Origin of the sequence: Streptomyces sp. NPDC086766 (genome assembly GCF_044746005.1) — a bacterium.
GTDB lineage: Bacteria > Actinomycetota > Actinomycetes > Streptomycetales > Streptomycetaceae > Streptomyces.
Genome location: NZ_JBIVBI010000006.1, coordinates 113,803 through 158,333 on the forward strand (window position 1 = coordinate 113,803; position 44,531 = coordinate 158,333).

Here is a 44,531-nt window from a genome sequence, read left to right on the forward strand (position 1 = left end):
GCCGACGGTGACGGCGCCGATGGGCTGCACGTCGCAGTAGCCGTGCTCGCGGCCCAGCCGCCAGACCTGCTCGACGACGCCGGCGGTGTCGGCGACCGGGAAGGTGTTGGCCATGGCGAACACGGCGGTGTAGCCGCCGGAGGCGGCCGCGCGGGTACCGGTCAGGACGGTCTCGGAGTCCTCGCGGCCGGGCTCGCGCAGGTGGGTGTGCAGGTCGACCAGGCCGGGGAGGAGCACCTTGCCGTCCGCCTCGACGACCTCGGCGCCCTCGGCGCTCAGACCGGTTCCGACCTCGGCGATCGTCTCACCGTCGATCAGGACGTCCTGCGGGTCGCCGCCGAGCACCTTCGCACCACGGATCAGGATCTTGCTCATCGTCGTTACTTCTCCTCGGTGACGCGGGTGTGGGTGACGGCGGGTTCGTTGCCTCCGAGCAGCAGGTACAGCACGGCCATCCGGATGGAGACGCCGTTGGTGACCTGCTCGACGGCGGTGCAGCGCTCGGAGTCGGCGACCTCGGCGGTGATCTCCATGCCGCGGACCATCGGGCCGGGGTGCATCACGACGGCGTGCTCGGGCAGTTTCGCCATGCGGTCGCCGTCGAGGCCGTAGCGCCGCGAGTACTCGCGCTCGGTCGGGAAGAAGGCGGCGTTCATGCGCTCGCGCTGGACGCGCAGCATCATCACCGCGTCGGACTTGGGAAGCGTGCTGTCGAGGTCGTACGACACCTCGCAGGGCCAGGTCTCGACACCGACGGGGACCAGGGTGGGCGGGGCGACCAGGGTGACCTCGGCGCCGAGGGTGTGCAGCAGGTCGACGTCGGAGCGGGCGACCCGGCTGTGCAGGATGTCGCCGACGATGGTGATCCGCTTGCCGGACAGGTCCTGGCCGATCCCGGCGTCCCGGCCGACCAGGCGGCGGCGCATGGTGAAGGCGTCCAGCAGGGCCTGGGTGGGGTGCTGGTGGGTGCCGTCGCCGGCGTTGATGACGGCGGCGTCGATCCACCCGGAGTTGGCGAGGCGGTACGGGGCTCCGGAGGCGCCGTGCCGGATGACGACGGCGTCGACGCCCATGGCCTCCAGGGTCTGGGCGGTGTCCTTCAGGGACTCGCCCTTGGACACGCTGGAGCCCTTGGCGGTGAAGTTGATGACGTCCGCGGACAGCCGCTTCTCGGCGGCCTCGAAGGAGATCCGGGTCCGGGTGGAGTCCTCGAAGAAGAGGTTGACGACGGTGCGGCCGCGCAGGGTCGGCAGTTTCTTGATCGGCCGGTCGGCGACCCGGGCCATCTCCTCGGCGGTGTCGAGGATCAGGACGGCGTCGTCGCGGGTGAGGTCGGCGGCCGAGATGAGATGACGCTGCATCTGTCAGGCTCCGTAAGGCAGTTCATTCGGGAGGATTCGGGCACGCGGGCGCGCGGCGGGGCGCAGCCGCGGGGCGTACGGCGGTGACGTACGCCGGGGCGCTATCGCTGCCGCTCGCCCGGGGCGTCCGGCGTGGCGCCGAGCAGCACGGTGTCGCGGCCGTCCTCCTCGGCGAGCTGGACCTTGACCGTCTCCCGCAGCGACGTGGGGAGGTTCTTGCCGACGTAGTCGGCGCGGATGGGCAGTTCGCGGTGGCCGCGGTCGACGAGGACCGCGAGCTGCACCGCGCGGGGGCGCCCGATGTCGTTCAGGGCGTCCAGGGCGGCGCGGATGGTGCGCCCGGAGAAGAGCACGTCGTCGACGAGGACGACCAGCCGGCCGTCGATGCCGTCACCGGGGATCTCGGTGCGGGCCAGCGCGCGCGGCGGGTGCATGCGCAGGTCGTCGCGGTACATGGTGATGTCGAGCGAGCCGCAGGGGACCTTGCGCTCGGTGATCTGCTCGAGCTTGGCGGCGAGCCGCTGGGCGAGGAAGACGCCCCGGGTCGGAATGCCGAGGAGCACCACGTCGTCGGCGCCCTTGGCGCGCTCGACGATCTCGTGGGCGATGCGGGTCAGCACCCGCGCGATGTCGGGCCCTTCGAGGACGGGCCTCGCATCGGACGCTTGCATGTGAGCGTTCGTGTCCATACGAAACGGACCTCCTTCTCCGCCTCACGGGACGGACCTTAAAGGACGTCGGATTTGCGCCACCAACGGTAGCAGGCCCGGGAGAGTGCCCTGATCACCCCCCTGGCCCTGCCGGACTCCACCGGAACGGAAGAGGCGGCCGGACCGTTCGGCTTGACGCGGCAGAGTAACGCTGCGTAACCTCACAGTGAGTTACCAGCCGCGCGGCCTGGAAGCCAAGCCAGTCGCGTCGACACAGTGTCCGGGGAGCCATATGTCCAGCGAATACGCCAAACAGCTCGGGGCCAAGCTCCGGGCGATCCGCACCCAGCAGGGCCTTTCCCTCCACGGTGTCGAGGAGAAGAGCCAGGGACGCTGGAAGGCGGTCGTGGTCGGTTCTTACGAGCGCGGCGACCGCGCCGTGACCGTGCAGCGCCTCGCCGAGCTGGCGGACTTCTACGGGGTCCCCGTGCAGGAGCTGCTGCCGGGCACCACCCCGGGCGGCGCCGCCGAGCCTCCGCCGAAGCTGGTCCTGGACCTGGAGCGGCTCTCCACGGTGCCGGCCGAGAAGGCGGGCCCGCTACAGCGCTACGCGGCGACGATCCAGTCCCAGCGCGGTGACTACAACGGCAAGGTGCTCTCGATCCGCCAGGACGACCTGCGCACACTCGCCGTCATCTACGACCAGTCGCCCTCGGTCCTCACCGAGCAGCTGATCAGCTGGGGCGTGCTGGACGCGGACGCGCGCCGCGCCGTGGCGTCCCACGAGGAGGGCTGAGCCGCAGGGACCGCCGCAGAAACGTGCCGCCGGGGTGGCCGGAACTTCATGGTTCCGGCCACCCCGGCGGCGTTCTGCGGCCCTGCCCGGGGCTCGGGGCACGGGAACACACACGCCTGAGGGCCCGCAGCGTCACCACTGCGGGCCCTCCGGCACGTCCGGCGCCTTCTCGCGCCCCGCTTCTCACGCCTCGCGGCGCAGCGAGGGCTTGAGGTCCTTCAGGCGGCCGAGCAGCCCGTTGACGAAGGAGGGCGACTCGTCCGTGGAGAACTCCTTCGCGAGCTGCACCATCTCGTCCAGCACGACGGCGTCCGGGGTCTCGTCGACCCAGATCAGCTCGTACGCGCCGAGGCGGAGCAGGTTGCGGTCGACGACCGGCATCCGGTCCAGCGTCCAGCCGACCGCGTACTGCGCGATCAGCTCGTCGATCCGGGTCGCGTGCTCGGCGTACCCCTCGACCAGCTGCATCGTGTACTCGCTCACCGGCGGCTGGCGGGTGTCGGAGCGGGAGTGCCGGATCCAGTCCGCGAGCACGGTCAGGACGTCGGTGCCGCGCTGGTCGCCCTCGAAGAGGATCTGGAAGGCGCGCTTGCGGGCCGTGTTGCGGGCAGCCACGGTTAGCTGTTCACCCGGCCGAGGTAGTCGCTCGTACGGGTGTCGACCTTGATCTTCTCACCGGTGGTGATGAAGAGCGGGACCTGGATCTGGTGGCCGGTCTCCAGCGTGGCGGGCTTGGTGCCGCCGGTGGAGCGGTCGCCCTGGACGCCCGGCTCGGTCTCGGCGATGGTCAGCTCGACGGCGGCCGGCAGCTCCACGAAGAGCACCTCGCCCTCGTGCTGGGCGACGGTCGCGGTGAAGCCCTCGACCAGGAAGTTCGCGGCGTCGCCCACGGCCTTCCGGTCGATGTGCAGCTGGTCGTAGGTCTCCATGTCCATGAACACGAAGTACTCGCCGTCCATGTAGGAGAACTGCATGTCGCGCTTGTCGACGGTGGCCGTTTCGACCTTGACGCCGGCGTTGAAGGTCTTGTCGACCACCTTGCCGGACAGCACGTTCTTGAGCTTGGTGCGCACGAAGGCGGGGCCCTTGCCGGGCTTGACGTGCTGGAACTCGACGACGGACCAGAGCTGGCCGCCTTCGAGCTTGAGCACCATGCCGTTCTTGAGGTCGTTCGTGGAAGCCACGGTTGCGGAATCTCCTGGACTGACGTACGACCCGGGGGCAGGCGCACAGCGCGAGGCTAGAGCGCGAGCAGCTCCTTGGTCGTGATGGTGAGTAGCTCGGGTCCGCCGTCCGCCTCGGGGCGTACGACGAGCGTGTCATCGATCCGGACACCGCCCCGGCCCGGGAGGTGGACCCCCGGTTCGACGGTGACCGGCACGCAAGCGTCCAGTTTACCCATGGCCGCGGGAGCCAACTGCGGGTCCTCGTCGAATTCGAGCCCGACACCGTGTCCCATGAGGGGCTGCAGGCCCTCGCCGTACCCGGCGCAGTCCAGGACCTGGCGTGCGGCGCGGTCGACGTCGCGGTAGCCGGCGCCGGGGGCCAGGGCCTCCCGGCCGGCGCGCTGGGCGGCGAAGACCAGGTCGTAGAGCTGGATCTGCCAGTCCGCGGGGGACGTGCCGATGACGAAGGTGCGGCCGATCTCGCAGCGGTAGCCGCGGTAGGCCGCGCCCAGGCACACGGAGAGGAAGTCGCCCTCCTCCACCCGCCGGTCGGTGGGCCGGTGGCCGCGGCGGCCGGAGTTCGGGCCGGTGGCGACGGAGGTCGGGAAGGCGGGGCCGTCCGCGCCGTGGTCGACGAGCCGCCGCTCCAGCTCCAGCGCGAGATGGCGCTCGGTGCGGCCGACGAGGATGGACTCCAGCAGCTCGCCGAGGGCCTGGTCGGCGATCTCCGCGCCGATCCTCAGGCAGGAGATCTCCTCCTCGTCCTTGACGACCCTGAGCTGTTCGACCGCGTGGCCCAGGTCGGCGAGACGGAGCCGGGGTGCCACCGAGGCGAGGGCGCGGTGCCGGGCCACGGTGAGGTGGTGCTCCTCGACGGCCAGGGAGTCGGCGCCCTGGCCCTCGGCGAGGTCGGCGGCGGCGACGGCCGCGTCGCCGCCCGGCCGGGACAGGACCTGCACCCGCAGCGCCTCGTCCGGCCGTCCCTCGTAGGGCCGGTCCTCCGGTGGGCTCGTGCACACCAGCAGGTCCTCGCGCTTTCCGAGGAGCAGGACGGCACTCCGCGGGGCGGCGCCCGCGAGGTACCGCACATTGGCGGGACGAGTCACCAACGCCGCCGCGCTGCCGCCCGCGTTGCAGCGCTCCCGTAGCCGGGTCCGGCGGGCCGCGTACACCTCTGACATGAACCGAGCGTAAGAGCGCGCGCCGGATGTCGCCGGTCGGGAGGGCCGAGTGGGCGGTCACGAGACGGCGCGCACCCGCCGGTAAGAGCGCCGGGGGTGGTCCTGTCGCAGGTGGGGGCGGCTGTGCCGACGCCGTCCGCACCTCCCGGCCCGCCACCCGTCCCGGCCTCCCGCCGGGACCGGTCAGGGCGCGGTCACCACTGCGGGGGGCTGGCGATGGCGCGGGACAGGACCTCGTCGAGGACCTGGGCCGTGGCCGGGACGTCGAGCTGGGAGTTGTCGATGATCGGCAGCCCCGAGCCGTACCAGCCGGCCATGCGGCCGTGGATCCGGGCGACCTCCTCGTCGGTGAGGCGGCGGTTGCCGGTGCGCTCGGCGTTCCGCTCCAGGACGACGTCCAGTCCGGGCAGGAGGACGACCGGGAGCAGTCCGGGACCGACGTGCCGCTTCCAGCCGCCGAGCCCGACGACCGGGCGGTCGGGGAAGACCGCGTCGTCGAGGATGCAGGAGATGCCGTTGGCGAGGAAGTTGCGCGCGGCGAAGCCGCAGGTGCGGCGGGCCAGGCGGTACTGCGCCTCGGAGTTGTCGTTCCAGCCGGACTGGGGGTCGGCGAAGCCCGAGCGGACCCATTCGCGTACGTCGTCGAGGCTGATGTGGGCGGTGGGGACCCGGCGGTGGTCCGCCCAGTACTTGGCCACGCTCGTCTTGCCCGCGCCCGCCGGTCCGATCAGCAGCACCGCGAGGGTGGTGCCGGACGGGTCGGGCACGGCCTGGGCGGGCGGGGCGCTCGGCATGGCGACCGGGCCGCCCGGGGGCAGCCGGAGGTGGCCGGTGGTGGCCGGGTCCGGGACCGACGGTCCGGAGACGGACTGCGGGGCCGCCGGCGGAACCGGGACGGGCTGCTGCGGCGGGACCGGAGCGGACTGCTGCGGCCCGGCGGGCGGGGCCGGGGCCGAAGCGGGTCGGGGCGCGGGCTGCGGCGGCACCGGCGGCTGGGGTGCGTGCGGCGCCGGGGCGGCGCCCGGGTAGCCCGGTGGCGGCGGGGGCACGGGGGCGGAGCCCTGGTGCGTGCCCGCGTGGTGCGGTCCCGGCTGGTGTGCGGCCGACGGCCGGCCGGCGGCCGGTCCGTGCCCCGGCTGGTGGGGCGGCGGCAGCGGATTCCCCACTGCGTGCTGCATCCGGTGCCACTCCGTCTCGTACAAGGCAATGAGCGCTGGCGGCGGGGCGAACCCGCCGTGCTACCGAACGGTACCGTCCCCGGCCGTCGCATGGTGAACGGCCGGGGGCGGCCCGAAGTGCCCGGCGCCCAAGGCGAAACGGACGGACCGGCGCGGGGCGGGACTTAACTCCCGACCTCGCCGTACGCGGCGAGCAGCACCGCCGGGTCCGGCCCCTCCAGGACGGTCGGCTTGGCGAGGCCGTCGAGGACGATGAAGCGCAGCAGGTCGCCGCGGGACTTCTTGTCCACCTTCATGGTCTCCAGCAGCTTGGGCCACTGGTCGTAGCGGTAGTGCAGCGGCAGCCCGACGGACTCCAGGACGGTGCGGTGACGGTCGGCGGTGGCATCGTCCAACCGGCCCGCGAGACGGCCGAGTTCGGCGGCGAAGTGCATGCCGACCGCCACGGCCGCGCCGTGCCGCCACTTGTAGCGCTCGTTCTTCTCGATGGCGTGGCCGAGGGTGTGCCCGTAGTTGAGGATCTCCCTGAGGCCCGACTCCTTGAGGTCCGCGGAGACGACGTCCGTCTTGACCCTGATGGAGCGTTCGATCAGCTCGGCGGTGTGCGGGCCGGCCGGGGTGCGCGCCGCCTCCGGGTCGGACTCGATGAGGTCGAGGATCACCGGGTCGGCGATGAAGCCGGCCTTGATGACCTCCGCGAGACCGGAGACGTAGTCGTTGACCGGGAGCGAGTCGAGGGCCGCCAGGTCGCACAGCACGCCGGCCGGCGGGTGGAAGGCGCCCACCAGGTTCTTGCCCTCGGCGGTGTTGATGCCGGTCTTGCCGCCGACCGCCGCGTCCACCATGGCGAGCACGGTGGTCGGAACGGCGATCCAGCGCACCCCGCGCAGCCAGGTCGCGGCCACGAAACCGGCGAGGTCGGTGGTGGCGCCGCCGCCCACGCCGACGATGACGTCGGTACGGGTGAAGCCGGACTGGCCGAGCGCCTTCCAACAGTAGGCCGCGACCTCGGCGGTCTTGGCCTCCTCGGCGTTCGGCACCTGGATGGCGACGGCCTGGTAGCCCTGCGCGGCCAGGTCGGCGCGGAGCGCGTCGCCGGTCTCGGCGAGCGCCTCGGGGTGGATCACCGCGACGCGCTTGGCCTTCGGTCCGACCAACCCGCCGAGTTCGCCGAGGAGTTGCCGGCCGACCAGCACCTCGTACGGGTCGGTGCCCGCCGTGCCGGCCACCTGAATCCTTGTCACCTGGTCTGCCACGACGTCCTCCGGCCGGGGATCCGGGGTGTGCGCCCCGGGGAATGCGGTCTTCAACTCCAGTGCGTCCAGGGCGGCCCGGGTGACCTCCTCGGGCGTACGCCCGTCGGTGGGCACGACCGCCGTGGCGACCTCTTCGTAGAGGTGCCGGCGGGCCTCCATCAGCTCGCGCCACTGCTTGCGCGGGTTGACGGCGAGCAGCGGGCGGGCCGCGTTGAGGCCCGTACGCCTGACCGCTTCCTCGACGTCCATCGACAGGTAGACCACGCGGTGGCCGGCCAGCAGCGCCCGGGTGTCCGCGTCGAGGATCGCGCCGCCGCCGAGGGCCAGGACGCCGTCGTGCCCGGCGAGCGCCGCGTGCACGGCGCGCTTCTCGACGGCGCGGAAGACCGGCTCGCCCTCGTCGACGAAGATCTCCGCGATGGTCCGGCCCTCGGCGGCGACGATGTCGTCGTCGGTGTCCCGGTAGCGGACGCCGAGGTGCTCGGCGAGCATCCGGCCGACGGTGGACTTGCCCACGCCCATCGGCCCGACCAGGACGACCAGGGGCGCGCTCATCGGACGGGGAGGTGGTCGAGGTACGAGCGGACGTTGCGCCGGGTCTCGGCCACGCTGTCGCCGCCGAACTTCTCCGCGACGGCGTCCGCGAGGACGAGCGCGACCATGGCCTCCGCGACGATGCCGGCCGCGGGGACCGCGCACACGTCCGAGCGCTGGTGGTGGGCCTGCGCCGGCTCGCCGGTGCTGACGTCCACGGTCCGCAGCGCCCGCGGCACGGTGGCGATCGGCTTCATGGCGGCGCGCACGCGCAGCAGCTCGCCGGTGGTCAGGCCGCCCTCGGTGCCGCCGGAGCGGCCGGTGGCCCGCCGGATGCCCTCGTCCGTGGTGACGATCTCGTCGTGCGCCTTGGAGCCGGGCACCCGGGCCAGCTCGAAGCCGTCGCCGACCTCGACGCCCTTGATGGCCTGGATGCCCATGAGGGCGGCGGCCAGGCGCGCGTCCAGGCGGCGGTCCCAGTGCACGTGCGAGCCGAGGCCGACCGGGACGCCGTAGGCCAGGACCTCGACGACCCCGCCGAGGGTGTCGCCGTCCTTGTGGGCCTGGTCGATCTCGGCGACCATCGCCTTCGAGGCGTCGGCGTCCAGGCAGCGCACCGGGTCGGCGTCCAGGCGCTCGACGTCGGCCGGGGTCGGGTGGACCCCGTAGGGCGCCTTGGCCGCGGCCAGCTCGACGACGTGGGAGACGATCTCGATGCCGGCCGTCTCCTTCAGGTACGACCGGGCCACCGCGCCGAGCGCGACCCGCGCGGCCGTCTCACGGGCGGAGGCGCGCTCCAGGATCGGACGGGCCTCGTCGAAGCCGTACTTCTGCATACCGGCCAGGTCGGCGTGGCCGGGGCGGGGCCGGGTCAGCGGGGCGTTGCGCGCGAGCTCGGCCAGCTCCGCCGGGTCGACCGGGTCGGCGGCCATGACCTTGTCCCACTTGGGCCACTCGGTGTTGCCCACCATGACGGCGACCGGGGAGCCGAGGGTGAGGCCGTGCCGGACGCCGCCGAGGAAGGTGACCTCGTCCCGCTCGAACTTCATCCGCGCACCGCGGCCGTAGCCGAGCCGCCGCCGCGCGAGGTGGTCCGCCACCATCTCCGTGGTGATCGGCACGCCGGCGGGAAGGCCCTCCAGCGTCGCGACGAGTGCGGGACCGTGGGACTCCCCCGCGGTCAGCCAACGCAGCCTGCTCAACGGTGCTCCTCAGTGCTCGCGCCCTGGTACTGCTGCGTACGCGTGTCCTCGCGTACGGCGACGGCGCGGCCGGGTGCGCGGCTCCGGCCCGCCACCTCCGATCCTCCCACGTCCCGGGGCACGAACCGGTCGTCGGTCCAGGAAGCGGACGCGTCCGTGGAGCGGGCTCCCGGGGGCGGGGCCCGCGCGCCGGTCTCCCGGCCGGGCCGCGCGGAGGGCCGTCAGCGTTCCGACAGGGCCTTCTCGCCCGCCGCGCGCAGGGCGTCCGGCGGGACCGGGGAGCGGCCGGTCATCAGCTCCACCTGCAGCACCGCCTGGTGCACCAGCAGGTCCAGGCCGCTGATCACGGCGCCGCCGGCCAGGGACCAGCGGGCCGCCAGGGCGGTGGGCCAGGGCTCGTACAGCACGTCGAAGAGGACGGCGGGCCGCTCCGGCACGGCGGGGGCGAGCGCGTCCGTGGTCCCGGCCGGGGTGGTGGCGACGACAAGGGGCGCGCGCAGCGCCTCTGCCGCGTCCGCCCAGTCGGCGGTGCGGACCCCGACGTCCAGGCGCTCGCCCCACTGCCGCATCTCGGCGGCCCGCGCCGCGCTGCGGACGTAGGCGGTGACCTCCCCGGTGCAGACACGGGCGAGGGCGGCCAGCGCGGAGGAGGCGGTGGCCCCGGCGCCGAGGATCGCCGCCGAGTCGACCTGCTCGATGCCGCGCTCGCGCAGGGCGGCGACCATGCCGGGGATGTCGGTGTTGTCGCCGACCCGGCGGCCGTCCTCGGTGAACACGACGGTGTTGACCGCCTCGACCGAGGCCGCCGTCTCGCTGATCTCGTCGAGCAGCGGGATGACGGCCCGCTTGAGCGGCATGGTCAGCGACAGCCCCGCCCACTCCGGACCGAGGCCCTCGAAGAAGGCGGGCAGCCCGGCCTCGTCGACCTCGAACCGGTCGTACGACCAGCCGGTGAGCCCCAGTTCGCCGTACGCGGCACGGTGCAGCACCGGCGAGAGGGAGTGGCCGATGGGCGAACCGAGAACGGCGGCCCGGCGGGCGTCAGTTGCCCGAGCTGGCATTGAACTTGTCCTTGAGCTTCTGGAACTCGGCGTAGGTGCGGGCGAACTCGGTCTTGTTCATGCCGTCGGTCGCCACGAAGTAGATCCAGCCCTGACCGGTGGGATTCAGCGCCGCCCTCAGCGCTTCGTCGCCGGGGTTGCCGATCGGCCCGGGCGGCAGGCCCTTGTTGGTGTACGTGTTGTACGGGCTGGTGTTGCTGTTGATCTCCTTCTCGCTGATGTGGATGTTGCTCTCGCCCTTGAGGTAGTTGAAGGTCGAGTCGAACTGCAGCAGCTGGTTGGTCTCGGTGTTGGTGGGCTTGAGGCGGTTGTAGACCACCTCCGCCATCTTGCGGAAGTCGTCGTGGGTCTTGCCCTCGGCCTGGACGAGGCTCGCGACGGTGACGAGCTGGAGCGGGTTCTGCAGGTTGAGCGCCTTGGCCTTCGCGGCGAGGTCGACCTGGCCGTAGGCGTCCCTGGCCTCGCTCACCATGTCCTTGAGCACCGCTTCCGGCTTCATGCCCTTGGCGGCGGGATAGGTGCCCGGGTAGAGGAAGCCCTCCAGCGGGTCGAGGATCCTGGGGTTGCTGTTCGCCCAGCTCGGCAGGCCGAGGGTCTTGTACTGCTTCTGGGCGGTCTTCTTCGTGGTGCCGGCGGACAGCTCCAGCTGCTTGTCGATCTCCGCGTAGACCTGGGCGTTGCGCTCGCCCGGCTTGACCAGCACGTTGCTCTGGCTCTTGGGGTCGAGCATCAGCGCGACCGCACTCGCCGCGGACATCTGCTTCTGCAGCAGGTAGGCGCCCGCCTGGATCTGCTTGCCCCGGGGGTTCTGCGACTGGGCGGCCACGAAGGCGTCGACGCTCTTGACGACGCCGGCCTCCTTGAGCTTGCGGCCGATGTCGTTGCCGAGGGCGCCCTTGGGGATCTCGACGGTCACCATCTCGCCGTTGCCGTCGCCCGCGTAGTCCGGGGCCGCGCCGAAACGATTTTGGTAGTAGGTGTAGCCGAAGTAGCCGACCCCGGCCACACCGCCGCCGAGCACCAGCACGACCACCAGGCAGGCGCAGCCATTGCGGCGCTTCTTGCCCTTGCCGCCCTTGCCCTTGCCCTTGTCCCCGCGGCCCCGGCGCCCCCGGTCGTCGGTGGAGTCCGCGTCGAGGTCGTCGTCATCGTCGCCGCCGCCCGTGAAGAACGGGTGCTCCTCCGGCTCCTGGTCCGCCTCCGGGTCCCAGTCCGGCCGCGGCTCGGGCTCGGCGCGCCTGCGGCTCGGCGGCTCGGGCGGGGGGTACGCGCCGGGGGTGGCGTAGAAGTCGGGCTGCTCGCCCTCGTAGGACACGGACTGCTGTGCGTAGGGGTCGGCCGGGTCGGCGGGGTACGGGACGTGCGGCTGCCGGCCGGCCTCGCCCGGGTAGGGGACCTGCGGCTGCGCGCCGGTGCCGTCCCAGCCGCCCTGCTGGTACTGCGGGTGGCCGGCGTAGGTCTGGTGCCCCTGGTCGCCGTACTGCTGCTGCGGGTACTGGCCGCCGTAGCCGGCCTGCTCGTGGCCCTGGCTCCAGTCGCCGTACTGCGGCTGCTGCGGGTGCTGCTGCGGTCGGCCGCCGTAGGGGGACTGCGGGCCGGCGTGGGCCTGCTGTCCTTCCCATCCGCCGTCCCCGTACAACGGGTCCTCCGGATGCCACGGTTCGGAGCCTGGGCCCCGGCCATACTCAGTCATCGATCCCCTAGAGCCGCGAGACGGCGGTCACACGGCCTTGCGGCCGGTTCCCGTTCCGCCTCTCCTGTGCGCCGTCTGTTCGAACACCGGCGCATCGCGCGGAACGTTACCGTATCGCGATCAGATGACCACTTCGACGCCCTCGCCGGGTGCTTTACCTGACACCCGTTCGGATTCCAGGGCCTGCTGGAGAATGACGACGGCCGCCGCCTGGTCGATCACCGAACGGCCCTTCCTGGACTTCACGCCCGAGGCGCGCAGCCCCTGGCTGGCTGTCACGGTCGTCATACGCTCGTCGACGAGTCTGACCGGGACCGGCGCGATCATACGCGCCAGTTCCTGGACGAATCCGCGGACCTTCACGGCGGCCGGGCCCTCGCCCCCCTTGAGGGAGCGAGGGAGACCGACCACGACCTCGATCGGCTCGTACTCCTCGACGAGCTGCTTCAGACGGCGCTGAGCCGCCGGGACGTCGCGGCCCGGGACCGTCTCCACCGGGGTGGCGAGGATCCCGTCGGGGTCGCAGGAGGCGACCCCGATACGGGCGTCCCCGACGTCGATCGCGAGCCGGCGTCCTCTTCTCATCTCTTGACCGTTTCTTACTTGGCGGTCTCGGCGACCATGCGCTCCACGGCTTCGACGGCCTCGCCGACCGCGGCCGGGTTCTGGCCGCCGCCCTGGGCGACGTCCGGCTTGCCGCCACCGCCGCCGCCGAGCGTCTTGGCGGCGGTGCGCACCAGGTCGCCCGCCTTCAGGCCGCGCTCGCGGGCCGCGTCGTTGGTGGCGATGACGGTCAGCGGCTTGCCGTTGTTCACCGTGAACAGGGCGACCACGGCGGCGCGGCCGCCCCGGACGCGGCCGCGCACGTCGAGGACCAGCTTGCGCAGGTCGTCCGGCGTGGTGCCGTCCGGGACCTGCCCGGTGACCACGGCGACCCCGCGGACGTCCTTGGCGGACTCGGCGAGACCGGCGGCGGCCTGCAGCACCTTCTCGGCGCGGAACTTCTCGATCTCCTTCTCGGCGTCCTTCAGCTTCCCGAGCATGCCGGCGACCTTCTCCGGCAGCTCCTCCGGGCGGCCCTTGAGCAGCTCGGTGAGCTGGTTGACGACCGTGTGCTCGCGGGCGAGGAAGGAGTAGGCGTCGACACCGACGAGGGCCTCGATACGGCGCACACCGGAGCCGATGGAGGACTCGCCGAGCAGCTTCACCAGACCGAGCTGGGCGGTGTTGTGGACGTGCGTGCCGCCGCACAGCTCCTTGGAGAAGTCGCCGATGGTGACCACGCGCACGCGCTCGCCGTACTTCTCGCCGAACTCGGCGATGGCGCCCTGCTTCTTGGCCTCGTCGATGCCCATGACCTCGGCGTGCACGTCGAGGTCGCGGGCGAGCACCTCGTTGATCTTCTGCTCGACGTCGGTCATCACGGCCGTCGGAACGGCGGACGGCGAGCCGAAGTCGAAGCGGAAGCGGCCGGGCTGGTTCTCGGAACCGGCCTGGGCGGCCGTCGGTCCGAGCGCGTCGCGCAGGGCCTGGTGGGTGAGGTGCGTGGCCGAGTGGGCGCGGGCGATGGACTTGCGGCGGCGGACGTCGATGGAGGCGTGGGCCCGGGCTCCGACGGTGATCTCGCCGACCTGGACGACGCCCTTGTGGACGTAGACGCCCGGCACCGGCTTCTGGGTGTCGCGGACCTCGACGACGGCACCGGAGTCGGTCCTGATGCGGCCGGTGTCGCCGATCTGGCCGCCGCCCTCGGCGTAGAACGGGGTGCGGTCCAGGACGACCTCGACCTCGTCGCCCTCGGAGGCGGCCGGGGAGGAGACGCCGTCGACCAGCAGGCCGACGACCGTGGTCTCGGACTCGGTGTCGGTGTAGCCGGTGAAGTCGGTGGCGCCGGCCGAGTCGGCGATCTCGCGGTAGGCGCCGAGGTCGGCGTGGCCGGTCTTCTTGGCCTGGGCGTCGGCCTTGGCCCGCTCCCGCTGCTCCTTCATCAGGCGGCGGAAGCCGTCCTCGTCCACGGAGAGCCCCTGCTCGGCGGCCATCTCCAGGGTGAGGTCGATCGGGAAGCCCCAGGTGTCGTGGAGCAGGAAGGCCTTGTCGCCGGGCAGGACCGAGGAGCCGGAGGCCTTGGTCTCGGTCACGGCGGTGTCGAGGATGTTGGTGCCGGCCTTGAGCGTCTTGAGGAAGGCGTTCTCCTCGGCGAGGGCGACCTTCTCGATCCGCTCGCGGTCGGTGACCAGCTCCGGGTACTGCTGCCCCATCATGCCGATGACGACGTCGACGAGGTCCTTGACGACCGGGCCGGTGGCGCCGAGCAGGCGCATGTTGCGGATGGCGCGGCGCATGATGCGGCGCAGCACGTAGCCGCGGCCCTCGTTGCCGGGGGTGACGCCGTCGCCGATGAGCATGGTGGCGGTGCGCATGTGGTCGGTGACCACGCGCAGGGACACGTCCGAGGCGTGGGCGTCGCCGTAGGCCACGCCGGTCAGCTCGGTGGCCTTCTTGATCACGGCCATGGAAGTGTCGATCTCGTACATGTTCTGCACGCCCTGCAGAATCATGGCGAGCCGCTCCAGGCCGAGGCCCGTGTCGATGTTCTGGCTCGGCAGGTCGCCGAGGATCTCGAAGTTGTCCTTGCCGGTGCCCTCGCCCCGCTCGTACTGCATGAAGACGAGGTTCCAGATCTCCACGTACCGCTCGTCGTTGACGGCCGGGCCGCCCTCGACGCCGAACTCGGGGCCGCGGTCGTAGTTGATCTCGGAGCAGGGGCCGCAGGGTCCGGGGACGCCCATGGACCAGTAGTTGTCCTTCATGCCCAGGCGCTGGATGCGTTCCTTGGGCACGCCGACGACCTCGTGCCAGATGCGCTCGGCCTCGTCGTCGTCCTTGTAGACGGTGATCCACAGGCGCTCGGGGTCGAGGCCGTAACCGCCCTTGTCCTGGGGCGTGGTGAGCAGCTCCCAGGCGTACTTGATGGCGCCTTCCTTGAAGTAGTCGCCGAAGGAGAAGTTGCCGCACATCTGGAAGAAGGTGCCGTGCCGCGTGGTCTTGCCGACCTCTTCGATGTCGGGCGTGCGCACGCACTTCTGCACGCTGGTGGCGCGCGGGAACGGCGGCTTGACCTCGCCCAGGAAGTAGGGCTTGAAGGGCACCATGCCGGCCGGGACGAGGAGCAGAGTCGGGTCGTCCGCGATGAGCGACGCCGAAGGGACGACGGTGTGCCCGCGCTCCTCGAAGAAGCTCAGCCAGCGGCGGCGGATCTCAGCCGACTCCATCAGTGGTCCTCATTCCGGTTGTACGAATGCGTCTGGTACGCCGAGCCCTCGACGTACTTCGGGTGGTTGCGGTTCTCGATGGCGGGGTGGCGCCGGGGTGCGGGGAGTTCGGGGTCCGCGTTGATGCCCAGCGCGTCGCCGAGTTCGGCCTCCCGCCGGGCCATGTTCTCGCGGACGTCGGCGGCGAACCCCACCGCCCGGTCCTTGAGCCGGTGGCCCGCCTCGACGGCCCGGTTCGCCGCGGCCGCGGCGAGGTTCTCGGGGGTGAGCTGCCTGAGCTTGCGGTTGACCTTGGTGGTGGCCCACACTCCGGCGGCGACACCGGTGGTGAACCAGAACGTACGGCGGAACATCGCTAGTCCTTACTTCTCCCGGTTGTTCCGCTTCCCCCGCCGCGCGGCCGGGACGGTGCGGCCCACGATCACCGTACGCCTGGGCGTACGGGCGGGCCCCTCGTCCTTGCGGCCGCCGAGGGCGCGGCGCACGCCGTATCCGAAGGCGGCGACCTTGACCAGGGGGCCGCCGAAGGTGGAGGCGACGGTGGTCGACAGCGCGGACGCGTTGGACGTGACCTCCTGGACGTCGGAGGCGATCGCGTCGACGCGGTCGATCTGGGTCTGCGCCGAGCGCACCGCCTGCGAGGCGTCGGACAGCAGCGGGACGGCCTGGTCGGTCACGTCCGCCACGAGCTTGGTGGTCGCCCTGAGCGTCTGGGCCAGCCTCGCCAGTGCCACGGCGAGGAAGGAGACCAGGATCGCCCAGAAGACGGCCACCAGGATCCCGGCCACCTCTCCACCGGACACAGTGCGCACCCGCTCCCTGATACGTGCGTGATCATCGGAACCAAAAGAATCAGCGCACCGAGCCTATCGCGCCGGGAGCGGGGCTCCGTACCGGATTAAGGCCCGCGCACCGCGTGGTGCACGGCTGACACGCACGAGCCCGCCGCCTCGCCCGCCCGGAAGGGCGGGGAGACGGCGGGCTGCGGTGGTACTGCGGTCGTGCTACGGCCTGCTGAAGATCAGCGGGCGTAGTACTCGACGACGAGCTGCTCGTCGCAGATCACCGGGATCTCCTTGCGGTTCGGCTCGCGGTCCAGGCGGAACGCCAGGGCCTTGAGGTTCACCTGGAGGTAGCGCGGGGTCTCACCCTCGGGAGCGAAGCCACCCTCGCGGGCGATCTGGAAGAGCGTCTTGTCCTTGCTGCGGTCGCGGACCTGGATCACGTCGTCGGGACGGACGCGGAAGGACGGCTTGTCGACCTTCTGACCGTTGACCGCGATGTGACCGTGGACGACCATCTGGCGGGCCTGGTAGATCGTGCGGGCGATACCCGAACGCAGGACCAGCGCGTCGAGACGGCGCTCGAGCTCGACGATCAGGGCCTCGCCCGTCTTGCCCTGGACCTTGGAGGCACGCTCGTAGGCGCGGACGAGCTGGCGCTCGGACACGTCGTACTGCGCGCGCAGACGCTGCTTCTCGAGCAGACGGACCTTGTAGTCCGAGTTCTGCTTGCGGCCGCGGCCGTGCTCACCCGGCGGGTAGGGACGGGCCTCGAAGTACTTGACGGCCTTCGGGGTCAGCGCGATGCCGAGGGCACGCGACTTCTTGACCTTGGGGCGGGACTGGTTCGCCACTGTGTGTCTCTTTCCTGGTTTCCGGCTTGTCAGAGTTATGGGAGGTCGCATCCGCAGCCGGGGAATCCCGTCGGGTCCGCATCGGACCTTCCGGGCAGCCGCTCCCCTGGTCTGGGCACATACGTGCAGCACGCGAGTGGCCCACCGACCTCTCCCGGGGCTCCGGGTGGTGGTGGGCTGCCCGCGACACCGATCGACGGTGCGCGACGCTCCTGGAGTCGGTCCCGAGGGACCGGGTCTCCGGCCGGCTGTCCCGCTCTGACTGCGCGGGACTCGGCGCTTCGGGGAATTCTACAGGGTGCTCAGGACCGCTTCCGACCGAGGTGCTTCCGGGTCCACTCCACCGCGTCCGCGTACCGCGCCTCGGCGCCGTGCCGGGTCGGGGTGTAGTACTCGCGCTCCTTGAGGGCGTCCGGCGCGTACTGCTGCGGGGCGATGCCCTCGGGCAGGTCGTGCGGGTAGACGTAGCCCTGTGCGTGGCCGAGCTTGGCCGCGCCCTTGTAGTGGCCGTCCCGCAGGTGCGGCGGCACCGGTCCGGCCAGGCCCTTGCGCACGTCGTCCAGGGCGGCGCCGATCGCGGTGGTCGCGGCGTTGGACTTGGGGGCCAGCGCGAGGGCGATGGTGGCGTGGCTGAGGGTGAGCGCTGCCTCCGGGAAGCCGATCATGGCGACGGCCTGGGCGGCGGCCACCGCCGTCGGCAGGGCGTTGGGGTCGGCCAGGCCGATGTCCTCGCTGGCGGAGATCATCAGCCGGCGGGCGATGAAGCGGGGGTCCTCGCCGGCCTCGATCATCCGGGCCAGGTAGTGCAGGGCCGCGTCGACGTCGGAGCCGCGGATGGACTTGATCAGGGCGCTGGCCACGTCGTAGTGCTGGTCGCCGTCGCGGTCGTACTTCACGGCGGCGCGGTCGACCGTCTCCTCCAGCGTCCGCAGGCCGATCTCCGCCTCGCCCTTGTCCAGGGCGGCCCCGGCGGCGGCCTCCAGGGCGGTGAGGGCGCGGCGGGCGTCGCCGCCGGCGATCCGCAGCAGGTGCTCCTCGGTGTCCTCGGGGAGGGCGACGGTCTCCCTCAGGCCGCGCTCGTCGGTGAGCGCGCGGCGCAGCAGGCCGCGGACGTCGTCGTCGGTGAGCGGTTCGAGGGTGAGCAGGAGGGAGCGGGACAGCAGCGGGGAGATCACCGAGAAGTACGGGTTCTCCGTGGTCGCCGCGATCAGGGTCACCCAGCGGTTCTCCACGGCGGGGAGCAGGGAGTCCTGCTGGGCCTTGCTGAAGCGGTGGATCTCGTCGAGGAAGAGGACCGTCTCCTGGCCGTAGCCGCCGGAGGCGCGGCGGGCGCCGTCGATGACCGCGCGGACCTCCTTGACGCCCGCGGTGATCGCGGACAGCTCCACGAAGCGCTTGTTGGTGGCCTTGGAGACGACGTACGCGAGGGTCGTCTTGCCGGTGCCGGGCGGGCCCCAGAGGATCACCGAGGACGGTCCCGCCGGGCCGCCCGCGCCCTCCCCCACCAGCCGGCGCAGGGGTGAGCCGGGCTTGAGCAGATGCTGCTGGCCCACCACCTCGTCGAGGGTGCGCGGGCGCATCCGGACGGCCAGGGGGCTTGCGGCCGGGTCCTTCTCCTGGCGTTCTTCTGCTGCGGCGGTGAACAGGTCGGGCTCCACGTCGGCAACCCTATGTCACCCCACCGACAACGCCGCCGGGCCCGGATCCGCGGGCCCGGCGGGGCCCCGGTCCAGGCCCGGAGACTGCTTGCGTGGGGACCGGCTCAGGCCCAGAGGCTGCTGCCCCAGCGGGTCAGGATCAGCATGGCGATGACGCCGGTGTGCGTGACCGGCAGGACCCAGGTGAACTCGGCGAGGAAGTTCTTCACCGGGCGCGGGGCGGGCAGGAAGTCCTTGCGGACGTTGAACGAGGTCACGTACCAGAACATGGTGAGCGTGGCGACCCAGGCCAGCGAGCACCACAGGCACAGCGCGTTGATGCGGTACAGCGACTGGAACATCAGCCAGGTCACGAAGCACACGCCGAAGAGCGTGCCGAAGTTGAAGGTCAGCCAGTACCAGCGGGGGAAGCGGGCGCGGGCGAGCAGGCTCATGCCGACGCAGATCACGATGCCGTAGGCGACCAGTCCGAGCATCGGGTTGGGGAAGCCGAAGACGCCGGCCTGCTTGCTCTCCATGACGCTGCCGCAGGAGACGATCGGGTTGAGGCTGCAGCTCGGGGTGAACGTCTTGCCGCTCACCTTGCCCTCGAGGATCTTGAACTTGTCGATCGTGATGACCCACGCGGCGAGCAGACCGGCGGCGCCGGTGATCACCAGGAGCAGGGCGAAGGCGCGGCTGCCGCCCTCCGTCCGCGGCGCGCGCACCGCGTGCTCCGGCTCGGGCTCGGGCTCGGTGGAGACGTCCTTGACTGTCGTCTTGCTCATCACGCCGATTCCGTCACTAGAGGGTCGGGCTTTCTTCGGTCACGGCCATTGTGCCGCACGCGGGCCCGGGTCCACCGTGCGGCGGACACCGGGAAATACGGACGGACACCCCCGGATGTTCGATTTTCGGCCGGGTTCGGCCGGGCGGGAGGGGCGTCCCCGCCGTCGGCGGCGCCCGTCGCGGGCGGCACCGCTCACACACCGAAATCGCCCGGCGGGACGAATCGGCGCGCACGGGGTTGACCTGCCGGATTGACGGACCGGGTTGACGGACCGCACCGCGGGCCGCGGTGACGGCCCGCACGGGCGCCCGGCCCCGCCGTCCCGCGAAGGCGCCGGGCACCCGTGCGGGTGCCCGGCGCCTTCGCGGGATCCGACGGCGACACCCCGCCGCTAGCCGAGCCGCGACTCCAGTTCCGCCACGATCTCGTTGACGCCGATCGCCGACTGCTCGCCGGACTCCATGTCCTTGAGCTGCACCACGCCCTCGGCGAGGTCGCGCTCGCCGGCGACCAGGGTGTAGCGGGCGCCACTGCGGTTGGCGCTCTTCATGGCGCCCTTGAGGCCCTTGTGACCGTAGGAGAAGTCCGCGGCGATGCCGACCTTGCGCAGCTCGGTGACCTTCGCGAACAGCACGCGGCGCGCCTCCTCGCCGAGCGGGACCGCGAACACGCTGGTCGACGCCGGGAGGTGGAGCTCGATGCCCTCGGCCTCCAGCGCGAGCACCGTGCGGTCGACGCCGAGCGCCCAGCCCACCGAGGGCAGCGCGGGACCGCCGATCATCTCCGACAGGCCGTCGTAGCGGCCGCCGCCGCCCACCGCGGACTGCGAGCCCAGGCCGTCGTGGACGAACTCGAAGGTGGTCCGCGTGTAGTAGTCCAGGCCGCGCACCAGCTTGGGGTCGTCCTCGAAGGAGACGCCCGCCGCCGTGATCAGCTCGCGGACCTCCTCGTGGTACGCCTTGCACCCGTCGCAGAGGTAGTCGCGCAGCAGCGGGGCGCCGGTGAGCTGCTTCTGGACGGACTCGCGCTTGTCGTCGAGCACCCGCAGCGGGTTGATGTCGACGCGGCGGCGGGTGTCCTCGTCCAGGTCCAGGCCGCGCAGGAAGTCCTGGAGCGCGGCGCGGTAGACCGGGCGGCACTCCTTGTCGCCGAGGGAGTTGAGCAGGATGCGGAACTCGCGCAGGCCCAGCGAGCGGTACGCCTGGTCGGCGAGGATGATCAGCTCGGCGTCCAGCGCCGGGTCCTCGGCGCCGATGGCCTCAGCGCCGACCTGGGAGAAGTGGCGGTAGCGGCCCTTCTGGGGACGCTCGTAGCGGTAGTACGAGCCCGAGTACCAGAGCTTGACCGGGAGGTTGCCCGCCTTGTGGAGGTTGGCCTCCAGCGCGGCGCGCAGCACGGACGCCGTGCCCTCCGGGCGCAGGGCGAGCCGGTCGCCGCCCTTGGTCTCGAAGGCGTACATCTCCTTGGTCACGATGTCGGTGGACTCACCGACGCCGCGCGCGAACAGCTCGACGTTCTCGAAGCCGGGCGTCTCGACGTAGCCGTAGCCGGAGTTGCGCAGCGGGGCCGCGATCGCCTCACGGACCGCCAGGTACTTGGCGGAGTCCGGCGGGATCAGGTCGTACGTGCCCTTGGGGGCCTTGAAGGTGCTCACGGGAAGTCTCTCGTCACATTCCTCGTCGGGGAGCGGGCTGCGCTCCCTGGCCGGCGGCCACCTGCCGCAGATACGGGTTGGTGGCGCGCTCCTGGCCGATGGTCGTCTGGGAGCCGTGGCCGGACAGCACCACGGTCGAGTCGTCGAGCGGCAGGCACACGCGGGCCAGCGAGTCGAGCATCTCGGCCATGTCGCCGCCGGGCAGGTCGGTGCGTCCGACGGAGCCGGCGAAGAGCAGATCCCCGGAGAACAGGACCGACGGGATGTCGGCCGTCTCGGGCATCCGGAAGGTCACCGACCCCTTGGTATGGCCCGGCGCGTGCGCGACCGACAGCTCCAGACCGGCCAGCTCCAGCGTCGCGCCGTCGCTCAGCTCCGCGACGTCGTCGGGCTCCCCCACGGTCAGCTCGCCCATCAGCGGCATCCCGATGGACCGGCCGAGCGCCTTCTCCGGGTCGCTCATCATGTACCGGTCGGCGGGGTGGATCCAGGCGGGCACGTCGTGGGCGCCGCACACGGGGACGACCGAGGCCACATGGTCGATGTGGCCATGGGTGAGGACGACCGCGACGGGCTTGAGCCGATGCTTTCTGATCGCGTCCTCGACGCCCTGGGCGGCCTGGTGGCCGGGGTCGATGATCACGCACTCCTCACCGGCGGCGGGGGCGACGAGATAGCAGTTCGTCGCCCAGGCCCCGGCGGGGAACCCGGCAATGAGCACGATCGTCCTTCGTTGTGTCGGTTGGGGCGGACTTCGGAGGGGCCGCGCGCGGCTGAGCCCGTCGTCAGAGCCTACCGGCGCTGCCGAATCCTCAGCGAACCCATATACGGTACGGGTCACACCCCCAGCGGTCGGCTCACTCGACGCACGTGCACCGGTCGGCCCAACAGACGCATGAGGAGAGAACCCGGTGGTCAGCCAGGAACAGCGGCGGCGTCAGCTCGCCCGGGAGAAGTTCTTGCGGCAGCAGCAGCGGCGCACGGCCTCGCGGCGCAAGGCCCGCGTGCGCAACTCCGTGATCGCGTCGGTCCTCGGCGTGGTGGTGATCGGCAGTGTGGCGCTCTACACGACCGGCGTTCTCAAGAACGACGACAAGGCCAAGGCGAGTTCGGACGTCTCCCCCAGCCCCTCCGCGCCCAGCAAGGCCCCGGACCCGTGCGCGAAGCCCGCGGCCGGCGCGGTGAAGAAGCTGAGCTGGAAGAAGGAGCCGGCGATGGCGGTCGACACGTCGGCGAAGTACACGATGAAGCTCGCGACCACGTGCGGCGACATAGACGTGGCGATGAAGACGGCGGCCGCGCCGCACACGGTGAACTCGTTCGCCTTCCTCGCGGGCAAGGGCTACTTCGACCACACCAAGTGCCACCGGCTCACCACCAACGGCATCTACGTCCTGCAGTGCGGCGACCCGACGGGCTCGGGCAGCGGCGGTCCCGGGTACACGATTCCCGACGAGAACCTCAAGGACCCGAGCCTCAAGGGCAACGTCTATCCGGCGGGTACGGTGGCGATGGCGAACGCCGGGCAGAAGCACACCGGAGGGAGCCAGTTCTTCCTCGTCTACCAGGACAGTCAGCTTCCGCCCAGCTACACACCGTTCGGCACCGTTTCCGAATCGGGTATGAAGGTGCTGAAGAAGATCGCCGCCGCGGGTGAGAGCACCGGCCGGGGCGACGGGGCGCCCAACGCGACGGTCGTGGTCAACAAGGCCACGGTCGGCAAATCCTGACCGTCAACTGCGAAATTTCGGTCGCGCTGGATGCGGACAGGCCGCACGCCGGTCGCCTATGTTGGCGGTGACGAAACTGTGGACGATGCCCGGGGGAGCTTCGAGGCCCCTCGCAGGCATCATGTGGAGGAGGCGCTGTGAGCAGCGACCCGTGGGGCCGCGTCGACGAGACGGGGACCGTGTACGTGCGGACGGCCGAGGGCGAGCAGGTCGTCGGTTCCTGGCAGGCCGGCTCCCCTGAGGAGGCGCTGGCCTACTTCGAGCGCAAGTACGAGGGCCTGGTTGTCGAGATCGGCCTCCTCGAGAAGCGAGTGCAGACCACCGATCTGTCGACCAAGGACGCGCAGGTCGCCATCGACCACATCCGTGAGCAGGTCGACGCGCACCACGCGGTCGGCGACCTGGACGCGCTGCGGACCCGGCTGGACAAGCTGGTCGCGGCGGTCGAGTCGCGCCGCGAGGAGCGCAAGGCGCAGCGCGCACGGCAGACGGACGAGGCCCGGCACGCCAAGGAGGCGCTGGTCACCGAGGCGGAGGAGCTCGCGCGGTCCGACCAGTGGCGGGCCGCCGGCGAGCGGCTGCGGTCCCTGGTGGACACCTGGAAGGGGCTGCCGCGACTCGACCGCAAGTCGGACGACGAGCTGTGGCACCGCTTCTCGCACGCGCGGTCGGCGTTCTCCAAGCGGCGCAAGGCGCACTTCGCGCAGCTCGACGCGCAGCGCGAGGAGGCGCGGAAGACCAAGGAGCGGCTGGTCTCCGAGGCGGAGGCGCTGTCGGACTCGACGGACTGGGGGCCGACCGCGGCCCGCTACCGCGAGCTGATGGCGGAGTGGAAGGCGGCGGGCCGCGCCCAGCGCGAGCACGAGGACGACCTGTGGAACCGCTTCCGCGGCGCCCAGGACGTCTTCTTCGCCGCCCGCGGCTCGGTATTCGCCGAACGCGACGCCGAGCAGGCGGAGAACCTGAAGCTGAAGGAGGAGCTGGCCGAGGAGGCCGAGAAGCTCCTGCCGATCACGGATCTGAAGGCCGCCCGGGCCGCCTTCCGCACGATCAACGAGCGGTGGGAGGCCATCGGTCATGTGCCCCGGGACGCCCGTCCGCGGGTCGAGGGCCGGATGCACACGGTCGACCGGGCGCTGCAGGACGCCGAGGAGACCGAGTGGCGCCGGACCAACCCGGAGGCACGGGCGCGTGCCGAGGGGCTGACCGGCCAGCTCCAGGCCGCCGTGGACAAGCTGCGGGGCCAGATCGAGCAGGCTCGGGCCCAGGGCAACACCGCCAAGGCGGACAAGCTGGAGAAGGAACTGGAGGGCCGTCAGGCGCTCCTGGACCAGGCTCTGAAGGGCCTGCACGAGTTCGGGGGCTAGGACTCCCGTCTCGGGTCCGAGACTCCGCAGAAGGCCGCTGAGGGCTCCCGTACGGTGCGTACGGGGGCCCTCCGGCGCTTCAGGGACGTCCGCGGGCTCGCGCCCCCCGGGCGTCAGGCCCGGCTGCGGGCCGACGTCACCCGGTACACGTCGTAGACGCCCTCCACGCCGCGGACCGCCTTCAGGACGTGTCCCAGGTGCTTGGGGTCGCCCATCTCGAAGGTGAAGCGGGAGGTGGCGACGCGGTCGCGGGAGGTCTGGACGGCCGCGGACAGGATGTTGACGTGCTGGTCGGACAGCACGCGCGTGACGTCCGACAGGAGCCGGGAGCGGTCCAGTGCCTCGACCTGGATGGCGACCAGGAAGACCGAGGACTGCGTGGGCGCCCACTCGACGTCGAGGATCCGCTCCGGCTCGCGGGACAGTGACTCCACGTTGACGCAGTCGCTGCGGTGAACCGATACGCCGTTACCGCGGGTGACGAAACCGATGATCGGGTCGCCGGGGACGGGCGTGCAGCAGCGGGCCAGCTTGACCCACACGTCGTCGACGCCCTTGACGACCACGCCCGGGTCGGCGCTGGTGCGGCGCTTGCGGCCGCGCCCGCGCGACGGCGGCACGCTCTCGTCGATCTCCTCGGTGGCCGCCTCCTCGCCGCCGAGCGCCTGGACCAGCTTCTGCACGATGTTCTGGGCGGAGACATGGCCCTCGCCGATCGCCGCGTAGAGCGCGGAGATGTCGGAGTAGCGCATCTCGTGCGCGAGGGTGACCAGCGAGTCGCCGGTCAGGATGCGCTGGATCGGCAGGTTCTGCTTGCGCATCGCGCGGACGATGGCGTCCTTGCCCTGCTCGATCGCCTCGTCGCGCCGCTCCTTGGAGAACCACGCCCGGATCTTGTTGCGGGCGCGCGGCGACTTCACGAAGCCGAGCCAGTCGCGGGAGGGGCCCGCGCCGGTCGCCTTGGAGGTGAACACCTCCACGAGGTCGCCGTTGTCGAGGGTCGACTCCAGCGGGACGAGGCGGCCGTTGACCCGTGCTCCTATGGTGCGGTGGCCCACCTCGGTGTGGACCGCGTACGCGAAGTCCACCGGGGTCGCCCCGGCCGGAAGCGCTATGACGTCGCCCTTGGGCGTGAAGACGAAGACCTCGTTGCGGGAGAGGTCGAAGCGCAGCGACTCCAGGAACTCGCTGGGGTCCTCGGTCTCCTTCTGCCAGTCCAGCAGCTGCCGCAGCCACGCCATGTCGTTGATGGCGTCCTTGTCCTTGCCGGACGCCTTGGGCACGTCGGTGCGCACCTTGGAGGCGCCCGCGACGGCCTCCTGCTTGTACTTCCAGTGCGCGGCGATGCCGTACTCGGCGCGGCGGTGCATGTCGAACGTGCGGATCTGGAGCTCGACCGGCTTGCCGCTCGGCCCGATGACCGTCGTGTGCAGCGACTGGTACATGTTGAACTTGGGCATCGCGATGTAGTCCTTGAACCGCCCCGGAACCGGGTTCCAGCGGGCGTGGACCGTGCCCAGTGCCGCGTAGCAGTCGCGGACGGTGTCGACCAGGACGCGGATGCCGACCAGGTCGTAGATCTCCGCGAAGTCACGGCCGCGGACGATCATCTTCTGGTAGACGCTGTAGTAGTGCTTGGGACGTCCGGTGACGGTGGCCCGGATGCGGGCGGCGCGCAGGTCGGCCTGGACCTCGTCGATCACCTTGGCGAGGTACTCGTCGCGCTTGGGCGCCCGCTCGGCGACCAGGCGGACGATCTCGTCGTACATCTTGGGGTAGAGGATCGCGAAGGCGAGGTCCTCCAGCTCCCACTTGATGGTGTTCATGCCCAGGCGGTGGGCGAGCGGCGCGTAGATCTCCAGGGTCTCGCGCGCCTTCTTCTCCTGCTTCTCGCGCTTGAGGTAGCGCATGGTGCGCATGTTGTGCAGGCGGTCGGCGAGCTTGATGACCAGGACGCGGGGGTCCTTGGCCATGGCGACGACCATCTTGCGCACGGTCTCCGCCTGCGCGGCCTCGCCGAACTTGACCTTGTCCAGCTTGGTGACGCCGTCGACGAGCAGCGCGACGGTGTCGCCGAAGTCGCGGCGCAGCTGGTCCAGGCCGTACTCGGTGTCCTCGACGGTGTCGTGCAGCAGGCCCGCCATGAGCGTGGCCGGGTCCATGCCGAGCTCGGCGAGGATGGTGGTGACGGCGAGCGGGTGCGTGATGTACGGGTCGCCGCTCTTGCGCTTCTGGCCGCGGTGCCAGCGCTCGGCGACCTGGTAGGCGCGCTCGATCTGGCGGAGCGTGGCGGCGTCGATCTTCGGGTCGTTGCTGCGCACTATCCGCAGCAGCGGCTCCAGCACCGGGTTGTACGGGTTGGCGCGCTGGACGCCGAGACGGGCGAGGCGGGCACGGACGCGGTTGGAGGAGCCGGAGCGGGCGGGCTGGCCCGCGGAGGGCCGGACGGCCGGCGGGTTCACCGGGCGCTCGGGCGGGGCCGACTTGGGGCGCGAGGGCTCGGACGACTTGCCGACGGGCGCGGCCTGGGCGTGCTCGACCGTCCCGCGGCTGTCGTTGATCGCGTGGGGCGCGTTCGGCGCGGGCTTGGCCGCGGGCGCCGAGCCGGGCTCGGGCTTGGCGGCGGTCAGTGGCTGGGCCTCGTCTGGCAAGAGGGCTCCTCGTGCGCGGTCCGGGTCCCCCGGTCAGGCTCCGGAGACCCCATGGTAGCGATCCCGGGCTCCGGGATCGCCTCCAGCCCGGTGCGCGGGCCGGCTGCTCGGGGAAACGCCGCGGGCGACCGCGGGATTCCGCCGGAATCCGGGTCTCGGATCCGGGTCTCCCCTGTCCAAGGGTACGGGCGAGGAGGTACCGGTCGGGTGCCCTCGGCACGGGCGGGGACACGGGAACGGGCGCCCCGGGAGAAATCCCGGGGCGCCCGTCGGGTCCGTGGGCCCATGCCCTCGGACGGTGCTCGGTGCCTGCCGTCAGACGGTGATCAGCGCCTTCAGCGGAGCCCCGGCGAGCGCGGGCTCCAGCCGGGCGCGGCCGGCCAGGAAGGCGAGCTCCATCAGGACCGCCACGCCCGAGACCTCGGCGCCCGCCCTGCGGATGAGCTGGAGCGAGGCCTCGGCGGTGCCCCCGGTGGCGAGGACGTCGTCGACCACCAGAACGCGGTCGCCCCCGCGGAGGTCCTCCGCGTGCACCTCGATCTCGGCGGAGCCGTACTCCAGGTCGTACGCCTGGCGGAGGGTGGCGCCGGGGAGCTTGCCCGCCTTGCGCACGGGGATGAAGCCGAGGCCCGCGCGGACGGCGACCGGGGCGCCCAGGATGAAGCCCCGGGCCTCCAGGCCGACGACCTTCGTCGCGCCGGTGTGCACGGCGATCTCCGCCAGCGCGTCGGTGAGCGCGGTGAAGGCCGGCGGGTCCGCCAGGAGCGGGGTGATGTCCTTGAACATCACGCCCGGCTCCGGATAGTCGGCCACGTCCCGGATACGGCTGAGCAGCAGCTCCTCTATGTCGGTCATCGGCGCTTCCCGGAGGGGCGGCCACGGCCGCGGCCGCGGGAGGCGGGCTGGTCGCGCGGGCCCACCACGGCAGCGGCGGCGACGTCCTCGGAGTCGTCGCCGTACGCCCCGGCCGGTTCGGCGGCCAGGGCCTCGTCCGGCGCCGGGCTCTGCGCCCGCTTGGCGAGGACGCGCTTGCGCAGCGCCTTCATCTGCGGCTCGCGCTCCTTGAGGTCGGCGACGAGCGGCGTGGCGATGAAGATCGACGAGTACGCACCGGCCGCGAGGCCGACGAACAGCGACAGCGAGATGTCGTTGAGCATGCCGGCGCCGAGCACGCCGCCGCCGATGAAGAGCAGGCCCGCCACCGGCAGCAGCGCGACGACGGTCGTGTTGATCGACCGCATCAGGGTGCTGTTGATGGAGCGGTTGGCGATGTCGCTGTAGGTCCAGCGGGTCTGCTTGGTGATGTCCTTCGTCTGCTCCTTGAGGCTGTCGAAGACGACGACCGTGTCGTAGAGCGAGTAACCGAGGATGGTCAGCAGACCGATGACCGTGCCCGGCGTGACCTCGAAGCCGACGAGGGCGTAGATGCCGGTGGTGATGGTGATGTCGTGGACCAGGGCGACGAGCGCGGCCACGGCCATGCGCCACTCGAAGGCGATCGCGAGGTAGATCACGACCAGGACCATGAAGATCGCCAGACCCTCCCAGGCCTTGTTGGCGATCTGCTCGCCCCAGCTGGGGCCGACCAGGTCGGCGTTGATCTTCTCGGAGGGCAGGCTCAGGTCCTTGGCCAGCTCCTCCTTGATCTGGTCGGACTTGCCGGTGTCGATGCCCGCGATCTGGATGCGCAGACCGCCGTTGCCGAGCTTCTGCACCACGGCGGTGTGGCCGGAGGCGTCCTGGGCGAAGCTCTCCCCCTGAGCCACCGACGCGCTCGTCTTCGGGGTGGTGAAGACCGCTCCGCCCTGGAACTCGATGCCCATGTTCAGGCCGCGCACCGCCAGGCCGAGTACGGCCGTGATGGTGATCAGGATGGAGACGCCGTACCAGATCTTGCGGTTGCCGACGAAGTCGTAGCCGACCTCGCCACGGTGGAGTCGGGCGCCGAGGTTGCCGAGCTTCGACATCTCACGCCTCCTTCGGGTCGACAGGACGGGCGGGGCGGCGGGTGCGGCGCAGCGGGGGCTTGGCACCCAGGGCCTTCGGGTCGAGGCCGGACCACTTGTGGCCGTTCGCGTAGAACTTCCTGCGGGCGAGGATCGTCATCAGCGGCTTGGTGAAGAGGAAGACGACGACCACGTCGAGGAGGGTGGTCAGGCCGAGCGTGAACGCGAAGCCCTGGACCTTGCCGACGGTGACGATGAACAGCACCGCGGCGGCGAGGAACGACACGAAGTCGGAGACCAGGATGGTGCGCCGGGCACGCGGCCAGGCCCGCTCGACGGCGGGGCGCAGGGAGCGGCCCTCCCGGATCTCGTCCCGGATCCGCTCGAAGAAGACGATGAACGAGTCCGCCGTGATGCCGATGGCGACGATGGCGCCGCAGACGGCCGGCAGGTTGAGCGCGAAGCCGATGGTCGGGCCGAGCAGGGCCATGATCACGTAGGTGAGCATCGCGGAGACCAGCAGCGACGGAACGGCGATGACCGACAGGCCGCGGTAGAAGAGCAGCAGGTAGATGACGACCAGGGCCAGGCCGATCGCGCCCGCGATCAGGCCGGCGTGCAGCTGCTCGCCGCCGAGCGCGGCGGTCACCGTGGTGACGCTCGCCTCCTTGAAGGTGAGCGGGAGCGCACCGTAGGACAGCATGTTGGACAGGCTCTGCGCGTCCTCCTGCGTGAAGCTGCCGGAGATCTCGGCGCTTCCGCCGGTGATGGACGTCTGCACGTACGGGTGCGAGACGACCTCGTCGTCGAGGACGATCGCGAACTCGTTCTGCGGGGTCTGCTTCTGGGAGAGCTGGCCGGTGATGTCCGCGAACTTCTTGGTGCCGCTGTCGTTGAAGGTCATCTGGACCTGCCAGCCGGCGCCGCCCTGCGTGTCGAAGACCGCCTGGGCCTTCTTGACCTCGGTGCCGTCGACGGCGACCGGGCCGAGCAGGAACTTGCTCCAGGTCTTGCCGTCCTTGCCGCAGGCGAGGGTGGGCTCGCCGGGCCGGGCGCCCTTGCCGGCGTTGGCCCGCTGGTCGGGCTTGGCGCAGTCGAGGGCGGTGTACGCGGCGGCGAGCTTGCCGGTCGCGTCGCCCGCGCCGCCGCTCGGGGTGGGCGAGGCGGGGGTGGAGGGCTTCGCGGAGCCGGAGGGCTTGGCGGAGGCCGCGCCGGTCGCGGACGGGGTGGCGTCCGCCTTCAGCCCGTCGGTCACGGCGCGGCCCTGCGAGGTCGCGGACGCGGTGGGGCTGGCGGAGCCGGGGGTCGCCTTGCCCTTGGCGCCGCTCGACGCGCTCGGAGAGGGGCTGCCGCTCGGGCTGGTGCCGGGGCTCGGGGAGGCGCCGGTCGTGGAGGCCTCGCGCTGGAGGACCGGACGGAAGTAGAGCTTCGCGGTGGTGCCGACCTGGTCCCGGGCCTCCTTGGAGTTGGTGCCCCGGGGGATGTTGACGATGATGTTGCGATCGCCCTGGGTCTGGACCTCTGCCTCGGAGACACCCAGACCGTTGACACGGCGGTTCATGATGTCGACCGCGGTGGCCATGTTGGTCTTGTTGATCGCGTTCGGCTGGCCCGGCTCGTTGACCGCCTCCAGCGTGATGCTCGTACCGCCGGCCAGGTCGATGCCGAGACGCGGAGTGGTGTGCCCTGAGGCGAACATGCCTCCGGTGAGCGCCACGATGGCGATCAGGATGAGGGCCAGCGAGCGCCACGGCCTGCTCTGGGCGCCCGCGCTCCGGCCCTTCTTAGGTGCTGCCACCTTCTCGTACTCCCTCTCGGGCCGCCCCGGGCCGGGTGGGCTCGGTGGCGGCCATGACAGTGTGTCGGGATCCCGCGCGACTAGAGCACGTCCCAGGGCGCGCGGCCGGTGCCGCGCGCCCTGGGAGGTGACTACTTCGCGTCGGAGTCGCCGTCGGTCTTCTTCGGCTCTTCGTCCGCCTTCGCCTCGGCGGCCGGCTTCTCGACGGCCGGCGTCTCGGCCGCGTCCTTCTTGCCGAGGTCGAGGGGCTTGTCGTCGGAGGCGGCGGAGGCGCCGGCGGCGGGCTCGTCGGTCGCGGTGAGGGAGGAGGCGTCGTCGGGGACGAGGTCGGCGTCGGACTTCAGGTCGTGCTCGATGCCGTGGACGATGCGGTTGTACTCGTCGTCGGACAGGACGGCGCCGATCGAGTTCTTGGCGAAGAGCAGCTCCACACCCGGGCCGGCGTCGAGGAGGACCGTCTCGTCGCTGACCTCCTTGACCGTGGCGTACATGCCTCCGATGGTGCGGACGCCACTGCCGGGCTGCATCTGGTTCCGCATGTCGGCGGCCTGCTGCTGCTTCTTCTTGGCCGACCGGGTCATCAGGAACATGGCCCCGATGAGCACGATGAACGGGAGGAGGGTCACGAGACTCACGGGTCGGAACTTCCTTCACACGACCGCGATGGTGAGCGGCCTGATGGATGGGGGTGTATGTGTGCTGCCGACAACGGCGGCATCGGCGGAGTCTAAGCGAGTCCGCGTGCAAGGAACAACGCTCAGCATGGCACCTGGGTTCCTCCTCCGGCGAATGCGCTCGCCGTCACGCCCCGAAGAGGTCCTGTTGTCCGTTTCCCGCAGCCGGCGCGCCGGGCGGGGTCAGACCGAGGTGGGCCCATGCGGCGGGGGTGGCGATCCGTCCGCGCGGGGTGCGGGCGAGCAGGCCCTCCCGGACGAGGAAGGGTTCGGCGACCTCCTCCACGGTCTCACGCTCCTCCCCCACCGCGACGGCGAGCGTGGACAGGCCGACGGGCCCCCCTCCGAACAGCTTCAGCAGCGCCTGGAGGACGGCCCGGTCGAGCCGGTCGAGGCCGCGGGTGTCGACCTCGTACACCGCCAGGGCGGCCGCGGCGATCTCCCGGGTGACCAGGCCGTCGGCCTTGACCTGCGCGTAGTCGCGCACCCGGCGCAGCAGGCGGTTGGCGATACGGGGCGTGCCGCGGGAGCGGCCGGCGATCTCCGCGGCGCCGGGGGCGTCTATCTCGACCTCGAGGAGGTTCGCCGAGCGGTGGATGACGCGCTCCAGCTCGGCGGGCTCGTAGAACTCCATGTGCGCGGTGAAGCCGAAGCGGTCGCGCAGCGGGGGCGGCAGCAGGCCCGCGCGGGTGGTGGCGCCGACCAGGGTGAACGGCGGCAGCTCCAGCGGGATGGCGGTGGCGCCGGGGCCCTTGCCGACGACGACGTCGACCCGGAAGTCCTCCATCGCCATGTACAGCATCTCCTCGGCGGGCCGGGACATCCGGTGGATCTCGTCGAGGAAGAGGACCTCGCCCTCCTGGAGGGAGGACAGGATGGCGGCGAGGTCGCCGGCGTGCTGGATGGCGGGACCGCTGGTGATGCGGATGGGGGCGCCCATCTCGGCCGCGATGATCATGGAGAGGGTGGTCTTGCCGAGGCCGGGGGCGCCGGAGAGGAGCACGTGGTCGGCGGTGGCGCCGCGGGCGCGGGCGGCGCGCAGCACGAGGTCGAGCTGCTCGCGCACCTTCTCCTGGCCGATGAACTCGTCCAGGTCCTTGGGGCGCAGGGCGGCTTCGACGGCCTGGTCCTCACGGTCGGCGACGGAGCCCACCAGCCGCTCGGAGGCGGGGGTGCCGGTCGTGTCGTCCCAGTTCACTGAGATCTCCTAGCTGGGGTGGCGCAGGTGGGTCAGCGGGCGCGGTTCAGGGTCTGCAGGGCCGCCTTCAGCAGTTGGCCGACCTGGGGGGTGCCCTCGGCCGCCTCGGCCTGCGGGGCCACCGCGGCCACCGCCTCGTCGGCCTCGCGGGTCGCGTAGCCGAGGCCGATCAGGGCGGCGTGCAGCTGGTCGCGCCAGCCCTGGGTGACCGGAGCGCCGACCGCCGGGGCGCCGAGCGGCTCGCCGAGGCGGTCCTTCAGCTCCAGGAGCAGCTTCTGGGCGCCCTTCTTGCCGATGCCGGGGACGGCGGTGAGCGCCTTCTCGTCGCCGGTGGCCACCGCGCGGCGCAGCGCGTCCGGGCGGTGCACGGCGAGCATCGCCTGGGCCAGTCTCGGGCCGACGCCGCTGGCCGTCTGGAGCAGTTCGAAGACCTGGCGCTCGTCGTCGTCCGCGAAGCCGTACAGGGTCAGCGAGTCCTCCCGGACGACCAGGGAGGTGGCGAGCCTGGCCTGCTGGCCCCGGCGCAGTCCGGAGAGCGTGTCGGGCGTGCACTGGACGGCGATGCCGATCCCGCCCACCTCGACCACGGCGGAGTCCGGGGCGAGGGCGGCGACCGGGCCGCTGACGAAGGCGATCATGCCGTACGGCCTTTCGATGCGTGCAGGGCGACGGCCTGCTGCAGACGGTTCTGGGCGGGGGCCCGCCAGATGTGGCAGATGGCGAGCGCGAGGGCGTCGGCGGCGTCGGCGGGCTTCGGGGGCGCGTCGAGCCGGAGCAGCCGGGTGACCATGGCGCCGACCTGGGCCTTGTCGGCGCGGCCGCTGCCGGTGACGGCGGCCTTGACCTCGCTGGGGGTGTGCAGGGCGACGGGGATGCCGCGGCGGGCGGCGCAGAGCATGGCGACGGCGCTGGCCTGGGCGGTGCCCATCACCGTGCGGACGTTGTGCTGGCTGAACACGCGCTCCACGGCGACGAATTCGGGCCGGTGCTCGTCCAGCCACGCCTCGATGCCCTGCTCGACGGCGACGAGACGGTCGCCCAGTTCGGCGTCCGCGGGCGTGCGGACGACGCCGACGCCGAGCATCGTGAGCGGCCGTCCGGGGACCCCCTCGACGACGCCGACACCGCACCGCGTGAGTCCGGGGTCCACCCCCAGTACGCGCACGCGTCCCTCCCCTCCTCGCGACGGCGATCTTCGACTGCCGCAAGGCTAGCCGCTGCCACCGACAACGGCGGCGGGCCGGTGGGACGTGTCCCCCCGGCCCGCCGGAAACGCCGTGCCCGCGGCGGCGTTACGCCTCGACCTTCTCCATGATCTCGTCGCTGACGTCGAAGTTGGCGAAGACGTTCTGCACGTCGTCGCTGTCCTCGAGCGCGTCGATCAGCTTGAAGATCTTCTTGGCGCCCTCCTCGTCCAGCTCGACCTGCATGGTCGGGACGAAGTTGGCCTCGGCGGAGTCGTAGTCGATCCCGGACTCCTGGAGGGCGGTGCGGACGGCGACCAGGTCGGTGGCCTCGCTGAGCACCTCGAAGGACTCGCCGAGGTCGTTGACCTCCTCGGCGCCGGCGTCCAGGACGGCGCCGAGGACGTCGTCCTCGGTCAGCTCGCCCTTGGGGACGATGACGACACCCTTGCGGTTGAACAGGTACGACACCGAGCCGGGGTCGGCCATCGAGCCGCCGTTGCGGGTCATGGCGACGCGGACGTCGGAGGCGGCGCGGTTGCGGTTGTCGGTGAGGCACTCGATGAGCACCGCGACACCGTTCGGGCCGTAGCCCTCGTACATGATCGTCTCGTAGTCGGCGCCGCCGGCCTCGAGACCGCCGCCGCGCTTGATCGCGGAGTCGATGTTCTTGTTCGGGACCGACTGCTTCTTGGCCTTCTGGACGGCGTCGTAGAGCGTCGGGTTCCCCTCGAGGTCGACGCCGCCCATCCGCGCCGCGACCTCGATGTTCTTGATCAGCTTCGCGAAGAGCTTGCCGCGCTTGGCATCGATGACGGCCTTCTTGTGCTTCGTCGTGGCCCATTTAGAGTGGCCGGACATCTGCCTGTCTCCTTCGCGTAACCCATCTCTGCAACGAACGCAGAGATCCTACAAGGACTCGGGTGTCCGGTTCGCCCGCACCATGTCGACGAACAGGGCGTGCACCCGGTGGTCGCCGGTCAGTTCCGGGTGGAACGACGTGGCCAGCGCGTTGCCCTGGCGGACGGCGACGATGTGGCCGTCGTGCTCGGCGAGCACCTCGGCCCCGGCGCCGACGGACTCGACCCAGGGGGCGCGGATGAAGACGCCCTCCACAGGATCGCCCTCGACGCCGCGGACGTCGACCGCCGCCTCGAAGGACTCGTTCTGCCGTCCGAAGGCGTTGCGGCGCACGATCATGTCGATGCCGCCGATGGTCTCCTGGCCCGAGCGCGGGTCGAGGATCTTGTCGGCGAGCATGATCATGCCCGCGCAGGTGCCGTAGACGGGCATGCCGTCCCGCACGCGCGCGCGGAGGGGGTCCATCACTCCGAAGAGGACGGCCAGCTTGGAGATGGTGGTGGACTCGCCTCCGGGGAGGACGAGGGCGTCGACCTCGGCGAGTTCTTCGGGGCGCCGCACCGGCCTGGCCACGGCGTCCGCCGCGGCCAGGGCGATGAGGTGCTCCCGGACGTCGCCCTGGAGGGCCAGGACGCCGATGACAGGAGTGTTCATGAGGAAGTGACCAGGTCCTTCGCCGGGCTCGTCACCAACCGCGGTTGGCGTAGCGCTCGGTCTCGGGGAGGGTGTCGCAGTTGATGCCGACCATGGCCTCGCCGAGGTTGCGGGAGGCGTCGGCGATGATCTTCGGGTCGTCGTAGAAGGTGGTGGCCTTCACGATGGCGGCGGCGCGCTTGGCCGGGTCGCCGGACTTGAAGATGCCGGAGCCCACGAAGACGCCCTCGGCGCCGAGCTGGCGCATCAGGGCGGCGTCGGCCGGGGTGGCCACGCCACCGGCGGAGAACAGCACCACGGGGAGCTTGCCGAGCTCGGCGACCTCCTTGACCAGCTCGTACGGGGCGCGCAGCTCCTTGGCGGCGGCGAAGAGCTCGTGGTTGTCGAAGCCGCGCAGCTTGGCGATCTCGTTCTTGATCTGGCGCAGGTGGCGGACGGCCTCGACGACGTTGCCGGTGCCGGCCTCGCCCTTGGAGCGGATCATCGCGGCGCCCTCGGCGATGCGGCGCAGGGCCTCGCCGAGGTTGGTGGCGCCGCAGACGAAGGGGGTGGTGAAGGCCCACTTGTCGGAGTGGTTGACCTCGTCGGCCGGGGTGAGGACCTCGGACTCGTCGATGTAGTCGACGCCGAGGGACTGGAGCACCTGGGCCTCGACGAAGTGGCCGATGCGGGACTTGGCCATGACCGGGATCGAGACGGCGTCGATGATGCCCTCGATCATGTCCGGGTCGGACATGCGCGCCACGCCGCCGTCCTTGCGGATGTCGGCCGGGACCCGCTCCAGGGCCATGACGGCGACGGCGCCCGCGTCCTCGGCGATCTTCGCCTGCTCCGGCGTGACGACGTCCATGATCACGCCGCCCTTGAGCTGCTCGGCCATGCCGCGCTTCACGCGCGCGGTGCCGGTCTCGGGGGTCTGGGCGGAGTCGGGAATCGTGGTGGACACGGGTGACCTCACTCGGTGAAGACGGTGTTGTGCTGCACCGAGGAAACGTGAGTGGACCAGGCCACGACAAGGGCCAATGGCAACCCCGTGGATCCTTTTTCTCGTGAAACGCCCGGGCCGCCCTGGTGGACCGTGCCGCGGGCAGGCCCTACGCCGCCCGGTCCACCAGGGCGGCCGGCGGCTCGTCGTCCATTTCGAAGGCCAGGGGGAACGGCGCGTGACCGGCCAGCCGGAACCAGCGCACCTTGCGGTGCTCGCGCAGCCTGCGGGCCGCGCCGACGGCGTCGTTGTGGAAGCGGCGGGCCATCGGCACCCGGCGCACCGCCTCGGTCAGCTCGCGGGCCGCCGCCTCGCCGCCGGGTGCCGCGCGGACCGCCTCCACCTGCTGGGCCTCCGCGAAGACGGCCCGCAGTGCCTGGGTCAGTTCGCTCTCGGCGACCTCCCGCTGGTCCTCCTCCGCCTGGCGGGCGGCGTGCGCGGCCTCGTACAGCACGATGGAGGCGGCCGGGTCGAGCACGCCGGAGGTGGCCAGTTCCTGGGCCACCGACGCGCGGCGCAGCAGCTGGGCGTCGAGCGCGGCACGGGCGGCGTCGATGCGGGCGTGCAGCCGGTCCAGCCGCCCCGCCGTCCAGCTCAGGTACAGGCCGACGGCGACGAGCGCGACGAGGATCCAGATGAGGGTTGCGGTCACGGGCGGCAAGGCTACCGGGATGATCCACGGCCCTCGCCCTCGGTTCCGCTCAGTCGCGGGCCAGCCCCAGGCGCGCCCGCAGGCCCGGGGCCCGCTCGTCGGCGGCCACCGCGGCGGCTCCGGCCGTCACCGTCTCGTACACGGACAGGATGTCCGCGCCGACCGTCGACCAGTCGAAGCGGCGCACGTGGGTGCTCCCACGTTCGCGCAGCTCGCGCAGCCGGTCCGGGTCGGCCAGCAGCCGTACGGCCGCGTCGGCGAGCGCGTCCGCGTCCTCGTTGGCGAACAGCTCGCCGGCCTTGCCCTGGTCCAGGACCTGGGCGAAGGCGTCCAGGTCGGAGGCGAGGACGGGGGCGCCGGCGGACATGGCCTCGACGAGGATGATGCCGAAGCTCTCGCCGCCGGTGTTGGGAGCCACGTAGAGGTCCACGCTGCGCAGGAAGCGCGCCTTGTCCTCGTCGCTGACCATGCCGAGGAACTCCACGCGCGGGCGCAACTCGGCGGGCAGCGTCCGCACGGCCTCCTCCTCGTCCCCGCGCCCGGCGACCAGCAGCCTGGTCCGCGGGCGGGCGGCGAGGATCTTCGGCAGGGCCCGCATCAGCACCGGCAGACCCTTGCGGGGCTCGTCGATGCGGCCGATGAAGCCGATCGTGTCGCCCTGCCACTCGGCCTTCGGCTCCGCCTCGGCGAAGAAGTCGACGTCGACGCCGTTCGGGATCACCACCGCGTCGCCGCCGAGGTGCTCGACGAGGGTCCGCCGGGCGTACTCGCTCACCGCGATCCGCGCGCTGATCTTCTCCAGTGCGGCCTGCAGGATCGAGTAGGCGGCGATCATCGCCCGGGAGCGCGGGTTGGACGTGTGGAAGGTGGCGACGATCGGGCCCTGGGCCGCCCAGCAGGTCAGCAGCCCGAGGGAGGGCGAGGTCGGCTCGTGGATGTGGATGACGTCGAACGCGCCGTCGTGCAGCCAGCGGCGCACCCGGGCCGCCGACAGGAAGCCGAAGTTCAGCCGGGCCACCGAGCCGTTGTACGGCACCGGGACCGCGCGGCCGGCCGAGACGACGTACGGCGGCAGGGGCGTGTCGTCGTCGGCGGGCGCGAGGACGGACACCTGGTGCCCGAGGCCGATGAAGTACTCGGCCAGATCGCGGATGTGGAACTGGACGCCGCCCGGCACGTCCCAGGAGTAGGGGCAGACGATGCCGATCCTCACGGGGTTCCCTTCGCGGGGTTTTCAGGATCCCTCGCGGGATCGAGGTCGGCGAGCCAGAGCCGCTGCAGCATGTGCCAGTCCTCCGGGTGGTCGGCGATGCCGGTGGCGAAGGCGTCCGCCAGCGCCTGTGTCATGACGGACGTCTTCTCGGCCCGGGTGCCTGTCCCGGGCACCTCCACCGGGGGGTGCACCCGGCCCCGCATGACGGGCGAGTCGTCGTACCACAGCGTGACGGGCAGCAGCAGGGCGCCGGTCTGCTGGGCGAGCAGGGCCGGCCCCGCGGGCATCCGGGCCGTCTCGCCGAAGAACTTCACCTCGACTCCGGAGGCCGACAGGTCACGGTCGGCGACCAGGCAGACCAGGCCGCCGTCGCGCAGCCGGCGGGCCAGCGTACCGAAGGCGGAGCCGCCGTTGTGCGGGAGGACCTCCATGCCCAGGCCCTCGCGGTAGGCGACGAAGCGGTCGTACAGCGTCTCCGGCTTCAGGCGCTCGGCGACGGTCGTGAAGGGCACGCCCAGCTTGGTGGTGACCCAGGCGCCGGCCAGGTCCCAGTTGGCCAGGTGGGGCAGGGCGATGACGACGCCCCGGCGGGCGGCGAGGCCGTCGGTCAGGTGGTGCAGGTCCTCGGCGTCGAAGCCGTCCGCTATCCGCCGCGCGCTCCAGGCCGGGAGCCGGAAGGACTCCATCCAGTAGCGCAGGTACGAGCGCATGCCCGCGCGGGACAGCTCGGCCAGGCGCTCGGGGGACGCGTCGGGCACCACGCGCGCGTAGTTGCCCTCCAGCCGCCGTACGCCCTTGCCGCGCTGCTTCCAGGCGAGGTCGGCGATGCCGCGGCCGAGCCGCACGGCGACCGGCTCGGGCAGCGTCTTCACGGTGCTCCAGCCGAGGCCGTACAGGGTGTCGGTCAGCCGCTCACGTGCGCTCACTTCGCCGCCTCGCTGCCCCGGGAGGCGTTCTCCGGCCGTTCCGGGGCCGTCTCGCCGCCCTGGGAGGCGTTCTGCGGTCGGTCCTTGGCCGCATCACTCCCCCGCGAGGCGTTCCCCGGCTCGTCCAGGGCCGACTCGCCCGCACCTGCCTCGGCCTCCGCCTCCGCGGACTCCCGGCGGACGGTGACGACGCGCTGGATCAGCGTGACCAGGCTGCCCACGGCGACGATCCACAGGGCGATCGGCAGCAGGTACTGGATACCGGGCACCCCGAACTTGTGCAGGCCCGCGAACCCGGCCGCGACCAGCGAGATCACCAGCCGCTCGGCGCGCTCGACCAGCCCGTTGACCGCGACCGGCAGGCCGATCGACTCGCCGCGGGCCTTGGTGTACGACACCACCTGGCCGCTGGCCAGGCAGAAGATCGAGACGGCGCACAGGACGTTGTCGGCCCCGTTGCCCGCGTACCACAGGGCGAAGCCGCCGAAGACGGCGCCGTCGGCGACCCGGTCGAGGGTGGAGTCGAGGAAGGCGCCCCAGCGGCTGGAGCGGCCGAGCTGGCGGGCCATGTTGCCGTCGACGAGGTCGGAGAACACGAACAGCGTGATCACGACCGTGCCCCAGAAGAACTCGCCCCGGGGGTAGAAGACCAGCGCGCCCACGACCACACCGGCCGTGCCGATGAGCGTGACCGTGTCGGGGCTCACGCCCCGGCGGATGAGAAACGCGGCGAACGGTGTGAGGACACGCGTGAAGAAAGCACGCGCGTACTTGTTCAGCATGGCCTGCCCAAGGGTCGGGTCGCCGGGCGCCCCTGCTGGCCACCGGCTGGCCCATCGTAGCCACGCGCGCGCGTACGCGACCGCCTGGCACCCGGCCCCCCGCCGGCGGACCCGGCACAAGACGCGGGAGCGCGGTGTACGGCGGGATCGGGTCGCTCGTATGGACGCAGCGTGACGGGAGTGGAAAGCTCGAAGGACCGCGGGCGTCGCCGGAGCCGCCAGAGCACGCGGTCCGCGTGTCCGCGCCCACAGTGACCTCACCGTGCACGGGAGGCAGGATCATGGGCGACAAGGCGCATACACACCCCGGAGCCGCCGGCAGGGCAGTGGCGGCCGACCACCCCGCGTCCGTACGGAATGTGGTGCTGGTCGGCCACTCCGGTTCGGGCAAGACGACTCTGGTGGAGGCTCTCGCGCTCACCGCGGGAGCCGTCAACCGGGCGGGCCGCGTGGAGGACGGCGGCACCGTCTCCGACCACGACGACATCGAGCACCGGCAGCAGCGCTCCGTGCAGCTGTCCCTGGTGCCCGTCGAATGGGACGGCATCAAGATCAACCTTCTGGACACCCCCGGCTACGCCGATTTCGTCGGGGAGCTCAGGGCCGGTCTGCGGGCGGCGGACGCGGCCCTCTTCGTCGTCTCGGCCTCGGACGGCGTGGACGGTTCCACGCGCATGGTGTGGGAGGAGTGCGCGGCCGTCGGCATGCCCCGGGCCATCGTCGTCACGCACCTGGAGGCCGCCCGCGCGGACTTCGAGGAGATGACGCGGGTGTGCGCCGAGGCGTTCGGCGCGGACGACCCCGACGCCGTACTGCCGCTCTACCTGCCGCTGCGCGGCCCGCAGGGGCCGGACGGGCACGCTCCGGTGACCGGCCTGACCGGGCTGCTGTCGCAGAAGCTGTACGACTACTCCACCGGGGAGCGCAAGGAGTCCGAGCCCGGCGAGGACGAACTGCCGCGGATCGAGGAGGCCCGCAACCGCCTCATCGAGGGCATCATCGCCGAGAGCGAGGACGAGACGCTCATGGACCGCTACCTCGGCGGTGAGCGCATCGACGTCAAGACGCTGATCCAGGACCTGGAGCGGGCCGTCGCCCGCGGGGCCTTCTTCCCCGTCCTGGCCGCCGCCCCGGCGGCCGAGGGCGCCCGGCAGGGTCTCGGCACCGTCGAGCTGCTGGAACTGGTCACCGGCGGCTTCCCGACCCCGCTGGAGCGCGAGGCCCCCCGGGTCACCACCGTGGACGGCGCGCCGCGCGAGCTGAAGCCGAGCGATCCGGACGGCCCGCTGGTCGCGGAGGTGGTGAAGACCGCGTCCGACCCCTACGTCGGCCGCGTCTCGCTGGTGCGGGTCTTCTCCGGCAGGCTGCGCCCCGACGAGACGGTGCACGTCTCCGGGCACGGGCTGGCCGACCGCGGGCACGAGGACCACGACGTCGACGAGCGCGTCGGGGCCCTGTCCACCCCCTTCGGCAAGCAGCAGCGCCCGGTGACGCACGCCGTCGCGGGCGATCTCGTGTGCGTGGCGAAGCTGAACCGCGCCGAGACCGGGGACACCCTCTCCGCCAAGGACGATCCGCTGCTCATGGAGCCGTGGGAGATGCCCGACCCGCTGCTGCCGCTCGCCATCCAGGCGCACAGCAAGGCGGACGAGGACAAGCTGTCCCAGGGGCTGTCCCGGCTGGCCGCCGAGGACCCGACGATGCGTCTCGAGCAGAACCAGGACACCCACCAGGTGGTGCTGTGGTGCCTGGGCGAGGCGCACGCGGACGTCGCCCTGGAGCGGCTGCGCAGCCGGTACGGCGTCCAGGTGGACGTGGTCCCGCACCGGGTGTCCCTGCGGGAGACGTTCGCCGGGAGGTCGGCGGGGCGCGGGCGGCACGTCAAGCAGTCCGGCGGGCACGGGCAGTACGCCATCTGCGAGATCGAGGTGGAACCGCTGCCCGGCGGCTCGGGCATCGAGTTCGTCGACAAGGTCGTCGGCGGGGCCGTGCCGCGGCAGTTCATCCCGTCGGTGGAGAAGGGCGTACGGGCCCAGGCCGCCAAGGGCGTCGCCGCCGGTCATCCGCTGATCGACGTGCGGGTCACGCTGCTCGACGGCAAGGCGCACTCGGTGGACTCCTCCGACGCCGCGTTCCAGACGGCGGGCGCGCTCGCGCTGCGGGAGGCCGCGGCCGACGCGAAGATCCACCTGCTGGAGCCGGTCGCCGAGGTGAGCGTGCTCGTCGGCGACGACTACGTGGGCGCCGTGATGAGCGATCTGTCCGGGCGGCGCGGCCGGGTGCTGGGCACCGAGCAGACGGCGGGCGGCCGCACCCTGGTGCGCGCCGAGGTGCCCGAGATCGAGATCGGCCGGTACGCGGTCGACCTGCGGTCCCTGTCGCACGGCACGGCCCGGTTCGACCGCCGGTACGTACGGCACGAGCCGATGCCGCCGCAGGTCGCCGAGCGGCTTCGGCAACAGGAGCGGGAGGCGTCCTAGCCGGGTCCGTCCCGGCCGGGTCCGTCCCGGCGGGGTCCGGGAAGCCGCGCGGGCGCGCGCCGGACGTCGGGCGCCGTACGCCTGCCGGCCGGGTACGCCCGCGCGTGGTGCCCGCCGGCGGGGTCCGGCGAACGCTCGCGTGATGCCTCCCGCCAGAGGCCTGGCGAACGGGCGTGCGGAGCTTGGGAGTCGGGGGCACCGAACCGGCGCGCGGGACATGCGAGTCGAGTACGCCGAAACCGGCGCGCGGGAGTCGCGGGTGGGGTCCGCCGAACCGGCGTTCTGGAATCGCGAGCCGGGTACGCCGAGCCGGCGCGCGGGACTTGCGGGTCGGGTCCGATGAACCGGCGTGCGGGGCTGGTGAGTCGGCACGCCCGGCGCACAACCGGGGTGCCACGGAAGGCTTCCCGCCGAGCGGGCGGGCGGCTTCGGCCGTCCGCCCCCGTGCGCCCGTGCCTGCGGATACGCTGATGACTTGATCAACAGGTGTGCGCGGCGGGGAAGTCGGGAAGGCCGCAGGTGCAGAGGCGGCAGCGAGGGGGGCGGCAGTGACGGACGCATTCGATTTCAGTCCCGGGGCCCAGGTGCCCCTGTCGGGCTCGGCGGGGCAGACGGCGGCGACCAACGCGCTGGCCTCGGCGGCCTACCGGGACGACGAGGTGGCCAAGATCCTCGAGGCCGACAACGAGTGGCACAAGTCGACGGTCAAACCGCCCCGCCCCTGGGCGAGGATCTTCCGGCCCAAGCTCGGTGAGGCCTTCTCCCGCGCCGTCATCGACCGCACGCTGGGTGCCGGACGGGCGCCGCTCATCCAGTCCTTCGGCGTGGAGCCGCAGGTCGTCGTGGAGCACTGCCTGGCGGCGCACCGCATCCGCCGGGAGCGCGACAACTGGCTGACCGCGGTGACGGTGCTCTGCGGGGTGCTCTTCCTGCCGGGCTTCCTCGTGTGGCTGCTGGTCTTCATGCTCCGCACCACCGTCAGCCGGCGCGAGGACAAACGCTCCGGGGCCCTCGGCACGACGCTGCTGGTCGCCATGGGCGCGCTGGCCGTCCTCTTCCTGGTCAAGATGCCCTTCACCGGGTTCTGGGCCTGGTACGCCCGCGCGACGGTCGTCCTTCCGGTCGTCGGCTGGTTCTGGGCCAAGCGGATCTGCGAGCGTTCGGCGCTTGACCTGCGGGAGCGCTGGGAGAGCCTGCTGTCCGGCGGCGGTCCGGGCGCCAAGATCCCCGAGGCGGTGCCGGGCAATCCGGGCGACGCGGCCGAGCAGGTGCGCAAGGAGCTCGCGCGGCTCAGCGCCGAGCAGCGGTCCAACTCGGTCTTCTACGCCGGCCCCAAGGGCATACTCGGCATGGGCACGCGCTGGGGCAGCTGGCAGCTGGCCGAGGACCTGGTCTCCGCCGAACCCGGCAAGGACTTCCACCCGTTCCGCAGCTGGGACGTCATCACCGCGATCCAGGGCGGGCTGGGGATGCTGGAGCGCACCCCCATCAACACCGGCGGCTTCCCCAAGCCGTCGATCACGCACTGGATCGTCACGCCCATCGGAGAGAACGCCAAGGAGGTGTCCCGGCCGAGCGGCACGGACGTGGACGCGTACACGATCAAGACGCACGCCATACAGGAGATCTGCAACAAGCAGCAGTTCGGCGGCGGCGACCGGCACTACCTCGGTGTCCAGTGGACGCTCTGGGACGGCCATCTGGTGATCACCATGCTGATCACGGTGACGGTGCTGCACGACACCCTGCGCATCGAGGTCACCGGCCACGCCCTCGGGCCGGTCCATCCGCTGTTCAACGGCAAGCCCGCGGCGAAGGAGAAGGAGGTGCAGAAGGCGCTCCGGTTCTGGGAGACCCGGAAGGTCAAGATGCCCCTGGTCGACGCCGACGAGGTGGTACGGCTCGCCGCGCGCGCCCCGCTGACCTCGTATCCGCCGCTGCTGAACTGGCTCGGCGGGAGCCTGACCCTGCCGGAGCCGTTCGGTCTGCGGCACGCCTGGGCGGACCAGCCTTGGCGGCACCGCTTCATGGCCGACGACGCGCTGCGCGCCGCGACCCCCGTCCTCCGGGTGGTGCACGCGGCGGCCTTGAAGACCCTGCGCGAGAACGGCGTGGACGTGGAGAAGTTCGGCTCGCGGTCGGCGGTGCTCAGCGGGGCGGTGCAGGAAGTGGCGCCGAAGAAGGCCGACCTCTACGACGCGTGAGCCTCCGGCGGCCCGGAGGGCGTCGGACCGGGCATCCTCCGAAGCGGGGGGTCCGGGGGGGGGGGGGGGAGCCTCGGCGGCCGCGGCCGCGGCAGCCACGGGCGCTGCAGAGAGGCCCCGGGCCGCGGCGATGAGGGGGGCGGCGGGCGCCGGAGCAGG

Annotated in this window: 40 protein-coding genes (1 of these 40 running past the window's edge); 5 read left to right on the forward strand and 35 right to left on the reverse strand. The window is 71.8% G+C overall.

All coding sequences use genetic code 11. The features are described from left to right. The 3 genes from ACIPM1_RS13465 to pyrR form a co-directional block, all read right to left on the reverse strand. A protein-coding gene (locus ACIPM1_RS13465) for a dihydroorotase (RefSeq protein ID WP_356185199.1) crosses the window boundary here: on the reverse strand, positions 1-375 show its 5' portion. It extends 912 nt beyond the left edge of the window; 375 of the gene's 1,287 nt are visible here — the first part of the coding sequence; its start codon is at positions 373-375; its stop codon lies off the left edge, out of view. A 5-nt stretch (positions 376-380) separates the two neighbouring features. Next, positions 381-1,361, reverse strand: coding sequence for an aspartate carbamoyltransferase catalytic subunit (locus ACIPM1_RS13470; RefSeq protein ID WP_356185202.1), 981 nt, complete (start codon positions 1,359-1,361; stop codon positions 381-383). A gap of 101 nt (positions 1,362-1,462) precedes the next feature. Then, positions 1,463-2,050 (reverse strand): bifunctional pyr operon transcriptional regulator/uracil phosphoribosyltransferase PyrR, encoded by a 588-nt coding sequence (gene pyrR, locus ACIPM1_RS13475; protein WP_402433225.1) that lies wholly within the window; start codon positions 2,048-2,050, stop codon positions 1,463-1,465. A gap of 253 nt (positions 2,051-2,303) precedes the next feature. Here pyrR and bldD point away from each other — a divergent pair, with 253 nt between their 5' ends. After that, positions 2,304-2,807, forward strand: a complete 504-nt coding sequence (gene bldD, locus ACIPM1_RS13480) for a transcriptional regulator BldD (RefSeq protein WP_356185208.1) — start codon at positions 2,304-2,306, stop codon at positions 2,805-2,807. Between the two features lie 183 nt (positions 2,808-2,990). Here the strand turns inward: bldD and nusB are convergent, their stop codons facing one another. The 17 genes from nusB to ACIPM1_RS13565 all read right to left on the reverse strand — a co-directional run bounded on the left by nusB (position 2,991) and on the right by ACIPM1_RS13565 (position 21,788). Further along, complete coding sequence (gene nusB / locus ACIPM1_RS13485; protein ID WP_356185211.1) at positions 2,991-3,422, reverse strand: transcription antitermination factor NusB; 432 nt, start codon at positions 3,420-3,422, stop codon at positions 2,991-2,993. A 2-nt stretch (positions 3,423-3,424) separates the two neighbouring features. Further along, positions 3,425-3,991 carry an elongation factor P gene (gene efp, locus ACIPM1_RS13490; RefSeq protein ID WP_014671526.1) on the reverse strand — a complete coding sequence of 189 codons (567 nt, stop codon included), beginning with the start codon at positions 3,989-3,991 and terminating at the stop codon, positions 3,425-3,427. Between the two features lie 56 nt (positions 3,992-4,047). Further along, complete coding sequence (locus ACIPM1_RS13495; RefSeq protein WP_402433230.1) at positions 4,048-5,154, reverse strand: aminopeptidase P family protein; 1,107 nt, start codon at positions 5,152-5,154, stop codon at positions 4,048-4,050. A 194-nt stretch (positions 5,155-5,348) separates the two neighbouring features. After that, entirely contained in the window at positions 5,349-6,332 is a 984-nt protein-coding gene (locus tag ACIPM1_RS13500) for an AAA family ATPase (RefSeq protein WP_402433233.1), read from the reverse strand. A gap of 164 nt (positions 6,333-6,496) precedes the next feature. Beyond that, complete coding sequence (gene aroB / locus ACIPM1_RS13505; RefSeq protein ID WP_402433236.1) at positions 6,497-8,143, reverse strand: 3-dehydroquinate synthase; 1,647 nt, start codon at positions 8,141-8,143, stop codon at positions 6,497-6,499. Beyond that, positions 8,140-9,324, reverse strand: coding sequence for a chorismate synthase (gene aroC / locus ACIPM1_RS13510; protein ID WP_356185227.1), 1,185 nt, complete (start codon positions 9,322-9,324; stop codon positions 8,140-8,142). Before aroC ends, aroB begins: the two co-directional genes overlap by 4 nt. Before the next feature lie 221 nt (positions 9,325-9,545). Further along, positions 9,546-10,385, reverse strand: a complete 840-nt coding sequence (locus tag ACIPM1_RS13515) for a shikimate dehydrogenase (RefSeq protein WP_402433239.1) — start codon at positions 10,383-10,385, stop codon at positions 9,546-9,548. Then, complete coding sequence (gene mltG, locus ACIPM1_RS13520; RefSeq protein WP_402433242.1) at positions 10,366-12,078, reverse strand: endolytic transglycosylase MltG; 1,713 nt, start codon at positions 12,076-12,078, stop codon at positions 10,366-10,368. The genes ACIPM1_RS13515 and mltG overlap by 20 nt, the downstream gene beginning before the upstream one ends. 120 nt (positions 12,079-12,198) lie before the next feature. Further along, positions 12,199-12,663 carry a Holliday junction resolvase RuvX gene (gene ruvX / locus ACIPM1_RS13525; RefSeq protein ID WP_356185237.1) on the reverse strand — a complete coding sequence of 155 codons (465 nt, stop codon included), beginning with the start codon at positions 12,661-12,663 and terminating at the stop codon, positions 12,199-12,201. Between the two features lie 14 nt (positions 12,664-12,677). Continuing rightward, positions 12,678-15,350: an alanine--tRNA ligase gene (gene alaS, locus ACIPM1_RS13530; protein ID WP_402433245.1), complete on the reverse strand. Its 2,673-nt coding sequence runs from the start codon at positions 15,348-15,350 to the stop codon at positions 12,678-12,680. Beyond that, positions 15,350-15,703, reverse strand: coding sequence for a hypothetical protein (locus ACIPM1_RS13535; protein ID WP_402433248.1), 354 nt, complete (start codon positions 15,701-15,703; stop codon positions 15,350-15,352). Before ACIPM1_RS13535 ends, alaS begins: the two co-directional genes overlap by 1 nt. Before the next feature lie 9 nt (positions 15,704-15,712). Further along, positions 15,713-16,162, reverse strand: coding sequence for a DUF948 domain-containing protein (locus ACIPM1_RS13540; protein ID WP_356185246.1), 450 nt, complete (start codon positions 16,160-16,162; stop codon positions 15,713-15,715). 209 nt (positions 16,163-16,371) lie between these two features. Next, positions 16,372-16,986 (reverse strand): 30S ribosomal protein S4, encoded by a 615-nt coding sequence (gene rpsD, locus ACIPM1_RS13545; protein ID WP_356185249.1) that lies wholly within the window; start codon positions 16,984-16,986, stop codon positions 16,372-16,374. Between the two features lie 302 nt (positions 16,987-17,288). Continuing rightward, positions 17,289-18,644 carry a replication-associated recombination protein A gene (locus ACIPM1_RS13550; RefSeq protein WP_402433252.1) on the reverse strand — a complete coding sequence of 452 codons (1,356 nt, stop codon included), beginning with the start codon at positions 18,642-18,644 and terminating at the stop codon, positions 17,289-17,291. A 104-nt stretch (positions 18,645-18,748) separates the two neighbouring features. Beyond that, complete coding sequence (locus tag ACIPM1_RS13555) at positions 18,749-19,411, reverse strand: vitamin K epoxide reductase family protein (protein ID WP_402433255.1); 663 nt, start codon at positions 19,409-19,411, stop codon at positions 18,749-18,751. Between the two features lie 393 nt (positions 19,412-19,804). Then, a complete protein-coding gene (gene hisS, locus ACIPM1_RS13560) occupies positions 19,805-21,067 on the reverse strand; it encodes a histidine--tRNA ligase (protein WP_356185258.1) in 1,263 nt (420 codons plus the stop codon). Between the two features lie 13 nt (positions 21,068-21,080). Beyond that, entirely contained in the window at positions 21,081-21,788 is a 708-nt protein-coding gene (locus ACIPM1_RS13565) for an MBL fold metallo-hydrolase (RefSeq protein WP_356185261.1), read from the reverse strand. A 190-nt stretch (positions 21,789-21,978) separates the two neighbouring features. Here ACIPM1_RS13565 and ACIPM1_RS13570 point away from each other — a divergent pair, with 190 nt between their 5' ends. Next, positions 21,979-22,797 carry a peptidylprolyl isomerase gene (locus ACIPM1_RS13570; protein WP_402433260.1) on the forward strand — a complete coding sequence of 273 codons (819 nt, stop codon included), beginning with the start codon at positions 21,979-21,981 and terminating at the stop codon, positions 22,795-22,797. Positions 22,798-22,934: 137 nt separating this feature from the next. Continuing rightward, the gene (locus ACIPM1_RS13575; RefSeq protein ID WP_402433263.1) at positions 22,935-24,164 is read left to right on the forward strand and encodes a DUF349 domain-containing protein; all 1,230 of its coding nucleotides are present in this window, start codon (positions 22,935-22,937) and stop codon (positions 24,162-24,164) included. 113 nt (positions 24,165-24,277) lie between these two features. Here the strand turns inward: ACIPM1_RS13575 and ACIPM1_RS13580 are convergent, their stop codons facing one another. The 15 genes from ACIPM1_RS13580 to pgsA form a co-directional block, all read right to left on the reverse strand. Then, positions 24,278-26,815 carry a RelA/SpoT family protein gene (locus tag ACIPM1_RS13580; RefSeq protein WP_402433266.1) on the reverse strand — a complete coding sequence of 846 codons (2,538 nt, stop codon included), beginning with the start codon at positions 26,813-26,815 and terminating at the stop codon, positions 24,278-24,280. 315 nt (positions 26,816-27,130) lie between these two features. After that, positions 27,131-27,670 carry an adenine phosphoribosyltransferase gene (locus ACIPM1_RS13585; protein WP_402433269.1) on the reverse strand — a complete coding sequence of 180 codons (540 nt, stop codon included), beginning with the start codon at positions 27,668-27,670 and terminating at the stop codon, positions 27,131-27,133. Then, a complete protein-coding gene (secF, locus tag ACIPM1_RS13590; RefSeq protein WP_402433272.1) occupies positions 27,667-28,782 on the reverse strand; it encodes a protein translocase subunit SecF in 1,116 nt (371 codons plus the stop codon). The genes ACIPM1_RS13585 and secF overlap by 4 nt, the downstream gene beginning before the upstream one ends. A 1-nt stretch (position 28,783) precedes the next feature. Continuing rightward, complete coding sequence (gene secD, locus ACIPM1_RS13595) at positions 28,784-30,559, reverse strand: protein translocase subunit SecD (protein WP_402433275.1); 1,776 nt, start codon at positions 30,557-30,559, stop codon at positions 28,784-28,786. A 131-nt stretch (positions 30,560-30,690) separates the two neighbouring features. Next, the gene (gene yajC / locus ACIPM1_RS13600) at positions 30,691-31,194 is read right to left on the reverse strand and encodes a preprotein translocase subunit YajC (RefSeq protein ID WP_402433279.1); all 504 of its coding nucleotides are present in this window, start codon (positions 31,192-31,194) and stop codon (positions 30,691-30,693) included. A 166-nt stretch (positions 31,195-31,360) separates the two neighbouring features. After that, a complete protein-coding gene (ruvB, locus tag ACIPM1_RS13605; protein ID WP_402433282.1) occupies positions 31,361-32,431 on the reverse strand; it encodes a Holliday junction branch migration DNA helicase RuvB in 1,071 nt (356 codons plus the stop codon). Positions 32,432-32,463: 32 nt separating this feature from the next. Next, positions 32,464-33,069, reverse strand: coding sequence for a Holliday junction branch migration protein RuvA (ruvA, locus tag ACIPM1_RS13610; protein WP_402433286.1), 606 nt, complete (start codon positions 33,067-33,069; stop codon positions 32,464-32,466). Next, complete coding sequence (gene ruvC, locus ACIPM1_RS13615) at positions 33,066-33,596, reverse strand: crossover junction endodeoxyribonuclease RuvC (protein ID WP_356185286.1); 531 nt, start codon at positions 33,594-33,596, stop codon at positions 33,066-33,068. The genes ruvA and ruvC overlap by 4 nt, the downstream gene beginning before the upstream one ends. A 127-nt stretch (positions 33,597-33,723) precedes the next feature. Beyond that, the gene (locus ACIPM1_RS13620; protein ID WP_356185289.1) at positions 33,724-34,476 is read right to left on the reverse strand and encodes a YebC/PmpR family DNA-binding transcriptional regulator; all 753 of its coding nucleotides are present in this window, start codon (positions 34,474-34,476) and stop codon (positions 33,724-33,726) included. A 48-nt stretch (positions 34,477-34,524) separates the two neighbouring features. Then, the gene (gene pdxT, locus ACIPM1_RS13625; RefSeq protein ID WP_356185292.1) at positions 34,525-35,130 is read right to left on the reverse strand and encodes a pyridoxal 5'-phosphate synthase glutaminase subunit PdxT; all 606 of its coding nucleotides are present in this window, start codon (positions 35,128-35,130) and stop codon (positions 34,525-34,527) included. Positions 35,131-35,161: 31 nt separating this feature from the next. Continuing rightward, positions 35,162-36,076 carry a pyridoxal 5'-phosphate synthase lyase subunit PdxS gene (gene pdxS, locus ACIPM1_RS13630; protein ID WP_356185294.1) on the reverse strand — a complete coding sequence of 305 codons (915 nt, stop codon included), beginning with the start codon at positions 36,074-36,076 and terminating at the stop codon, positions 35,162-35,164. Between the two features lie 148 nt (positions 36,077-36,224). Then, positions 36,225-36,767 carry a hypothetical protein gene (locus tag ACIPM1_RS13635; RefSeq protein ID WP_356185297.1) on the reverse strand — a complete coding sequence of 181 codons (543 nt, stop codon included), beginning with the start codon at positions 36,765-36,767 and terminating at the stop codon, positions 36,225-36,227. 49 nt (positions 36,768-36,816) lie between these two features. After that, a complete protein-coding gene (locus ACIPM1_RS13640) occupies positions 36,817-37,980 on the reverse strand; it encodes a glycosyltransferase family 4 protein (RefSeq protein WP_356185300.1) in 1,164 nt (387 codons plus the stop codon). After that, positions 37,977-38,906, reverse strand: coding sequence for a phosphatidylinositol mannoside acyltransferase (locus tag ACIPM1_RS13645; RefSeq protein WP_402433292.1), 930 nt, complete (start codon positions 38,904-38,906; stop codon positions 37,977-37,979). Before ACIPM1_RS13645 ends, ACIPM1_RS13640 begins: the two co-directional genes overlap by 4 nt. Then, complete coding sequence (gene pgsA, locus ACIPM1_RS13650) at positions 38,903-39,688, reverse strand: phosphatidylinositol phosphate synthase (RefSeq protein ID WP_402433295.1); 786 nt, start codon at positions 39,686-39,688, stop codon at positions 38,903-38,905. The genes ACIPM1_RS13645 and pgsA overlap by 4 nt, the downstream gene beginning before the upstream one ends. Positions 39,689-39,969: 281 nt before the next feature. Between pgsA and ACIPM1_RS13655 the strand changes: the two genes are divergently transcribed. Both ACIPM1_RS13655 and ACIPM1_RS13660 read left to right on the forward strand, forming a co-directional pair. Continuing rightward, entirely contained in the window at positions 39,970-42,168 is a 2,199-nt protein-coding gene (locus tag ACIPM1_RS13655) for an elongation factor G-like protein EF-G2 (RefSeq protein WP_402433298.1), read from the forward strand. Between the two features lie 548 nt (positions 42,169-42,716). Beyond that, positions 42,717-44,372 (forward strand): hypothetical protein, encoded by a 1,656-nt coding sequence (locus tag ACIPM1_RS13660; RefSeq protein WP_402433301.1) that lies wholly within the window; start codon positions 42,717-42,719, stop codon positions 44,370-44,372. The last annotated feature ends 159 nt before the right edge of the window (positions 44,373-44,531 follow it).

Coding starts and splice junctions, on each gene's coding strand:
- ACIPM1_RS13470 (WP_356185202.1), bottom strand. CDS start 1,361: ATGCAGCGTCATCTCATCTCGGCCGCCGACCTCACCCGCGACGACGCC.
- pyrR (WP_402433225.1), bottom strand. CDS start 2,050: ATGGACACGAACGCTCACATGCAAGCGTCCGATGCGAGGCCCGTCCTC.
- bldD (WP_356185208.1), top strand. CDS start 2,304: ATGTCCAGCGAATACGCCAAACAGCTCGGGGCCAAGCTCCGGGCGATC.
- ACIPM1_RS13495 (WP_402433230.1), bottom strand. CDS start 5,154: ATGTCAGAGGTGTACGCGGCCCGCCGGACCCGGCTACGGGAGCGCTGC.
- ACIPM1_RS13500 (WP_402433233.1), bottom strand. CDS start 6,332: ATGCAGCACGCAGTGGGGAATCCGCTGCCGCCGCCCCACCAGCCGGGG.
- aroB (WP_402433236.1), bottom strand. CDS start 8,143: ATGAGCGCGCCCCTGGTCGTCCTGGTCGGGCCGATGGGCGTGGGCAAG.
- ACIPM1_RS13515 (WP_402433239.1), bottom strand. CDS start 10,385: ATGCCAGCTCGGGCAACTGACGCCCGCCGGGCCGCCGTTCTCGGTTCG.
- mltG (WP_402433242.1), bottom strand. CDS start 12,078: ATGACTGAGTATGGCCGGGGCCCAGGCTCCGAACCGTGGCATCCGGAG.
- ruvX (WP_356185237.1), bottom strand. CDS start 12,663: ATGAGAAGAGGACGCCGGCTCGCGATCGACGTCGGGGACGCCCGTATC.
- alaS (WP_402433245.1), bottom strand. CDS start 15,350: ATGGAGTCGGCTGAGATCCGCCGCCGCTGGCTGAGCTTCTTCGAGGAG.
- ACIPM1_RS13535 (WP_402433248.1), bottom strand. CDS start 15,703: ATGTTCCGCCGTACGTTCTGGTTCACCACCGGTGTCGCCGCCGGAGTG.
- ACIPM1_RS13555 (WP_402433255.1), bottom strand. CDS start 19,411: ATGAGCAAGACGACAGTCAAGGACGTCTCCACCGAGCCCGAGCCCGAG.
- ACIPM1_RS13585 (WP_402433269.1), bottom strand. CDS start 27,670: ATGACCGACATAGAGGAGCTGCTGCTCAGCCGTATCCGGGACGTGGCC.
- secF (WP_402433272.1), bottom strand. CDS start 28,782: ATGTCGAAGCTCGGCAACCTCGGCGCCCGACTCCACCGTGGCGAGGTC.
- ruvA (WP_402433286.1), bottom strand. CDS start 33,069: ATGATCGCCTTCGTCAGCGGCCCGGTCGCCGCCCTCGCCCCGGACTCC.
- ACIPM1_RS13620 (WP_356185289.1), bottom strand. CDS start 34,476: ATGTCCGGCCACTCTAAATGGGCCACGACGAAGCACAAGAAGGCCGTC.
- pdxT (WP_356185292.1), bottom strand. CDS start 35,130: ATGAACACTCCTGTCATCGGCGTCCTGGCCCTCCAGGGCGACGTCCGG.
- pgsA (WP_402433295.1), bottom strand. CDS start 39,688: ATGCTGAACAAGTACGCGCGTGCTTTCTTCACGCGTGTCCTCACACCG.
- ACIPM1_RS13655 (WP_402433298.1), top strand. CDS start 39,970: ATGGGCGACAAGGCGCATACACACCCCGGAGCCGCCGGCAGGGCAGTG.